Here is a 57,671-nt window from a genome sequence, read left to right as displayed (position 1 = left end):
AGCATGATCCGGAAAAGTGTGAAGCGTTTTTCCCTTGCGACAAACGCGGAACGTGTTTGCGCGGAGATCATGCTCAAACAATAACCTGAAGCGCGATGACGATTCGTTCCAATCTCATCGCGCTTCAGGCGACGAGGGGCGCCTCGGCGGTTGCGTCATCGGATTCGGTTTCCCGGCGCCGGGCGTCCAGGAGCGCCATGAACCGGGCAAACGGCAGCGGCGCGGCGACCAAATAGCCCTGGCCTTGCTCGACGCCGCAGGAGATCAGTGCGCGGACCTGCTCCTCGGTCTCGCTGCCTTCAGCGACCACCGTCATATGCAGCCCGCGCGCGAGCTCGACGTCTCAACTCTTCTTGTCGGCCTTGGACTTGAGCGACAGACCAAGTCGCAGTGCCATGCGCTTGACAGCCTCGGGCGACCGTCCCAGCTGCTTCGCGGCCTCTTCCAACGTAATTGAAGACTTGGCTAGCTCCATTAACCGACGGTCTTCCTTGAACGACCAGGGCTTGCGCGCCATGACGAAAACGATCCTCTTAACACAACGACAAAGCCGCCAAGCGACCCATGTTCGCTCGACGGCTTTGCTTGGGTGGGGCCGGGCCTTGGGGAAGCCCGGTGCGTAAGAGGGATAGGCTATTGGCGAAAACACGCAACAAAGACCGCAGATTAAGCTAACTGCTCAACCTTACCGCGACGAAATCAAAGTGCGCGGCTCCGTACAACCACGGAGTTTAGCGAGCCGAGCCCGATCCGTGTGCGGTCAATCCTTGCTTCTGGCCTGCAGATCGCGGCTGCGCCGCGTCATTTCTGTCTCAACGGATGAGCCTTCTGGTGCCACGCCCAGGCGGTACGAATGATTGTCGGCAGATCGGAATGAGACGGCACGAAATTCAAGACCCTGCGTGCGGCGGAGGGATCGGCCACCAGGTAGGTCGGATCGCCCGGTCGTCGTGGCTTGATCACATGTGGCACCTCGCGCCCGGTCTCCTGTTCGATCGCAGCGAGAATCTCCCGCACCGAGAAGCCGGTGCCGGTGCCAAGATTGAAGCTGCCGCCGCTGTGCCCCTCGAGCAGCAGTCTGAGCGCAGCGACATGCGCGGCCGCAAGATCAGTGACGTGGATATAGTCGCGAATCGCGGTGCCATCGGGCGTGTCGTAGTCGTCGCCGAAGACGGCGAAGTCGCCGACATGTCCCTGCAACGCCATCATGGCGCGCGGGATGAGATGGGTCTCGTTGTCGCGCTGCTCGCCGATACCGCCGGCGGGATCAGCGCCGCTGGCGTTGAAATAGCGCAGGCAGAACGCGCCGAATCCATACGCCGCGCGATAGTCGGCCAGCATGCGCTCGATCATCCATTTCGATGCGCCGTACGGATTGATCGGCGCGCAGGCGAAATTCTCCGGCAGCGCTTTGCTATCGGCATTGCCGTAGACCGCGCCGGTGGATGAGAACACGATGCGATGGCAGCCGGCATTGCGCATGGCCTGCAGCAGCGACAGGGTCCCCTGCACGTTGTTGATGTAGTATTTCTGCGGATCGACGACGGATTCGCCAACCAGGCTCGCGGCCGCAAAATGCATCACCGCGGAAATCTCGTGCTCGGTGAAGACGCGCGCGAGCGTTGCTTCGTCCAGGAGATCGCCGATGACCAGGGGTCCCGCGACGAAACTTCTATGGCCGGTAGAAAGATTGTCGTAGACGAAGGGTTGGAAACCAGCCGCAGCCAGCATGCGGCACGCGTGTGAGCCGATATAGCCCGCGCCTCCGGTAACGAGAATGATCGGTCGGTTGGTCATGCCGGGACTCTGCTCCATTGTCTGCAAGCGCCGAATAGCGGCGTTGCTTCGAATAAGACGAGCCCAATCGATGGTCAATCGGCATCCGTGCGTGCAAAAGGTCGTTGACCGGTTAACCTTCATGTGCCGAAGTCGCTGGCTGAACGAGGCCTCCGGTGCCGAAGGGAGTTCCTGGCATGGACGATGAGATACGGGATCGACCTCAAGCTCCCGTATCTGTGGCGATCAATATTCAAGCAAGCCGTTGCACAAAGTTCATCTTCATCTGACAAAACTTTCAGCGCTGTTACACCTTGAACTCGCCACAACTAAACGATGAAATGATCCTGGGAGGAGCGTTCGGCAAACGTGGAATATTCGGATGATACCCGTACTGGTCTTGTTTTCGATCTTTGCCGCTGGCTTTGGTTGCGGCTACGGCATGAGAGCATGGCGTTCCCACAAGAGATCAGTGCGATACCGTCTTTATGCGCCTTATGCTTCGACGTCGCTGGGAAGTGGTCAAGGTCCGCCCTCTTCGTAATGAATCCGCAGACGTCGGACTAACCATATACGGTTAGGTTAATTTGCGGTCTTCGTTGTGAGCTTTGGACTGGCGCCCCAGAACACCATCGGCAATTGCTAAAAGCTGAGTTGCCCTGAATTCGACGGGATAGCGGAGCAGTGATAGCGTATCTGGCTGCGCTGTTTGGTGTTCCGGTTGGTGTGCTCGCTTTCATGTGTGCCGGTCTCCGCCGTGTTGGGGTTCACTCTGGTCCACGGCTCACACGGGAGAAGCTCCGAAATGACTGATCACAAAAGCAATGCGCCGCGCCGGTATTTCGTCGATAGACAGGGACATCGCGTGTTGATCGGTCTGTCGCTGGAGGAGACCGCGGAGTTCGAATCGCTTGAGGATTTCGTCCGGTCGGGCAGTCTCCGAACGGCCGTTTGGCAGACCGAGGAACCCGCCGAGATACAGGAGACGCGCTGGCTCGAGCTCTATGCCAAGCATGACGAAGCTTGGAAGGTCTGGATCACGCAAAGGGGACGGTGGTCAAATCTGGCGTGTCCCGCAAAGCCCACAACCCCCTTTTAACTTTGACGCGCGTGGGGGCTCGGCTCGAGCCCGTCATGCAAGAGGAGCGCGTTCTCCGTCGGTTCTGCACCACCCTCCACAACCGGCCCGAAGTTACCGCAAAGTCATCTTTTTCGGAATTGACGACCGCCCCTGAACTCCGGCCGATGAGGCGTCTGCACGGCATCAACCCAGGGGCGCGCGTCGAACCTGGCAGCCTTTTCGCTGTCTCACTGTTTTCGGTTCGTCCTCCATCACCAACGCAACCGCTGCGCCACCGAGCTTCCGATCGCCCCGGTCCACCCCGTAGGCAATGTTCGTGCGAGTCGGGTCACGTTTGTTGGCATGAAGACGTCATTCCGCCAACGACCTGCGGCTCCTGCTTCGCGGCGGCGTCGCTATAGTCCACCAAACACGTATCCGGGGTATTGGGCGCGCACAATTGCTGGAATTTTCAGGTTTTGCGCTGGTACGCTTCATGGCTTGACATACGTCCATCCCTGCTCCTGCAGTTGCATGACACGAACGACACCCGACTTCACCACCTGAGCCTGCGGAACAATGGGAATGTCCTTGTTCTCGGCCTTCTGCATCTTCTCCCGAGTGTTACCGCACGCTTTGAACGACACCTCCGGCGCGCCAAGTGCCATCTCCTCGATGCGAGCCTTCACCGGCGAAGTATCGTCACGAAGCATATGCAGGCCCGGGCCAAACGTGATCACCTCGATTTTTACCTTTTCACCGAGCTCTTTGTAGTATGTCGCGACATTGCTTGCGTTGTTCAGTGCGAGGTTCATGGCAGCAGAATCATTAGTGTTCACCTGCAGGATCAAGTGGTGCTCCTTCTGGTCGTCCGAGTGCCCTGGCATACGAGCAAGGGCAGATCGCGTATGGCTCGTTGCTGTGATCGGTACCTTTCGAGTGCTCGAATGCGTGCTGTGCTTCAATGCCTGAGTAGATGCATTTGTTTGCCACGGCTGAATGGTCTCCTGTGCCCAAGGGCTCGAGGTTGCAAACAGCAACGAAATGAGACCGGGCACCACTCCTCTGATAAATTGCCGAAATATGCTCATGATGTGCTCTCCATCGTCCATGCTACCCACAATTAAGTCCTGGGCTTTGCGACTGCCTGCGGCCATTTGCAGACAGTGACCATTTTCCGGCGAACCTTTTCCAAGCCAGCTAGAGCGAACATGGCGCGCTGACTGATGCCTGTTCTCGCGGTGAGATAAACAGTAAGTTCGCCGGTGTCGGGGAGCGATTGCAACAGGTGAACGACGTCGCCCGCGAGCGTGATGCTGGGTCCATTTGCCGGACCTACCGTCGGGATCTGAATGGGTTGGTCGTTGTTCAGCCGGAGTGAAATCACGTAGTCCTCGCCGCGGCCGTGCGTGCTGACAGGGTTGAGCAATAGTTCGGTGCGACCGGCCCAACATCGAATTGACAGTTTCATAGCGGATGCGCCCGAATCAGATCGTGATGATGTAGTCGCACTCACGATCGGCGAGTAGTCCACAGGCGAAGTCGTCTCGCTGATGATCCAGTTTTCTCCATTCTGTGCGGCTAGGACTGGCGGCATGATTCCTTCCGCCGGAGCGATCCTTGTGAGCGCGAACGCCACGAGGACAACGGCATGTCTCATCGAGAGGCCTGGCTTGAACGCGCAATGCGGTCGAGCCACGCCTGCGCGGCAGGAAAGCGTGTCAGTCCAGGTACAGTTGCGGCCAAGTTGATCGATTTCCACTTTGGATCAAAGCCGGTCCCTTGCAGCCGATCGATTCGCGAAAACAGATAATCCACAAAGCGCGCTACCCGTCGGAACCGATCTGAGTTGACCGGCCAGTTGAACGCGACGAGAGCAGTCGGCACCGCGATGGTGGCGACCCGTTCGCCCTGTCTTATGAGGTTCGGATAATCGGCCGCCTCGAGCGAGGACGGGAGATAGTAATCTTCGAACTTGCTGTCATATGGCAGAGGCAGGAACTTGAACCCCGGATCCCAATGGCCGCGCAGGAAGGCATCGACCGGCTTTGACGTAATGAAAACAACGGCGGCCATGTCGCCTTGGCGCATTTGTTCGAGCGCAACCTGGTGAGGAATGAAGGTCTTCTCCACCTCGAGCCTAAGCCGGCTGAAGATCATCGGCCCCGAATACGCCGCAGCCGTTCCTTGTGTATTGAAATTCACCTTTTTGCCGACCAGATCGCGCAGCGTCTGAATCTCTGGCCGGACAAAGATATGGAGTTCAGATGGAAAGAGGTTGAGCACGTATGAGACACGCTGCTGTATGTCCGGCACCTGGCTCCTGTACTCTTCCAGAGCGTCCGAATTGATGATCGCGGCGTCGATACCCCGCAAGTAGAGAAGCGAGTTTACGTTTTCGGTTGCGCCGCGCGTGACAACGGGCAAGACATGGAGATTTCGACCGTCATCGACCACGCGGGCCATTTCAGCCGCCAAGCGAATGGGAGCGCCCTCTAAGAGACCGCCCGCAAGGCCGACCGTCCACGCGTTCATCGCAGTGACTTCCGGCCTCACCGGCTGCGTTGGCATCCGCGCATGTGCGCTGTGGGTTTGGGCGATGCAAGAGCAGGGCTCTACTAGGAGGAGCAGTAGAGACAATACCGTGGCCATTAGTGACGGATCGATTCTGAACGACTTGCGCATAAGTTGTCTCCCAGCAGCCGTTTCGTAAGATTAGAGTCGTCGATAACCTGTGACCGCTTACCCGTCGTGCGTTATCGGCCGAGCGCTTCAAAGCGCTGCTTTGCCTCGGTGATTCCGGCGGCTTCGGCCTTCGCATACAGTTCCCGTGCCCTGCTCGCGTCGCTGCGCGTTCCGTAGGCTCCCCACTTAGGAAGAATTTGTGGATCATAGGTTTCAGCGAGCGCGAAGGTAGCCTGGGCGCTGCCGAGTTCGCTTGCGCGCTCCAGGAACGTGCGCGCGGCACCGATATCACCTTGTCTGAGCCGCAGGGTTGCGTGCTCCATCAACCGCGATATCTCCGCCTGCTGTTCCGTCCCCGATTGGAGATCATCAAAGGTGCCCGTCGATGTCGCGGATGCGACAAGGGCTGCGGTATGGGATCGGGGAGGGTATTCAGCGTTCTGGTCTGCCGTCACCACGCCTTGCGCCGCAGAGGGCCCGCGCGAGAATTGAAGACTGCTGTCGCGCGACAAAGGATCGTTGACTTGAGGCAAGTTGAGAAATGTTGTCCAACTCCCTTGTGGGGTCAGCTCCGTTGCCGCGAATTGCCGGTCTGCGTCCAGCTGCGCCTGCAAGGCACGGTGCGCGATCGCGAGTTCCTGTTCAAGTTGGCCAGATCGGTCGCGTTCTTGTTGAAGTAATTTTTCCAATTCCGCGGCGCTGCTTGGCAGCTGTGCTCGCTCATGGTTTGTCTCCGTCTGAGCCTCGTAGGCATAAAGCTTGGTGCGCGCTAACGACAGCTGCTGAGCGAGTTCCTCTGCGCGATCACGTTCACTCTTTAGGGACAGACTAGCCTTGTCTAAGCTGGCCTTGGCTGTTTGCTTTAGCTGGTCGGCCTCTTCTATTGTTTTTTTGGCGACTGAGCTCTGGCTCTCCAGTTCGCGTCGAGTCGTAGCCAGAGCTTTCTCCAGCTGCTCTGCCTTGCCCCGTTCTTGCTGTAGGAGTGCCTGAACCTCCGCACAGCGTTTCTCTGCCGCGTCCTTAGCGCGATTTTCTTCGTCGCTAGCTTTTGCAGCTGATGCTGCCCGTATCTGAAGATCGCGACGGGCTGTAGCAAGATCCCGCTCTAATTCGCTCGCATGATCCCTTTCTTCCTGCAGAAGCTTTTGCACCGGAGCCAGATCGCGTCCTCCGGTTTGTTTGACGTCGCTGCTCTCGCCGTTTGCCTTGGCAGTCAGCTCTGCCTGCAATTGAAGATCACGGCGAGTAGCCGCAAGCTCCTGCTCGAGGCGCTGCGCCCGCTCGTTCTCCTGTTGTAGTGAGTTCCGCAGTTTTGTCGCCTGGCTGTCTGCCGCATCCGCTATATCGAGCCATTGTTCGCGCGCCTGCTTCAGTAGGTTCAAGACGGTTCCGAGTTCGCGCCGAGATGCCCGGAGGTCTTGAGTCAGTGCTTGAACCTTCTGCTGCTCCTGCGACAGCTGCGCTCGTACGTCCTCATTGTCGGTTTTAGTGGCCTGGGCGAACCGCAGCGCTTTCTCGGAGGTTTGCTCGGAAAATCGTCCTCGGGATTGCCCGCTATTCGTCACGGGGCCCAACTCAGCTCCTGACGAGATACTTGTTTCGGCTCCGGCCGGACTTTCGGGTTTCCCCGGCTGCCTAGGGGAACTCTGCAGTTCCGTCGCCCACGTCACCGCGAGGAGGGTTGCTGCGATTGAGGCCTCGTATATACGCCTCTGTGTGACTAAAGGTCTGGTGTGCACGTCAAATCACCAAACTGTCAGGAAATGGCTAGCTGATTACAAATGTTCCGCCTTAGGCTCTGCATTTTGTAGCGCAAGGCCCGCGGTTTTTTTAGATTATGTTTTAAAGTTAAACAAAATCCGGCTTCATTTCAATGGATTAAATTTCATTCAATTCTCGAAATCAATCTTCGCTTGGCAATGGCGCGGGGCTCGGGCGCAGCTGCAGTGGCCCCGCGCAGCGTCGCACGCCTGCGGCTCCCAAGCTTACCTCCGCGTCTGAGGTCCCGTGCTCCTGTCGATCTCCGAGGTTCTGATGCGGGTAATTGCTCAGAGACTTTGCATTTCAGCGAGGATCATCGTGCTTTATCAGGCCAGTCTGGTCGTCACTGCGAAGCTGTGACGCGCAAAGTTCGGCTGACTGCATGGAAACTGCCGAATTCGGAACGCGGTCGAAGATCTATAATAGAAATAAATCGTGATCAAAAATCGGTGCTGAAATATCATTGGTTAATTTTCGACAAAAGGGTAAGCTCTGAGTGCCAAGTCCGTCCGGAGGGAGGAAAAGATGCGGCAGGATCTTCACAGGGAACATGCGATGGTTTCTATGGAACAGCAAATCGCTGAGATGCGACGGAAACTGCTCAACCTACGGGAGATCGAGCGAATTTTGAACGAACGGAATGCGAGTCGCGAGGCCTATCGTTACCTGCTCGACGCTCACAAGGTGTTTGCGCGGGAAACATTTCCTGCGAGCCAAGTAGCGGACCTTCACCAGGTTGCGGCAGCTCAATTCAATCAGCTGGCAGCATAACGGCCAGATGGCCTAGGACTTCGAGCAGGGGCGCATCCGCCAGAACATCTGCAAGAATGATTTGTTTGTCGACTACGAACCGTGCTCCTGCTCCCGAGAGTTCGGATCAGATTCCTTGGCCTTTTCAGGAATCTGAAATTCCTCGAGCGTATGTCCGGATTGAAGCGCCGCAACGAGCCACCTGGGCTGTTTGCCGCGTCCGGACCAAGTCTCGGTTGGCCTGAGCGGATTGTAGTATTTAGGTATTACTTTTGGATATTTGCGCCGAGCTGGTGGTTCCGTGCTCGGGTCCACCGGACCTCTGTCGCCGGTGACCTCGTGTTCAGGGCGATTGAGTTGCGCAAGGCGCTTTTCGAGTTCCTGTTTTTCCGCTGTGATCTTTTCAGCCAGGAGTTTTGTTAGCTCCTCGTGAAGAAGCCAGAGTTCGTCGAAATCCATGGCCTCGAGATCTTCCTTGCGCATCGCGCTCTCGCCGCTGTTCAGGTGACTCCAGGTCCATCGTGCTGCCGTCGACATTCGGTTTGCTCCGAGCGGCGGAAAAGGAAGCAAGAAAGAACAATCGCATTTTGAAATTGACGTTCAAACAAATATAAATATAATCATTTTAAAGAATTATGCGATAATTATTTTTAAATGATGGGACTGCGGGAGGTTCTGTTGGCGCAAGAGACGAAAATTGTGTTCGTCGATCTCACTCTCTCCCGACTGCAGGCATGCATGGGTCAGTTGGCATTGCCGACCGCAGGGTGCAGGGACGTCGAGGTACTGGAGAACCAGATCGAATTGCGGCGACGAGTGCTGAGCGACATCGAGATCATTCGATCCCGGTTGCGAGGCAGCGGCTGCACACTCCAGGCACTGAGGCGCCAAACGCCTAGGCGCCTCAGTCGATTAGGGGCGGCCGGATCATCGCGGAGCCGGTCTTGCCGGCGCGTGGTCCGCCGAGCCTGACCTTCGGTATCCAATTCTAGAGCATATCAGCCCGGTTGGAACGTCCAGAGTACACGTTCCGACCGTGGCATTTTGTTGTGCTGTTTAATGCGCGGCCGCGAGTTCACCGCTTGATTAATCATGGGGGAGCCGCTATTTCAGCCTTTGTTGCAGTTCCATATTCTCAGGTGGATATGCTCTATCCAGCTTGATTAATGTCCATTACGGGAATATGAGTACGGTGCAATTATAGGGTGACAGCATGTCCGCAAAGAAGCTGGAATTAGAATCGATGTCACTAGACGACCTGTGGTCGCTTCATGGGGAAATCAGTGGCATTTTGTCAGCCCGAATCAAGGCCGAAAAGCAGGAACTAGAGAAGCGTTTGGCCGTGCTCAATGGTGGGACGCGCGTGCCGCGGGACGCGAACTCGTTTCAAGGCGGTTCGAATCAAGGCGGTCCTGGCGACAAGCCACGGCGGAAGTATCCGCGGGTACTGCCGAAGTATCGTAATCCTCAGACCTCGGAGACCTGGTCTGGTCGCGGCAAGCGGCCACGGTGGTTGGTGGCGGCTATGAAGTCCGGACGTAAGATCGAGGAGTTCCAGATCGGCGAGGTCAGCGGGAAAGCTCGCCAGCGAGCTTAGGTATTAAATTAAGCCTTGGGAACCTTCGCCGAATAGTTGTACTACGGTAGCCAAAGCCGCAATAGGTTCTCAGACGGCGTTGCGTCCCCTCAGCACCTCGATAGGCGTGCGTAGCAGGATTGCTAAATCGAGCTTTAGGCTCCAGTTGTTGATATACCAGAGATCGTATTCAACACGCCGCTCGATCGCAATCGGGGCATTGGTGGGTCCCCGGCAGCCATGAATTTGTGCCCAGCCCGTCAAACCTGGCTTGACGCGGCGGCGGAGGGCATAGCTCCGCAGGAGTTTCTCGAATTGTCCGTCATGAGCCAGCGCATGGGGGCGCGGGCCCACCAGCGACATGCTGCCGTCGAGCACATTCAACAACTGCGGCAACTCATCAAGGCTAGTGCGGCGTAGCCATCGTCCAACGCGGGTGACACGGCGATCGGCGGGGACGGCCTGAACGACATAGGGTCCGTCTTCAAGTACGTGCATTGTGCGGAACTTGCGAATTGAAAAAATACGGCCGTTAAAGCCGCAGCGTTGTTGCCGGAACAGAACAGGGCCGGGGGAATCAACCTTGATTGCTAGTGCAACAATCGCGACTAACGGAACCGATGCAATCAGGACCAGGCAAGCGCCAATGAGATCGATCGCTCGCTTCATCGTACTTTCAAATGCCGTCAGAGATTCTGACTGAAGTTCTACGCAAACAGCGCTCCCGAGTTTTCGTGTTGGGTGGCGGAGCAGGTCAGAGGCTGCCCCGACCGGGACAAACATGATCGGGAATGGCAATACCCTCAAATCGGCAATGAAAGCCCGCAAGTCGGACCATCGGTCGGGGGTAGCCTCCACCACAATCTCGTCGATCTCGGAGCTGCGGATATGCTCAATCACGCGAGCGCTGAGTCGCTTTCGCCAGGTGGGATCGAATCCAATCGGAGGTAAGCTAAATCGGCTCGTAACGCGAAAGCCCAGGATCGCGAGCGTCTCCGACAATCCCGCATGTAGCGACAGTGGTTGATCGGTAATCAGGACGATATTTTTTTCGGCAAATTTCCTGCCGCTCAGGCAGCTTATGAGTAGAGTTCTGATAACACACCGCTCGGCAATCAAGGAGGCCAGGCCGAGCAGCGCAAAAAACGGGCCGGCGCCCCGCGAAAAATCCGGGTGAGCCTTGAAATGATCCACAATCACAGCGAGAAGCAGCAAGGAAGCCCAAGTCAGGCAAATGGCGCGGACCTGACCTCGGAGCACAAGGAGCTCGGTTGGTTGATAAAGGCGATTTGCTTTGAGTACGGATGCGAAAAACGCAGACGCGATAATGCCGTATCCGAGTGACGTGCCTAGCTCATTCGCCGTCCCACCGCTTTCGGCGAGCAGGCCGGAAACGATGCTGGCGCACAGAATGGTTGCAACATCTGCACAGAGCGTAACGAACTCAATTGAATCATAACGGATCGGCCACTTTCGCGCGACCAGCGAGAGGTCCGAGCCCAGATCGGCGGTTTCGACGGCGCGATCTGCGATATGTCTGTTTACGAAATTCATATTGGGGAACGCGAGAAAATATTGTTGTTTAATGTATGATTAATTGTTCGATAATATCAAGAAAAAAATTTTAATCTATAAAAAAGCGACGCCTGATAAATGTTTCTCGTTGGAAGAAGCGCCGGGCTGGGAAAGATCGCTCCGGGCTTTCGGATACGCGCCTTGTCAGCTCTACCAGCGCGTATATGCCATGGGTTGCTCCAATGTTGATTTGGGCTCCTTACGGTAGCCCACGCACGTTCGGGAGATAACCCGGATCGAACTCTGAAAGCAGGTTCTCGGCAAACCTCTTGCCATCCGCTGAAGCAGATCGGTACGCCGCAACAATGGCTGGCCTGAGAGCTGGCTGGCGCGTGAGCACAAATTTGAGGTCACGTCTGATCAGATCACGGAATTCAGGGTCCTTCATGGCGGCATCCGTACCCAGGGCGACGGACAGTCGAAGCGGGAACAGATCCACCTCATTTGGTGCTGTATAGTAGGACATCTTAAGGAGGGCTGCGGTGTCGTATCCAGATGCCCGACTTCGCTGCGAGGTTGCTGCCAGCATAAGCCAAAGATCGCCGCGAAGCGGCGAATAGTACAATCGTCTGGCGAACACGTTGAGCGCGGGGCGATCGGTGCTCAGATGGTCCCGAGCGGTCTCATCCGCCTGATACTGTTCTGCAACTGGTAATCGCGACCCTATTTCGTCGTTTTTGGGGACGGACGTGATCGCGGTCGTGTTGGGCCCATTTCGCAGCGACGCTTCGCTGGAAGTCGTGCCCAGCATATTCGAGACGTTGAGGTCAAAATGCAGCGATTGCGAAAAAATCGCTGCCGCTTGAATGATCAGAAGTACTCCAATTGACAAGAGTGCCGCACGCGCGCTCAAGCTGCCGAAAGAAGGCGGAAAAACAGATCGAGCCGCCATAGGCTGATCGTTGCTTTCAGTTGAAAGCCCTGAGCCCGATGAACCGATTTCGCGCCTTGGTCCGTGGAGGCTTTGGCTAAAAGCCAAGCCGTAAAGTGCGGCCACCAGAAACGGCACGCCCGAATCGAAAATGCTAGTTTTTGTAAACGCCATGATTGGCAGAGAGACTGACGCGGCTGCCCCGAGCGCCGCATAAACATAGTCGTGACCACGCGCCAGAGACCGCTTAAACAAAATAAAGGCACCGATCACCGCGACGAACAACATCCCGTAAAGGAAAGCCCGCCCCATCTCAATTGTAACCGCGGAGGCGGCAGTCGGCTGCTCACGCAGTGCGGTCCTGCCAATATCTCGATAGAGTGGCAGAAGCACCTTGAACGTACCGGCGCCGGATCCGCCCGGGCGGATGTCCTGTAGCATTCGTTCGGTTGCGGCCTGATTTTGCGTCGACAACGCTATGGTGAGGTCCGCGTCCCACTTGAAGGGAACGACCGTTAAGCTTGCGACGAAGATCACTGCGGCGGTCGCAAGGACGCCGGCCATGCCCCAGAGTCCGAAGAACCATATGCGAATGGCGACGATGGCCAGAAGCAGGCTCGCGCCAATGAACGCGGCAATAACGTCAGTGGAATCTCCACGAACGAGAATCGCCGCCGTGCATATCAAGAATGCGATCACCGCGACCGATAGAGTGGTCGTCCGGGCGCCTGCAGGTCGTCGTGGCTGCCGACTACGTGGCAATTGGTCGATCGTACGTATCGCCATCGCCAAAGAGAGAAGAACGCCCAATACTGCTGCGGTCGGGCTGTAGATCAGTAGGGGAATAGGCTTGCCAAGAAAGAGCGTATCTAAACCATTGGTCTTTCCCCATATGGATAACGCGGACGTGCACATCGTGATTGAGACGAGCGCGTAAAGGGTGTGTGCCGCGCGCTGCCTGTCGAGTGTGACGACCGCTGTAAGGAGGCCGAGGGCGACGATTGCATTATACCAAGCAAGTCCGAGCACAGTTGCCCAGATGTCGACGGTGATTCTATCGGCCAAAGGTTCATTCAAGGCAGCCGACGCGGTCGCCCAGATTGGGTTGCCCAGTCCCCGCATCGGGATCGGAAGCACTTGAAAGACCATCCAAAGCGCTGGAAGCGCGAGGAGAACGACAAAGAAAGGATGCAGGAGCATCCCAAAGCGGGTTAGGACGGAGGACGAGACCGAGATCCCGATGGTTAACATGGCTGACGCAAGGAGGACTGACACGGTGCCCAACGCTGGGGAGCTGTCGCCCATGGCTAAGGCCAGAACAACGACCAGGAGTTGGGCTAGCAGTAGGAGCCGGACAATCATCTGACACCATTTGTAACTCGGCCCTCGCCGCAGGCGATCACCTCGGTCGAGGATGCCCGCCGCCGAACCTGAATTCGTTCTTGCGGCTAGGCAACTTAGGAATCAGAGAAACCATATCGAAGGTAGTGGCTGTCATCGTAATAGTCTCTGCGCGAAGCATCAAATCGAGTCATCGCCTTGATATCCGTCTTGTTGAGGACAGCGCCGATCAACGAATCCGATATGGTCGGCGCGGTATGCAGAGCGTGCTGAACGACGTCGATCTTCGTTCGCCCCCACTCGACAACCAAAACGTAGCAGTCGATCAAGGGGGCAGTGACGCGTACGTCGACCAGGGGGCTTAGTGGGGGAAGATCCACGATGACGTAGTCATACGTTTGACGCAAACGCTCAAACAGCTTGCAAATGGTATCGGCTGAAAGAAACTCGCTGGTGTGGATCAGGGAGCCCCGTCTTGCAGGAAGCACGTCCAAATTGGTCTTCGGATCGCGCCAGATCGTCTCCTCGAGCGAGCGGCTGCCGTTCGCAACTTCGATAATGCCGGTGCGCGCTTTGGGTGTTACGCCAGCAGACAGGGACGGGTTTCTGAGATCGCAATCGACGATGATAACCTTCTTGCCACTATGCCCGATGAGTTGAGCCAGAGATGCTGCGATTGAAGTCTTGCCCTCGTTGGGCAGAGCGGAAGTTATGCCAATCACCTGGTTGGAAACTTTCGCTGGACTATGGTCAATGGCAAGCTTGATTGAACGGATGGACTCCGTAAACCGCGAGAGCGGCATCCCTACAACAGCCCGATGAATGGCCGGAACATTTGAGATCGTCCGCAGCCGCGTATCCTCATCTGCTTGCTGCGAGCGGGCTGGCGGTTTTAGAGTTTTAGGAAGCCGCAGCAAAGGGACTAGCGATAGGCACGGCAGCTCCAATATGGTCTCTACCTGCGAGGAGGTACGGAAGACCCGATCCATGAGATCCCTGATGAAAGCGAGGCCGAAGCCTAGGGCGATCCCCGCGAATATGCCCAAGCCAAGTACCATCTTCGTCTTGGGTTTGCTCTTGCTCTGGGGCGGTGAGGCAGGAAAGATCACCCGGGTCTCGGAAATCGGGAATGTTTCCTGCTGCGTCGAGCCCATATAATGCTGAAGGAACGCCTCGTGCATCGCACGAAGACCCTTCGCTCGGCTCTCCAGCTCTCGTATCGTTATTTCCGCCGAATTCGTCAGGCGCGATTGAGAGACCGCCTGAGCGAGCTGTTTCTCCAGTTCTTGTTGCCGTTGCTGAGCTGCTTCCATTTCATTCCGGCTTGCCTCGGCGAGCCGCTTGACTTCTTCCAGAATCGACGTGCGAAGATCTCGAATTCGAGTTCGCAGATTGACGACTGCCAGATGGTCGCGCCCATACCGCACCGTCCAATCTGACTCACGACGCGAAAGCTCGAGATACTGTTGGCGAAGGTTATTGATGATCGGGCTCTGCAGCACATCCGCGCCAGCCGCATCAGGGGAGCTGATGCCCGACGAACCGTTAGCATCGGAGCGCAAAATCGCCTCGTACCGGTTTACCTTTACCTGCGCATCAGAGGTCTGCGCGCGAGCTGCCACCAGTCTGGCATTGAGATCGTTGATCTGCTGCTCGTCGATCGGCTTTCCGCCGGCCGACACAATGTTGTTCTGAGACTTGTACGCGCTCACCGCACGCTCGGCTGCCTGGGCCTGCTCATTGAGTTTTTCCAGGCGTTCCTGCAGCCAGTTTCTCGCTGTTCGCGTGGCTTCAAACTTAGCGTTTGTCTGGTCGTTGATATAGGCGTTCGCCACGGCATTGGCGATTTCCGCCGCGCGCATCGCGCTGCTCGAGCTGAAACTGATCTCGATGACGTAGCTATACCCGACACGATACGCAGACAGTCGGTCCAGGAATGCGGCAATTTCCCGTTCGGAGGGTTGACCCGCGCCGACCGAGACTGAGGGCTGATCGTCCTTCCGTAGGTTCAAGCCTCGGATGTGCTGCAGCAAGGAGCTTAGAGACAGTTTTGGTCCAGTAAAATCAGGGTCATCGGCGAGCTTGAGCTGTGTGATAACTGCAGCTGCAACGGCTCGCGATTTGACCATTTGCAGTTGTGTCTCGATCTGGGTGGCATCGACCACGGGCTCAGGAAGAAGAGATTGCTGCTGGACAAATTGAGACCTCGGACTCGCCAACAGGACTTGAACTTGTGCCGTGTATGTTGGGGGGACCATTCGAAGATAGAGTGTCGTGGCAGCCACTACGAGCGCCGCGGTGACGATGATCACGAGATACTGGCGTCTTACAAAGGTGATGCCGTATTTGACGAGATCGGCGATCCCCCCGCCTTCGATTTGATCGAATTGTGTCTGCCCACTCAGCTGCAGGCGTGCCCTGTCGGTCTGTGGGAGATTGCTCTGGAGCATTAGGTACCTGTTCTCGGTTGGCGCAACCACGACGGCGCAGCCGCTTGCACCGGCGTCTGTATTTTGCGTCTGGCATTTAAATGAAATATATCTGGTAAAATGGCAATTGCCAAATTAAATAGTATTGAGATATTATTTGGGCTCGGGTTGCGTAGTTCGATTGAAGGTGCACGAGTTGGTTGTGGAGTGGAACTGTCGGTAATTACAGAGCTATTTTTTCATTCGCGTTGATCGTCTTCGCAGCCATGAACCCGGTTTCGGGCTTCGTGCTGTAATAATGGATTTAATTGCGAGCAAAGTCAGAGAGCTTCGATGTTGCAAGTGCGATGTTTGGCAGCCTCCGCTTCGACGGTGCTCGCAGCTGATCGATTCCCAGACAACCGCCGCTACTTGGGCAGCCCGTCTCGAAGCGCTGCGGTTGTTCAACTGGCAGTGCTGCCGAGCCTCGTTTGCGCCGTCTGCACGGTCGGAGGAGGTCGATCCGTTGTGCGTGCCTTTTGGTCTTCTACGGGGAGGCTTCGATGATCGATATTCAGTCTCCGCCGGCCGCGTGGATTGCTCCGGCTCCCCCAGGCATGGTCGAGTTGGAGTTGTCCTTGGGCCAGATCGACACTCTCTGTCGGACTCTTGGAGCAGCAGCGGCGGAGGGCAAACAGATATTCGGTTGCTCTATTTGGGGGGCGGGGGGGTGCCTGATCATCGTCCCGAAGGTGAGGAACGGGAGCTCGCTCGACGACCAGGCTCGCGTGCGCGAGCACGAAATCGCGCACTGCAATGGTTGGAGGCACGAGACTCGATGAGCGTAGGTTCGGAGATTCGAATGCATCAGATGCGACGCCTTTGCGTGACGGACAAATTTCGCATCGCAGATCTGGCCGACTTTCCCTCGGAAGATAGAGGGCCGGTATAATCGGAGGACGCGCTGATGCTGGAAATGCGATGTTTGGCGATTCCTGACGTCAAGATGATCCGAACGGATCGATTCCGCGACGCCCGCGGTTATTTTTGCGAGACTTTTCGACGGTCCGCCTTCGCGGAGAAGGGAATTCTCCACGATTTCATTCAGGACAACCAGTCGAGTTCGGACCGGATTGGCACGGTCCGCGGCTTGCATTTCCAGCGTCCGCCGTTTGCACAGGCCAAGCTCATCCGGGTGCTAAGCGGGGCCATCCTCGATGTGGTGGTTGATCTCCGACGCTCATCGCCCAGCTTCGGCAAGCATGTTGCGGTCGAGTTGGATAGCGAAGGCGGAGAGCAGTTGTTTGTTCCGAAGGGATTCGCCCACGGGTTCTGTACGTTGCAGCCAAAAACCGTGGTCTTCTACAAGGTCGATCAGGTGTACGCTCCGACTCATGACGGGGGGCTCTATTGGGCCGATCCCGCATTAGCGATTACGTGGCCGGTCGACGTGTCTGAAGCCCAGGTGTCACCAAAAGATCGAACGCTTCCTACGCTCAACCAGCTGAATTCGATCTTCGAATAACGGAGAGAGCATGCGTGTCCTAGTAACCGGCGGGGCGGGCTTCATCGGTTCTGCAGTGTGTCGGCAACTGATGCTGCAGCATGGAGCTTCAGTGGTCAATGTCGACAAGCTGACATATGCGGCCAACGTCGCCTCCTTGTCGTCGATCGCGGGGCTAAGTTCATATGCGTTCGAGCAGCACGACATCTGCGACCAGGCGGCCATGGACCTCGTGTTCACCAAATACGAGCCGACCTCGGTCATCCATCTCGCAGCCGAAAGCCATGTCGATCGGTCAATCACCGGCTCGGCGGAATTCATCAACACCAACATACTCGGCACGTATACTCTGCTGGAAACGGCCAAGAGATATTACGTTGGCCTTTCTGCTGCACGCCGGAAGCGGTTTCGCTTTGTCCACGTTTCGACCGACGAAGTGTACGGCTCGCTGGGGCCGTCGGATCGCTTTCGCGAAGATACGCCTTATCAGCCCAGTTCGCCATATTCAGCGAGCAAGGCGGCATCGGACCACCTCGCACTTGCCTGGTGCAGAACCTACGACTTGCCCACTATGGTCTCGAACTGTTCAAATAATTACGGGCCGTTTCAATTCCCGGAGAAGCTGATCCCACTGACCACTCTCAACGCAATCGAGCAGAAGCCGTTGCAGGTCTATGGCGACGGTAGCAACGTGCGCGACTGGCTCCATGTCGAGGATCATGCAGCTGGTTTGATCGAGCTGCTCTTCAGAGGCCAAATCGGAGAGAAGTACAATTTTGGCGGTGGCGCAGAACGCTCAAATTTGGACGTCGTCACCCAGATTTGCGATGTGCTCGACCGGCTATGTCCTGGTTTGTCGGCGAGGCGATCCCTGATCACCTTTGTAGCAGATCGTCCGGGCCACGATGCTCGTTACGCTATCGACGCGTCGAAAGCTCATCGCGAACTTGGCTGGCAACCCAAGAGAACTTTCGAGCAAGGCTTAGCCGAGACCGTTGGTTGGTATCTTAGGAATCGCGCGTGGTGGGAACGCGCACGCCTGGAAATCCACAAGGGCTCGCGCCTGGGGCTTCTGGTTGCCCAACATTGAGGTCGCAAATGACGGAAAGATCCATCCTAGTCACCGGTCGCAATGGTCAGCTAGCCAGGTGTCTTTACAATCTCGGTGTCGATCGCGGGCTGCCCGTGGTCGCACTTGGTCGTAAGGAGCTCGATCTTGCGGCCGGTCTAGCGATCGAAAAAGCCGTCGATTCGATTGCCCCCTCAATCATTATCAACACCGCCGCCTATACAGCAGTCGATCGCGCTGAGTCCGAAGTAGCGAATGCGTACAGCATCAACCGTGATGGCGCCGCTACGTTGGCAGACATCGCATGGCGGAGGAATATTCCGCTTATTCATCTGTCAACCGATTATGTTTTCGACGGTGCGAAGTCGGGCGTCTATGACGAAAGCGATCTTCCGGCTCCCATAAATGTCTATGGCGAGTCAAAGCTTGCGGGCGAAGCTGCCGTTCTAGCGGCGCATCCGCTTGCGACAGTGATCAGATGCTCATGGCTGTATAGCCCCTTTGGCACCAACTTCGTTCGAACGATGCTGCGGCTGTGCGAAACACAGCCGGTGGTAAGGGTTGTTCAGGATCAACACGGAAAGCCGACGTCCGCCTTGGATCTAGCTGCAGCGCTGCTCCACATTGCGGAACGGTCGGTAACGGTTGATCGCAGGGCAAGCTCCGGCATCTTTCATCTCGCAGCACAGGGCGAAACGACCTGGCACGGTTTTGCTGAGGCGATCTTTGATGGCCTCGCCCGTCGTGGACTTCAGGTTCCGAAACTCGAAACAATTACGACGGAAGAACACCCGACCGCTGCCCGGAGGCCGCCGAATTCGCGCCTGGATTCGTCCAAAGCCGAACGCGTGTTCGGGATACGGCTGCCGGTGTGGCGCCATTCTCTCGAAACTTGTCTCGATCAACTTGTCGGAGAAGGAGAAGCGGATGCTGAAAGGAATCGTGCTGGCTGGGGGCAGCGGAACGCGACTTTATCCGATCACGCACGTTGTCAGCAAACAGTTGCTGCCGATCTATGACAAGCCGATGATCTATTATCCGCTGTCGACGCTGATGTTGGCAGGAATCCGCGAGATTCTTGTCATCACCACGCCCTCAGATCGGTGTCAGTTCGAGCGCCTGCTGGGCGACGGCAGCCAATGGGGGATTCGGCTCAGGTACGCGGAGCAACCCCGTCCCGCCGGACTTGCGGATGCGTTCATTGTTGGTGCCGATTTCATCGGGAACGATCGCGTTGCGATGGTGCTCGGCGACAACATTTTCTTCGGCGACGGGCTAAGTGCACTCCTCGCCAGAGCTGCGGGTCGTGAGGAAGGTGCAACGATTTTTGCCTATCACGTGCGAGATCCTGAGAGATATGGCGTCGTTACCTTTGATGACGCCGATCGTCCACTTCAGATCGAAGAAAAGCCAAAGGTTCCGAAATCGAACTGGGCTATCACGGGCCTCTATTTCTTCGACAACCGCGTCGTGCGATATGCACAACGTGTCGAGCCCTCGGCACGGGGCGAGCTGGAGATCACCGATCTGCAGATGCGCTATCTGTTGGCCGATGCGCTCCACGTTGAGCGGATGGGACGAGGCTTCGCCTGGCTGGATACCGGCACAGTGGAGTCGCTGATTGACGCGGCGATGTTCGTGCAGACCATTGAGAAAAGGCAAGGGATGAAGGTTGCCTGTCTCGAGGAAGTCGCCTTAAGGCAGAGATTCATCGATCGCGACCAGGTCGTCGCGCTGGCGAGATCGTTAGAGAAAAGCGGCTATGGGACGTATCTAAATGAGGTCGCGCATATCGACCGCAGATAGAAAATGAGTGCCGCACAATCCGGCGTCGTCTGCGGCGCCCCCAGGACTGAATCGACAATCCGAACGGGAAACCTGCGGGACGGTTCGAAAATCTGCCGTTAATACTATCTGTCGCCAGATTATTACAATTTATTTGATTTAATGATAGTGATACATTAAATTATTAAATCATATAGAACGACGATCGTGGTAGCTGAATTGATCCCGTTCCTGGACCTGAAAGCACAAGCTCGCACGATCGGGCCGGAGATCGAAGCCGCGATAGCGTGTGCTATCGCAAGTGCGCAATCTGCGCGCGGGCTTGAGGTTGGCGTCTTCGAGGCGCGCTTTGCCGATTATTGTAGCGTCCGCTATTGCCGAGCCGTCAATAGCGGCGCGACGGCACTCCATCTGGCATTGTTGGCGGCCGGAGTTGGACCGGGCGACGAGGTGATCACGGTGTCAATGAATTCCGCTGCAGCAGCGGCTGCCATTGTCCGCCGGGGCGCTACGCCGATTTTCGTTGAGGTCGATCCAGTCACGTGGACGATGGACCCGGCCTCGATCGAGGCGGCAATCACACCGCGGACGAAGGCAATAGTGCCGGCCCACCTACATGGACTCATGGCCGACATGGACCGAATTATGTCGATGGCCCGCCGGCACGGTCTCATTGTCATCGAGGATGCGGCAGAGGCCCACGGCGCCGAGTACAAGGGCCGGCGAGCTGGTTCGATCGGGGACCTCGGTTGTTTCAGCTTCTACCCCGACAAGAATCTCGGAGCGTATGGCGAAGCTGGGGCCGTGACGACAAATCACCCCGAGTTTGCCCGTCGGATATCACGGCTGCTCGATTGGAAGCAGGGCGACAACAGTGATCAGGTTGTCCCATCATCATATGACGACCGCATGGATGAAATTCAAGCTGCCGTGCTGAACGTTAAGATGAACCATATTGAGTTCTGGACCGAAGCTCGTCGGTCCATCGCCATGCAGTATGATCGGGTGTTGTCGGATAGGTCACTCGCGCATCCGCAGCCATCCAGCCATAGCCGACATGTCTATCATGTATACGCCGTCAGGTTTCAATGTCGTGATAAGGTGATCGAGAAGCTACGCGACGCTGGGATTGGGGTTGGTGTTCACTACGCTATCCCGGTCCATCTACAGAAGAAATACGTCGAACTTGGATATCGAATTGGCGATCTCCCGGTGACCGAGAGACTTGGGCGGGAATTTCTCTCGTTTCCGATCTATCCGGAATTGTCGCCGGACCGAATCACTTCCATCGCAGCCGAACTGAAGACGATCGCGGGATCCGAAGCTCAAGTGTTCCGCGATGATGGCGCATTCCAGAAGAAAGTCGTTGCGACAAGGCCTAACAGGTTAGCAGCAGGAGAGTGGTGTTGATTGACCTCAAGGGTAAACGCGTTCTCGTTACTGGTGCCGCCGGGTTTATCGGTTCGCATATCATAGAATTGCTGTGCGACGAGGGCTGCACCGAAATCGTCGGGCTCGACAATATGTCGACTGGTCGACCAGAGAATCTTCGACGGCCGCTGACGAGAGGGCCGGTGCGGCTGGTCGACGGGGACCTACGCGATAGCCAATTGGTAGCGGCGCTGGTCAAGAGCGCCGATATCGTCTTTCATCAAGCGGCACTACGAAACTCCCATTGTGCCGCCGAACCGCGGATGGCGATGGATGTCATGGTAAATGGCACCTTCGAGCTGCTTGAGCTCTGTGTGAAGCACGACGTCGAGAAGGTCATCGCGGCGTCGTCGGCGTCGGTATACGGCATGGCTGAAGAGTTTCCGACGACCGAGCGTCAGAATCCGTATGGCAACCGGACGGTATATGGAGCTGCGAAGGCGTGTATTGAAGGACTGCTGCGTGCTTACAACGATATGTATGGCCTTGATTATGTCGCGTTCAGATATTTCGACGTCTATGGCAGTCGGATGAATATCCACGCACGCTACACTGAGATGCTAATTCGGTGGATGGAGCGGCTGGAAGTCGGAATGCCTCCCGTGATTTTTGGCGACGGCCAAGAGACGTTGGATTTAGTACACGTACGCGACGTCGCACGTGTCAACATCCTTGCTGCGCGGGCAAGGGTCAGCGACGAGGTGTTCAACGTCGGAAGCGGCATCGAAACAAGCATCGTGCAGCTCGCTTCAGCACTCGCATCAGTGATGGGGCGTAGCGAGGTAGTTCCGCAATTCGCACCCGAACGCTCGGCGAATCCGGCTCCGCGCCGCTTGGCTGCCACGGGCAAGGCGGAACGTCTTCTGGGCTTTCGCGCCACGATCTCACTTGAGCGGGGGCTATCTGATCTTGTGAAGTGGTGGCGCGCCGAACGTGGGTTCGCGGCCGCCCGTGAGCAACAGGGGATAGCTTCGTGAGTTCGCTGACTGTCGACGGTCGAGCGTGCGATGCTTGGCCAGGACGCGTGAGGCAGCCCCGTTCCTGAAAAGACACTACTTGGAGAGGAAGAAATGCGAGTTGTTGTAACTGGACATCTTGGCTACATCGGTACCGTCTTGACCCCAATGCTGGTCAGCGCTGGCCACCAAGTGACCGGATTAGACAGTAATCTCTATTCTCGATGCACATACTCGGCAGGCGGCTCGATTCTCGATGTCCCCACGATTCAGAAGGATGTCAGAGATGTGGAGGTGGCTGACTTCGTCGGCTATGATGCAATACTGCATCTTGCTGCGCTGTCGAACGATCCGCTTGGAAATTTGAAGCCTGAGCTGACGGACGAAATCAACCATCGCGCAAGCGTTCGAATGGCTGCGGTAGCCAAGCAGGCCGGCGTGCAGCGCTTTGTATTTGCCTCTTCATGCAGCAACTATGGGAAAGCCGGCGATGAGATGATCGACGAGACCGCCGCTCTCAATCCCGTGACGGCCTACGGCGAATCCAAGGTCGCGTCCGAACAAGGTATATCGACACTGGCCGGAAATGGATTCTGTCCGGTATATCTGAGGCCCGCAACGGCATACGGGCTCTCACCGCGGCTACGCTTCGATATCGTATTGAACAATCTGGTTGCGTGGGCGTTCACGACGGGGAAGATTCATCTGAAGTCGGATGGCACGCCGTGGCGTCCGATCGTCCACATCGAAGACATTTCAAGAGCGTTCATTGCCGCCCTGGAGGCGCCGGCCGAGGCTGTGTTCAATGAAGCATTCAATGTCGGCCAGACCGCCCACAATTATCGAATTCGAGATTTGGCCGAAATCGTCGCGAGCGTCGTGCCGAATTGCAGGATCGAATTGGCCGACGGTGCGGGTCCAGATGCGCGTTCCTACCGGGTGAATTTTGAGAAGATCGGGCGCAAGTTGCCGGGATTCCAGCCGCGCTGGGATGCCCGAATGGGAGCTGAGCAGCTTTACAGGGCCTATCGTTTGTCCAACGTGACCTTGGAAGAGTTCGAAGGAGCGCGATATCAGCGGATTGGCCATATTCGGAAGCTCGTCCGCGACGGAGTGCTTGATCGGGACTTGCGCTACGCGAAGCAGCATCTTCAAGCTGAAGTATGAATGATCATTTGAAGTTGAACGAATTGCTTCTGAGCGAAAATATTGGCGAAGATCTGTTCGCCTTTGCTGCGGAGATATACCCGATCTGCCGTAGCATCACCGGAGATGGGGTACGGAAAACGCTGCGTGCGGTCGGCACGCATATCGATCTTAAGATCCACGAGGTACCAACTGGAACCGCGGTCTTCGACTGGGTCGTCCCCCGCGAATGGAATATTCGCGATGCGTATATCAAGAATGAGCGGGGCGAGAAGATTCTCGACTTCGCTCGGTCAAATCTGCATGTCATGAGCTATAGCGTGCCGGTGCGAAAGCATGTCTCGCTGAGCGAGTTGAAGCAGCACGTCTACACGTTGCCGGATCAACCCGACCGGATCCCTTATCGAACATCATATTACGCGGAGAACTGGGCATTCTGCATGAGCCACCGCTTGTTTGAGGGGCTCAGAGACGAGACCTACGAGGTCGTCATCGACTCGACCCTCGAGGACGGATACCTGACATACGGCGAGTATCTGCACGAGGGCGAATCCGAGGATGAATTTTTGCTCTCGGCCCACGTGTGCCACCCCTCGCTCGCCAACGACAACTGTTCCGGCATCGCGCTGCTGACACAGCTTGCGAAGCGGATGAAGGGACTGCCGACGCGATATACTTACCGGTTTCTGTTTGCGCCTGGTACGATCGGCGCGATTACGTGGCTAGCGCGCAACGAGGATCGGTGCCGACGCATCAAGCACGGGCTGATCGTTTCCATGGTTGGAGATGGTGGCGGACCAACCTACAAGAAGAGCCGGCGCGGCGATAGCGAGATCGATCGGGCGGTTATCCATGCGATGCATCACTCCGGGCTGACGCCGACGATCCTTGACTTTTCTCCTTACGGCTATGACGAACGCCAGTATTGTTCGCCCGGATTTAACTTGCCGGTAGGGCTTTTCCAGCGCAGCAAATTCGGTGAAATTCCTGAGTACCATACGTCGGGCGACAATCTCGATTTCATTGCACCCAACCACTTGTCCCTGTCGTACCGCCTCATTGCCGAGACAATCGATATCGTGGAAAACAACGGGGTGTATTGCAACACACTGCCGAAATGCGAGCCCCAACTCGGACGGCGCGGACTCTATGGACCGGTCGGCGGGGACAAGGGCGCTGTAGCTGCCAACATGGCTATGCTGTGGATACTGAACCTTTCTGATGGAGCGCATTCGCTACTTGACATTGCCGAGCGTGCTAATTTGCCATTTTCTGCAATCGGGGGCGCAGCGCAACAACTGTATCAGAGCGGGCTCTTGAGGCCACTGTTCGTTGCTCAACCAAAATAGATGCTTGGGTAACGATGCCAGCTCCAATCAGTATGCAAGTGGAGCGCTGGTCTGGATGAGAGAGAGTCGCCGAGATCGTGACGCAGGGCTTTTTTCGGGGGCACCGCCCAACACGCCGCGTCATCTCTCGGGTGACCGGAATCCGAAGCACGTCGCAAATAGGTCAAACGAGAATGAGGGAAACCGCATTGCGGTCGAGCCGGCGGCTCCACTGCAAAGGCCGAGATGGTTGAAAATCCCAAGCTCAAGGGGGCGGTAGGCAGGCCATAAGAGCAGAGTCGAGGGCCGCGGCAAGCTCATTGAGCGATGCGCTGTCAGTCACGATGCCGACATGGGTGCCAACTATCGACCGGCATTCGATGTCAGCAGCCATTCCCTGCCAGAGCTCGGCCGGGCTACAACCGTACGCATCGTGATTGTCGGCCTCGAACGAAGTGATCTTTCCCGCATAATACCTTGGACGGTATTCGGCCATCAGTGCTCTGCAGTGTTGTTCGATAGCGCTCATCGACTCCACCGGTGTCGTCGAGGTGGGTCGAGAGGCAGGCATTTGTCGTCTCAGCAAGCGATAGACCAGTCGCCGAGAGCGTTGGAAAAACGTCGGAACGACTTGGTTCAGTGGTACTCCGACAAGGATCGCGAGATGTCGGTAGATCAGGTGCGCTTGTGAGCGGAGAAAAATACGCGTCGGCCAGAAGCGTTGGTCGAACCGAGTATCGATTAGTCCTACCAGCCCAATCTCCTCTTCCGACTGCCGAAGCAAGCGCGCAACCTCGATCGCGACTAGGCCTCCAAACGAATAGCCAACAAGGTGATAGGGCCCGCGAGGCTGAAACGCGCGGATTGCAGAGCAGCAGCGATCCGCCATAATTTCGACCGTCGAAGGTAACTTACCGTGACTGTCGCCTCGACAAAAATCGATGCCAATCGACGCTCTTGAGTTGCGTATGCGCGATGCCAGTGCTGAGAGGCCGTGGGGGTTGCCGTCGCCTCCGCAGAAGAGGAAAAGCGGCGCATCCGCTGCGCCCGTTCTCAACTGGACCAGAGAGCCGGAGTTGGCGTTGAGCTGGAGAATGGCCGCCATAAACCACCATTTGATTCAAGAATTTGCGTTGCAATGCCAGCAAGAAGCCGACTGAGTTGACCCTTGTACAAGGCTCGTGCGCTCTATTGGGAAAAATCAGGCCAATGCAAATCCCTCTCGGAAATTTCCGCAATCGCTAGCGGCCAATTCAGTCCGAACGCCGGATCGTCGTAGCGAATGCCGCGGGCGAAATCAGGCTGGTATGGCGTGGAAATCAGGTAGCTCACCTCGACATCATCGCAAAGCGTCTGGAACCCGTGCGCGAACCCCTTCGGAATGTAGAGTTGGTCGCCGTTCGCGCTCGACAGCTCAAATCCCTGCGAATTGCGATAGGTTGGTGAGTCGGGTCTGATATCGATAATAACGTCAAAGATGGCGCCTCGGGTGCAGCGGACCAATTTTGCCTCGCCGTACGGGGCGTTCTGGTAGTGCATGCCGCGCAGAGTTCCCTTGCGCGCGGAAAATGAAATGCTGTGCTGCGGATAATCGGCCTCGAGTCCACGGGCCACGAATTCTTCGACACAGAAGCTGCGAGCGAAGAAGCCGCGTCTGTCGTGCGCCGGCTCAAGTCGTAGGAGATAGGCTTCATGGAGCTCTGTAGGGCAAAATTCCATCTGAATGACTGCCTTTGGATTACCAAACCTGGGAGGAACCTTCTGCTCATCCCGCCGTCCCGCAGGCTTTGTCTTCTGGCGAGAGCAGGCGGAAGATGGTTTATTTGGTGATTTAATTAACAAAAATAGCGCGCTTATTATTGCAAAACCATATTTAAATTTAAATGCGGGTGTGTATTATAGGACAGTGTTCATTTCTGGCTTAAGGTTCAAGGCCGGCGTTGGAGCAGGGCGTCGAATAGTGATGTTTACCAGTCAAGCAGAATCAATCCAGGTGGCGACACGCCAAACCGCGAAAGTGAGCATCGATACGTCTCCCCGGGGGTGTTGTCGCCTATGCGGCGCAAAGCTCGCAACGACGTTCATCGACCTTGGGATGTCGCCGCTGTGCGAGAGCTTCTTGCCTGGCGATCAACTCGATCAGATGGAGCCCTATTTTCCGTTACGCGTGCTCGTGTGCGACGGCTGCTTCCTGGTGCAGTTGCAGGAGTACGTCAAACCGGCGCACATATTTACGGAGTATGCGTATTTCTCCTCATACTCCACCTCCTGGGTTCAGCATGCGCGTCGCTATTGCGAAGCGGTGGCAGCGCGGTTTGCTCTCGGGCCCAAGAGCAGGGTAGTTGAGATTGCGAGCAACGACGGATACCTGCTTCAACACTTTCTGCCGTTGGGGATTCCCGTTCTCGGAATCGAGCCAGCCGCGAATGTGGCCCAGGCCGCTCGGGGAAAGAATGTTCCGACGTTGGTTGAGTTCTTTGGGCTGGATCTTGCCCGGCGCCTTGCGTTGGAAGGTGGCAAGGCCGATCTCATCATCGGTAATAATGTGCTGGCGCAGGTGCCCGATCTCAACGACTTCACGGCCGGAATGGCTCATCTTCTGGCGGCGAATGGAGTTGTCACACTTGAATTCCCACATCTTGAGCGCTTGATCGAGGAAAACCAGTTTGACACCATTTACCATGAGCATTTCTCGTATTTTTCGCTCGTCACCATCGATCGCCTTGCGCGCAGGCACGGCCTGAAAATATTTGATGTCGAACAACTTGCAACACACGGAGGATCGCTACGTGTGTATCTGTGCCATCAGGACAGCAGACACGCGATAGCTCCGCAGGTTGATGGCTTGCTCGCTCGCGAGCGAGAAATTGGACTTGAGGACATTGCGAGCTACGCCAGATTCGCTGCAAATGTTCATCGCACCAAGCGCCAGCTCCTGTCATTTCTGATCGAGTGCAAGGAGAAGGGTGCAAAGATCTGCGGGTATGGCGCCCCTGGCAAAGGCAACACGTTGCTCAACTACTGCGGGATCGGCACAGATTTTCTCGACTTTACCGTCGACCGCAATCCCTACAAGCATGGACGCTACACGCCCGGAATGCACATTCCGATTCGTCCGGTTTCCGCGATCGACGAGGCGCGGCCAGACTATCTCTTGATCTTGCCGTGGAATTTGAAGAGCGAAATCGTCGGACAGATGCGTCACGTGAGCTCTTGGGGCTGCAAGTTGGTGGTGCCCATTCCGAATGTAGAGGTTATCGATCCGCGAGAGTTTGCGCCATGAAGGTAGTTCTGTTCTGCGGAGGACTTGGTACCCGGATCCGTGAGTATTCGGAGAGTATCCCGAAGCCGATGATACCGATCGGTCATCAGCCGATCCTCTGGCATGTCATGCAATACTACAGCCAGTATGGACATCGGGATTTCGTTCTGTGTCTTGGCTATAAAGCAAACGTGGTGAAGGACTATTTTCTGAACTATAAGCAGGCGGCAAATACTGACTGCGTAATCTCCCATTTTGGCAAGAAGGTCGAATTGCTGGGCGCCCGGCCGCCAGATTGGCGCGTGTCACTCGTGGACACGGGAATATGGCGCAACATTGGTCAGCGTCTGCTTGCGGTCCGCCATCTGGTCGAGGACGAGGAAATGTTTCTCGCCAATTACAGCGATGGACTGACCGACGCACCGCTCCCGCACATGATCGATAGCTTCCGGAAGAGCGGCAAGATTGGCTGCTTCATCGCCATACACCCGCCAATCACATTTCACCTTGCTGAATTTGATGAGAATGGCACCGTTCAGCAGATACGTGCGAGTCAGGAATCCGAGATCTGGATCAATGGCGGATATTTCATTTTCCGCAAAGAGATATTCGACCACATCCGGGAAGGGGACGAGTTGGTAGTTCAGCCATTCAAGCGCCTTATCGAGCGCGGCGAGCTGATGGCATACAGGTATGAAGGATTTTGGCGCGCCATGGATACGCTCAGGGACAGGCAGGTCCTCGAGGAGATGATCGAGCGTGGCGATACGCCGTGGCAGCTCAGCAACCAGGTTGCGGTCGCGGTGAATTCGTGAAGACGCTTCAGATCGCTGGACGGGGTGATCGGCTATCGGTGCTATGCTTGGGGGCGCACTCTGACGATATCGAAATTGGTGCGGGAGCAACACTGCTTAGCTGGCTGGACCAAGGCATTCGCCTCGACGTTCATTGGTGCGTTCTCAGCGGTGCTGGCGAGCGGGAACAGGAGGCGATAGCGTCCGCCAGTGATTTTCTGCGGGAGGCCGCGAGCAGCAAGATCGAGGTCATGGCCTTTCGAGACGGCTTCTTCCCTGAGCAGGGTGAGAAGATCAAGGTCTGGTTCGAGGAATTGAAAGACCGAGTTGATCCCGATGTCATCCTCACGCACCGCAGCGACGACGCACATCAGGACCATCGTCAGCTCGCTCGTCTTGCCTGGAATACTTTCCGAGGCCATCTCATCCTAGAGTACGAGATACCCAAGTGGGATGGCGATATGGCGAGACCGAATCTATATGTGCCGGTGTCAGCATCTGCAATTCAGCGCAAAGTAGACTTGCTCGTCGCGCACTTCGGCAGCCAACGCTCGAAGCAGTGGTTCGATGCCGAAACTTTTCTCGGCTTGGCACGGCTGAGGGGGATGGAGTGTCGGGCGCAGGAACGCTATGCGGAGGCGTTTATCGCGCGCAAACTCTCGCTGGCTTGATCGGTTGGCACCCAGGCAAAGGAGCAAAGGTTGAGCCCGGATCTGATGGACCACAGCAACTTCTGCATTGGTGGGGATGCCGTTGTTTCGACTCGTCGACGCGCTCTATCTCTCGTTCGAACATGATCGTTTTGGGAACCGGTTTCGACTTTCCGGCTCAGGCTCCAGGGTGCAGCTATGGAAAAGGTACTGGTAACTGGAGCACGAGGGTTCATTGGGGCGCAGCTGTGCAGGAGGCTGGTGGTTTCCGGCGTAGAGTTGCACGCGGTCTCGCGTCAGCCGCCGGTCGATGTAGTGGCCTGGTGGCGATCGATTGGTGGAGATATGAGCGATGCTCCGCGCGCCGCTACGATTCGTTGGTGGAACGCGGATCTGATCGACCTGCGGGCAACGCAAGAGCTGATCCGGACCGTCCTGCCTGACAAGACTTATCACCTTGCTAGTCTGGTGACGGGGTCGCGCAGCCTCGACGTGGTGCTGCCGATCATGCAAAGCAACTTCCTCACCGCATTCAATCTTCTTTTTGCTGCCGCTGAGAACGGCGCCGGCCGGATTGTCTTTGCAGGCTCGCTAGAGGAGCCGGACGAGGTGGATTCCGTGCCTTGTTCGCCATATGCCGCCGCAAAAGGAGCCGCGGCCGCTTACGCGCGAATGTTCGAAGCGTTGTACAAGACCGAGGCCGTCATGACGAAGATCTCGATGGTTTACGGGCCGGGGCAGACCGACCTCACAAAGCTGGTCCCTTATGTCACCACCGCCTTTTTGCGCGGCGAGCGCCCCAAGCTGAGCAGCGGTTTTCGGCTTGTTGACTGGATCTGCGTCGATGACGTAGTCGACGGCCTTGTCGCGTGCGCGTACGCATCGGGCGCCAACGGTCGCACGGTTGACATCGGGTCGGGCCAGGAGTGCTCGATCCGGGAGCTTGTTCAGGAGTTGAGACAATTGATTCCGGGTGCCCCCGAACCGCTGTTCGGGGCCGTTCCGGATCGACCTCTTGAGCGGCCAAGGGCAGTCGATCTGATTGCTTCCTACGAAGCGATCGGCTGGAGCCCGTCGACAATGCTGCACGAGGGCCTGCGGCGCACGGTCGATTGGTATAGATCACGCCTCGCCACACCTCCGGACAGAGCGGGCGCACGAGACCAACTCTTCGGCTAGAAAGTCTGTCGCTTTAGCAGGCAACGTCGGCGCGGGTGCGTCATACGAAATCTGACCCGCGGAATCGGCTTGGCCTGTAGTGCCACTACGAAAATGCCGCGGGGTGCGAAACCTATCTTGGCTGCTATTACGAATCGACCCGGCAGGCAAACGGCACTGCCGGTTGGAGTGATCAGAGGCGCGGCACCAGATCCTATGAAGCCCGACTTTCGGCGCCTACGGTCTTCGGAGCGTAGACCAGTTCTCCGCCGGCTTCGGTGCCATCATCATAGAGTGCAATGACGTTCTCGGGTATTCGCGACAGATCTGTGCAACGGAGATAGTCCCGCATGACGGTTCCGGTGCATGCGGAATCAATATTCGGCGCACCTCGTTTTCCGGCGGCGTCGTCCAAATGGACGGTCCGGAAGTCAATACTGAAGCGGGTTACGCCCGATGTGTTGGGTACGCTTGAGTGCATTTGCGCCGCGGAGAACAGCAGGACGCCGCCCACAGGGCAAATGAGTCGAGTCTGGGGGTCAAGCTCCATCGGTTCGGTTGCGCGTGGCAGCGGACGCGGGTCACTCTTGATGAGCTTCGCAATGCTTTCCCCGCGATGCATCTTGTTCCATACATAGTAGTTATAGTCGGAAGAGCTGTTCTTTACGGGCTTCGTCCAATACCGCGGGTGAAATGCCATGGCGTTGTTCGATTCGATATCATAGATCGGCAGCCACCAGTTGATCTGGCAGGGGGGAGCCGAATACCAGGTATCTCGGTGAGCGTGCCAGGCGAGTGCAATACCGGTCGTGAGATAGTTATCGCTCGTGGAGCTGCGCATTCGAGGTACGTCGAAGAAGGTCTTCTCCGAATCGCAGCCGAAATCTTCCAAAACCGCCTTGAGGTGACGCTTCGATTCCGGATGGTGAATGAAGGCTGGTTTCAACTTTCCGAGAATGTCCGCGTAACGCTCGACTTCCATGTTCTTTTGAGCGGTTCTCGGATCGAGCCCGCCGAACGCGTCTTCGATCATCGACCTCGCAAAGTTGGTTAGAGCAAGAACGCTCGGCCGGGCGCCGTAAACGAAGAGTTGCCCATCGTACAGTTGCTGGCGTCGGATATCGTCGGAAACGTTCGAGTCGAAGAAAACGGTGTTATTCATGAGGCGCGTCTCCTCGATTGCCGATTTAATAGATCCCGATGGAGGTGGTATAAATCAATGTTTAAATAAATCAATATTTAAATTAGTCTTGTTGAAAATTATGTTAACCTCAGTCGCGCATGCAAGGGGTCTTTGGGTCAGTCAGACAGATTGATGTTGTTCTTATTGAGTATTTTCCGGTCGGGTGAGCTCGATCTTTGGCTGGAATAGCGGCGCCTCGTGGTGCTGGGTAACGGCACGGACATCACAATTGATGTTGTCATGGAATAATAAATATAATAGGGCTATATTAAATGATCAATTTGTTGCAAGGCACACACCATGTCATCTGCAGATAAGCGTCCGTTGCGCCCAGGCGATGTTGTTGAGGTCCGGTCCGCGGCGGAGATTCTCGCGACGTTGGACAGTGATGCCGCTCTTGAGAAACTGCCGTTCATGCCTGAGATGGCCCGTTATGCGGGACGACGCTTCACGGTAACTCGACGTGTGGACAGGATTTGTGACACGATCGCGTCAACCGGAAGCCGTCGCATGTCCGACACGGTCTATCTCGACAGTCCCCGCTGCGACGGGGCAGGTCACGATGGCTGCCAGGCCGGCTGCTTGTTTTATTGGAAGGACGCTTGGCTTCGTCGCGTTGATGAAAAGTCAGGTGTAGTCGATGAGAGCCATGAGGCCGCCGCCAAGCTTGATCGTCTCACGCAGGCGGGAACGCGTACAGTGCGCGAGATCGAAGGCCAGCGATCCGAGGTGTGGCGCTGTCAGGCAACCGATGCCTTCAAAGCCACCACGGAGCTGAAAAAGTCTTATCTTCCACAGTACTGGCGTGAATTGACGAACGGCAATTTTGGCTCTCTGCATTTCGTCCGCCTTTTAGTGCGGGGGCTTATCTTGGAGCTTGCACGTCGTGTTGGCCTGCTCCGGCCGCTACCGTTGCGAGGCCCAGGAAATTGTACCAAAGGGGGAGCGTCAAGTGATCTCCAGCCCGGTGATCTCGTGCAAGTGCGGTCGCCAACCGAGATTGCGGCCACACTTGACGAGAGTGGTCTGAATCTCGGGCTTTCCTTCGACCGTGAGATGCTTCCCTATTGCGGCCGAACGTTTCGCATTAGGGACAAGGTGCGACGTATTGTGGATGACAAGACTGGTCGCATGCTCAAGATCAAGGACTGCCTCATCCTTGAGGGCGCCGTCTGTTCTGGCGAGCGCACCCCCGGCTGTTGGTTCTGCCCACGTCAGATCTATCCCTTTTGGCGCGAGGCATGGGTCCGCCGAGTCGCGGAGTCAAATCGCCGGTGAATGCAGAGCGACCTGTTTTGGATGTCGGTTTCTGAATGTTCGATGCCGCACGTCCGATGGTCGAAGTGCTCACCTGCAATGGCTCAACTGCGCGTCCGAGAGATCCGCTGAAACCGGGAGGGCATACAACTCGCGATACATGCGCCCCGGTGAGGTCTTTAGTCCCGCGCAGGATCGAGGCGCCGCCTGGACGCGGCTTGATCGATTTGGGTACGCGCGCGCGATTTACAAGCCGCTCGTCCGTACGAATGATCAGTCCACGGAGAGCTAGTTCTGTGGTGAATGGCCAGTCAGTCCGTTCGGAGGAAATGAGAACGCGTTGACTGGACCCGCCGGTATCGTAGATCCGATCATATTTCGCGACGTTCTCGAACGCGTGCCCGAACGCCATGGACAAAATCAATAGACGCGTGCTGACGACTGGTCTCCTCTCCGGCGCGATGTCCGTTGTCACGGCTGGCATAGCACAATCTCCCGTGCCAGCCCCTGCTACGCAGTTTTCCGGCTTTCCCGATGAAACTAATACGGGACCGGTCGCTCAAACGATATTTCAGGACCACATGGGCAATTACGAGGTCCGCACAGACAACGCTGTGGTCAGCGGGCTGCGTGTGACCGGGGCGATTGTGGTCCACGCCAATAACGTTACGGTCCAGAATTGCATCGTCAACGGCTCCGGCCAGCTTTGGTGCGTTGGTGTGCCAGGCGAGCTCGGCAACAAGGATCTCAAGGTTCTGAATTGCAGGCTCTATGGCGTGCCGGTTAAGGATAACCGCGACGCTTCCCTCTTGCTGGATGGTGTATACAATGCCATCGAAGTCGGGTTCTGCGAAATCTATGGCTGCGAAAACGGAGTCGACGGCGGCGGCTCACTCTACATGCACGATAACTACATCCACGACTTTGCCGATTGGGGCGAAGATCACGACGACGGCCTGCAAACGTATGGCTGGGATCATACGGGCGGCCTCCGAGTGATCCATAACACCATTGTCGGCATCGAGACGGGCGGCGCCTTCTCGCCTACTCACTGGCAAGGGGCTAGCTCATGCCTCGCCTTGTCCGAAGGCCAATACGACATGACCATTGACGGCAATCTCTTCTTCGGTGGCAGTTATACCATATATGGCCCGTCACAGCACGGCGCGTCTCCGGTCAACGTCCACGTCACCAACAATCGCTTCTCGAGACGCTATTATCCGAGGTGTGGAGCATATGGAACGCACTCCGGCTTCAACCGCAAGGCGCCGGGTTTCCTATGGTCCGGCAACGTTTGGCATGAGACTGGAGCGGTCATACCGCCGTGATGTTCGTGGCGTGTGGCAAAAGACCGCGCGAAGGTCCGGTTGGATTTCCGCGGCCCGGCACCGCACATTGTAAGCCCGACGATAAAACAAGCTTTCCTCGTCGTGGCCCCGCTGGCTTTTGCTGCAGTTCGAAAATCTCTGATGGGAGCTGCGGCGGGGTATCTCCTCTCGCGGCCTTATAGCCATTGACCATCCCGCCATGCCGACAATCCGTGCGGTCCCGCGGCATCTGCACCTGACGGCCTCGGACGCGTTCGTCGACATCGGGTGCGGCAAGAGCTGGGTGAGCTACCAGGCAAAGCAGCTGATCGGGATGATCTGTCCGTGCCGTCGTGCCGGGAGGCCCGGGCCAACCTGCAACGGCTGCGCGGCCACGCGCTCCGATTGTGATGGATAAGATACTGCGCAGGACTTTAAGTAGGATGCGAACTCGGATCAAAGAAACTCTCACAACCCTTAAAGATCATCTCTCTCTCTCGGAAGGATAGCCACGTTTCTTTGATGTTGGTCGACAGTGACAAACGGCGAAGGACTCCGGATCCGCTTTGAAAGCGCCAATGCTCGCAACTCTTGCGGTCATTATGGTATTGTCGCGTTCGGGCACGCCATAGTAGTCGCATCGTGGCAAAGTGCAAAAGGCGACGACGTGTTTCGGTCAATCTTGCGACATTGCCATATAGCGGACGGTCTTTGGCGACGTTGCATGGCCCGTGGTGGGGTAACGATAGTAGGAACCGTTTCTGTAAAGGACTTCAATATTGGTTGGGACGTCTGCGAACCGCGGCATATGTGCTGTCTTCACGAAAAATGCATTCACTCCGTTGTCGTTGCAGCCAACTAGTGCATAGCCTGCCGGTGAAAATATTCTTACCCAACTTTGAAGGGAGACGCCAAAATAATCGTCACCTTGCGAACGATGGTCTTTATCGTATGGCATTTCAAATTCAACTCCCGGAGGAAATTTTGCGTTGTATTCGACGATGAATACATCGGGTGCGAGGCCTAGAGCGAGAAGCGCTCTCAGGATGTGTCCGTCATTTCCATCCAAGTCGACCACGGCTACGCGGATGTCCGGTAAACTTTTGCGCAGTGCCGCAAGACCTTCGTCTACCAACGCGGCAACGTTATCCTTTGTGATCCAGCGCTGCAAGAACACGAGACGCGCGCCATCTATAGGCAGTTGAAACGCAAGGTCCTCTCCACCGATCCAAATACCGCGCCATCCCAGTGCAAGCAAAATAATCGTGTTGTTTTCTGTCCCGTCACCTACACCTAATTCAAGAAAGGTTGAGCGTTGGGTGATATCAATTCGACGCAGAATCTCCAGTAAGATTCCGTCTTCGTCATTTTGGGAAAAGTGTCGCCGTCCATAAGCCAGAAGCGGATTAGCGATGATTGAATTTTGGAGCGGCAAATTTGCTCTGCGCAATTCGCCGATTATCGGCCTCACGATAGAGTCGACTAGGCGGTTGACAAGTTTATGCGCTCTTCCGATCAGCCGGTCCTTAATGCGCTTCATCTATAAACTCTCTGCTGAGGTTGGATCAAAATTCCAGTGGCCCGTTTCCCTCGGTCTGGCTCACGGCATCAATGATTGTGGCAGGAAGTCTTGAAAAAACTCACCAAACGTCTTTCATTTAATTGTGCTGGACTTTCAGTAAAGTGGCAGCAATTGTCGGAATATTCGATGTCGCCCCTGGGAGATTCCTGAGCGCGCCAGGCGGATCTGCTCTTTGATCCAGAAGCGCCGAAGCGCCGATTTGCAACGTCGCAGCTGCGCATCGGAGAGATCCGCTGCAACGGCGAGGGCATACAATTCGCGGTACAGGCGGCGTGGGGAGGTCCTCAGCTGTTCTGCCAGTACGGGGTCGAGACGGCGCCTGAAGGCCGCTTGATCGACGCTACGGGGATATTCGCGTGTGCGGTTTGCAAGCCGCTCCTGCACGTGGATGACAGGGCCAAGGAGCGCGAGTTCGGCGCTAATCAACCAGTCGGTCCGCTCCGAGGGATGGGGAAAGGGAGTTCGAATGAGGCAATCCCGGCGATAGACGCCATACACCGGATCGTATTTCGCGTCTCCGGCGTGGAAGAACCACAACATGCGCTCGAAACGCTGAGCCGGATCCGGCGAGTCCGGGACCTCGCCCCGATACTCTTCGTATCGGGGCGGCCGGCCAGGCGTGTGTATCGTGAACCACGTGGTTACACCGGTCGCGTCGGGGCGGCTCTCAAGCGCACGAACGCAAGTGGAAAGGCAACTCGGTTCGAGCCAATCATCGGCACTGATCCAGCGGAAGAAGGTCCCTCGGGAAAGGTCGAGGGCACGCCGCATGTTCTCGTGCAAACCGATGTTGGTCTGATTAACGTTGATCCTAAGACGCGGATCGGCGCACGCGTATTCCTCGAGCATTCGCGTCGTTCCGTCATCCGAGGCGTTATCGCTGATGACGAGTTCAAAATCAGTAAAGTCCTGAGACAGGATCGATTCGATGCAGCGTCCGACGGAGTGTCGGCCATTACGTACAGCGAGCCCGACCGAAAACTTGGGAGAGTTCGTGGTCACCGGAGTTCCTATGGAGTCACAATACTGGCGGAATGAGGCGCGCTACGTGCATAGATGTTTGTTCGTTGTTTCGGAGTCCATGAAACCAGCCTCAGTTGGAGTCTTGGCCGAAGGAGTAGAGCCTTTCAATCCCCTCAGAAGGTCGAAATAGAGCGTCTTTTGCCCCAAGGCGAACAAGAAGATCACAAGATAAAATATGACCATGACAACGCTTGCCGTCAGAAGCCGCAAGAGCGGCGACTGCAAGTAGCCTAGATTCATCATATAGAATTCAATGCCAAGGGCAAAGGCGGCGGCCACGATGCTCGCAAGGAACGGCCGGCATGTCGCTAGTAACACGTCCCAAGGGGAAACCACTGTATTGTGCAGCGACCAGAAAACATGCGGCACCAGCCACACGGTCATCGCAGCCGAAAAGGCGAGCGCGACGCCATTGGGACCATAAGGCAGTCCAATCAGATATGCGGTCATGACGAGTGGAGCGATGACAAAGGCAATTCTTAAACTTCGTACCTGCAGCCCAACGGATTGGATGAGCCAGCCTGTAGGATTGATAACGCCGAGCACGAAGATGGTCGGAGTCAACAAGCGAAACATCGTTGTCGCATCCGTCCACTTCGGTCCAAGAGCAACAACGACTATGTCGTCTGCAAAAAAGGCTCCGAAAACGGAAACAGGCACGGTTAACGAGGAGACAAGGGAGTAGCCCTTCAGAAAGTAATTCCTGAGACGTACTGGGTCATCGTGGAGCCGCGATATTGCGGAAAACACGACACCACCGACTGCCGTATGGAGATTGCTGGTTGGTACATTGATGAGTTGGTACGCTCTTCCATAGAGTCCGAGCGCATCGGCGCCCCAGAAGCGGCCCAAAAGCAGTTTGTCAAGATTATAAGCGAAATACATCACCAGGTTGTTCAGAGTGATTGTGCCACCAAAGCGTAGCATCTGGTAGATCCCAGCGTTGCGGCGCGGCATGCCCGGCATCCAGCCAGTGCTCGCCCACATCAAGGCGGTATTGATGGCCGGCGCGGCAATCGTTGAAACGACGAGAGCCCAATACCCGAATGCACCGAACGCCATGATTAATCCGAGCGCGAAGCTTGCCAGTAGGGAAAGTGTTTCAGCTATGGCAAGGGCGACGTAACGCAATTGGCGTTGGAGCAGCGCAGAATGCTGCACTCCGCCCGCGCTGAACACAAAGCCCACACTTAGGGTCACGGTAACCCAGAAAAGCCGGGGTTCGTGATAGAAGGAAACGAGAACCGGAGCTGTCGCTGAGCACAGAAGACAGAGTACCGTCCCAACAAGGATATTGATCCAAAACAGTGTCGAAATCTGTTCGCCGGTGATGCTGGCCTTTTGGATCGTGGCCGACGAAAGGCCGGCTGTCCTAAAGATTTCGAAAAACCCCGTTAAGATGGTCGCCATAGCCACCAATCCGAACTCCTCCGGATCCAGCAATCGCGCCATAATCATCATGAAGCTGAGGCGAAGGACCAGATTTGCTGCTTGGCCGCAGAGCCTGGCCAAGCCACCGCGAACTGCTCGTTCCTTGAGATCTTTCATTTCTCTCCTCGGAGAGATCCAACATTGGGCAACTGCACTAGGGCGGTACGAATCGTCATTGTCCTGTCTCTCAGTTCGCGGTCATGCTCGAACTGATGCAAACCAAGAAATCGGCAAGCACGGCGATCCAACTTCATGCGAACTCGTTCGGCTCGGCTTCACGGCGGCCCCTCTCGGTCGCCCCGCGCAGCACATTCGCAGGCGGCAGGCGCACCGTGGATTTCCGCTATAATGGTCGAGACCGATCCAATTATCTAGCGTGTGATATTTAAATTTATTTGATATCTCGGTATATTACCATTTCGATGATGGCAGGAAAAAACCGGCTTTCAAAGCCGGGATCGTTGTATGGCACTGAAACATCTTCGCAAATTCCGATCGAGGAGACCGTCCCTCAATCGGCGGGAAAACGATCGGGCCCCTCACTAGTTAATATCCTTGTCTCGCGGGGGAGGCGCGTATTAATATGTTTAATATTAATATCGTTACTTGTCTATTTTGCCGGCCGCCGGCCTTCGAGGAACTCTGCTCGGTCTGGGATCCGAACGGCCCATTTGAGAAGTTCGAAATGGCCTCGACTTCGGCAAGCCCTCAGCGCAGGGCAACTGACATTGAAATGGCAGGGTGCGCTCCCGCGCCGATCATCGACCTGGTAGAAGAGGTGCGCGCTTGACCATCGAGGACAGATTGGTTCTGACCTCTTTCAGAGGGCCTGGTTTCGATCACGTGCGGCTTGTCGCGGCAATTATCGTGCTCCTCCATCACTGCCGCGGGCTTCAATATCCCGATGTCCGAGACGATCCTCTATTGCATTATAGCGCGGGGTACATGGATTTCGGCCGCTTCGCTGTGGTCATCTTTTTCGCCATCAGCGGCTTCCTGGTGACTCCCGGCTTGCTGCGCACGGCGAGCGTTGTGTACTACGCACTGCATCGGAGCCTTCGGATATTTCCTGGTCTGATCGTCAACGTCGTACTGACGATGCTGGTACTTGGTCCAATCCTCACAACGCATTCTCTGACGTCCTACTTCAGAGATCCTCAGACGTACCTCTACGCCAAGAACATCTTGACCCTGATGGTGAACTATTTGCCCGGCGTGGTCGCGAGCGACGGAACCCCGGCGAGCATCAATGGCGCGCTTTGGACCCTGCATTTCGAAGTTCTCTGCTATATGCTCCTGGGCCTCTTCGGTGTCCTTGGCCTGTTGAAACGACGCAGGCTCGTTTTGGTGTTTTGGTGCGCGTCCTATGCAATCTCCATCGCGATCGCGCTCAGTCCGTCATTCGCCGCCGCCTTAGGCGGCCGTTTTCCGATCTTCGTGAGCCTATTCGTCTATTTCGGATGCGGCGTCGTGCTATACCTGTTTCGCGCGCGCATTCCGTTCTCCCCCGTGTTGGCGTGTACCACGTTGGTCGTACTCGTCGGGGCATTGCCCCTCGGCGGAGGACCCTTCGTCATGCCAATCTGCCTGCCGTACCTGATGATGTTTTGCGGACTTTCCGCTCTGCCCGGGAAGGTCTCGCTAAAACATGACCTTTCCTATGGCGTGTATTTGATTCATGCACCGGTCCTGCTTGCGTTCAGTCTAACATTTCCGAATATGCATACATGGTGGATTGGCGCTGCGGTTGTCTTCCTCGTCACCCTAGTCCTGGCCTACGCCTCTTGGATCTTTGTCGAGGGCCCGGTGTTGAGCAAGAAGAAGACGGTGTCGAAGTGGGCTGAGCGCTGCATCGAATCGCTTAAGCCACTTCTCGGATCGCGTACTCCGACCCGGACGGCTGCTGAGAGAATTGGAAAACTGCAAAGCTAAACGTCAGCGTTCCATGCGCTTTTTCGACGACCAAGGTACATGTGTAAGTTGTCGAACTATTCAGCCAGTACCCCGTAACGTACGTTCCGTGCGGGCAAACGCAAGCCGGCTCTCTCCTTGGCCTCTGCGTCGAGCACCCAGGCGCCGCTCCCCATTAGAAATAGAAAAGCAACATATGCGGTGTCCCAGAAATGGACGGTCCAACCGACCAGGTAAATCCCGGTCATGGCGATCAGAAAAGCCGTTCGATATGCTGTCATCTTCCCATCGAGACCCTTCTTGAAACCTACGGTAAGGAAGATCAACAAAATGGCCAGATGCAGGAGAACTGGCGCCGGCAAGCCGGAGCGCATTGCCAAGACGAGCCAAAAATTGTCAATGCTTGGCCCCATCCAATTGGGGCGTTCCCAATCGCTCAGGCCAATGCCGAAAACGGGATGATCTAGGGCTACCGCCGACCCGTAGTCCCATATCAGCAGCCGAAAATAATATGACTGAGGATCAAATGTGAGATACCCGGAGACAATTGACGGCAAGGATCGGTTGGCCACAACTTCAATCAAAGTGGTGGCTACGGCCAAAAGGCCGATCAGAATTTTCCATCGGGCCTTAACGCCCTTTAGCAGCGAGTTCCATACCAGCAGGAGCCCCTGGGCGACAATGGCCATTAAGGGTCCGGCGGACAACGACATGCTCGCAGTAGCCGCTACGGCCGCAGTCATGAGGTAGCGCTGAAGGGAGCTCGTCTTGTAGCCGAGAACCAAGTAAACCGGGGCAAGCACGCTGGCCGCAAACACGCCAAAAAGAATTGGATGATCAAAAACCGACTGAACGCGAGTTAACCCAGATCGTTGCTCCGGACTAAACAAGGGCGTTGGGCAGATCATCGCAAACAATTCGCGCAAAATGTTGTGCCCAGAAACAAGCTCGATAATGGCGAACGGCATTAGGACGAGCACGAGCCTGAACAGGAGCTGGACCATGTTGTAGAAGTCGTCCGCGTCACGGATGAAGCAGCGCGCCAAAAGATAGGGTCCGATGGTTTCGATCCACTCAATTCCGAACGTTTGGCTGGACGGTTCTATTCCATTAACAACGATTAAGCCGAGGACACGCCAGAAGGAGAACAACAGCACTGCGACGTCGAAAATCCTTATACCTACTCTCCCGCCGACAAATTTGCTCAAGCAAGGCAAAATCATCACGAGAAGGACGATACGATAGAGCGACAGTCGCAGTGACCCGATATAAATTTGGCACGGCCAGAGGAGGCCAAGAAAGAACAGAAGTACGGGCAAGCTTAATTTTTTCCGTCCGGCCGGATACGAGCCGACTTGTTCTTGCTCGTTGTGTAAGGGGCTGTCGACCTGAAAAGCGGGGACGTGACGACGCCGGAGTTTACCGGAAGCTATTGAATATCTGGGCATCTGATCGGCTCCGATAGACAGTCCCACGGGGACTATAGTGTCCGCCTGTTGGGAACGCCGGGGCGTCGAGTCAGCAGGGATCTGGTGGCGTCATCGGCATTGCTTGTTAATGTTGGCGCGCAGATCCCGTCGAACGCGGTATATCCGCAGGCACCAATGCGATTACTCGTGATCCTGATGTTGGTCATCGGATTTGACCACGTCCATCATGGCGTACGGCGTAGCCACCGCGGGTGGAGCGATTGTCGTGCAGCCAGACATCGCCTACCGGACCTTCATTATATCCGATCGTAAACGAGGGGGTGGTGGTAGTGTGACAGGTAGCGGTATTGTGCTTCACGACGTCCCCTTGGGCGCAAAACGCCATTCCAGGTCATGGCATTGAGGCGCATGTTTCTCACGGTCACATTGAGGCACTGATGTTGAGATAGCCTTCAACGTGCAATCCGCTGATTGCGGCTCCTGGCGGTGACTTCGGCGAATATTATCGCATTTAATAATTATTCTTCAATGCATTTTAAATGGCATGCCATTTAATGATGGAGAGTCGTGAGTCAAGGTGAGTGCAGGTTCGCTTCAGTTGTTAAATAGGAAAATATTTCAATGGGTTGGGAGGGGCTTGAGGAAATGTAACGTGTTCTCTCGAGGTTACCCATCTGTCGCATTTGTGGATTTAACGTTGGCTGTTCCGGCGCCGGCGCCGCCGAGAGGGCCTCACCAAAACAGCTTGTTCACGATTCAGTCGAACCTCTTCTATCGAGGAGTTCAGCCCCCGGCTGCGCGGCCGAGGTACGCGTATGCAGCGTGCGTGAGCGCTATGCTGGACACTTTCGTGCAGTTCCAGTCGCCCCGGCTTTTTTCCGATCGCCGTTTGGTTGCAGGGTGGGCCGCGTGAGGGGAAGCAGCTGGCAACATTCTGCGGGTCTTGCCTACATCGACCGTCCAGCTATCGTCGGGTGGAGGAGCGCGTCCGATGGACCGAACACGCACAATCCAACCGAAGGCGGCGGTTATGGTCTTCCGGTCGAACCAAGCGCGATCATGGCCGAGTACAAGTCCATGAGGGCAGCAGACAGCACGCGATCTGTTTTCTGCGGTCTTGGGCAAGGCATCGCGTATGACGGTGGGAACTCCGTCCGACGCCGCACAATTGAGACACTCAAATGACTGTGGTCGCCGGGGGCGACCGCGCTTTCTTGCCGCGTCGCTTTATCGATTTATCTGAGATAAGCTGGATTTAAAATATTTAACAGGATATGAGCTAAAGGCTCGGGCAAAGCATTCAGGCAAGATGAGAAACGCAGACGAGCTTTCCGGCGGCCGCGACCCAAGGCACCGGGATTTTGCAGGCAAGTGGCTGGCCCAAAGAGGCGGCCCGCGCGAGCACGCGAAATGCTTGGCGCATGTAGTGAGTAGCTGCGCGTGATGATGAAAAACATCTCCATTTGGGCAAGCACCAAGCGGATTGCCAAGCTAGCCATTAGCCTGCTCTACTACATCGCAGGAAGATCTTCGCGATTTGTACTTCAATTGATGGGCCGTTCACCGGATCGCAGCCTGATTATCCTGTACTATCATGGGATACCACACCAGTACCGAGCCAATTTCGCGCGCCAAATGGAGTCGATCCGGCGCAGAGCACAGGTATTGCCGGCGTCTTATCGTGGAAACTTGCCGAGCGGCAAGCCGAACGTCGCAATTACGTTTGACGACGCTTACGTCAGCGTAGCTGAGCACGCCTTGCCGGAGCTTCGCGCTCGCGGATTTCATTCTACGATTTTTGTTCCCGTGGGGGCCTTGGGTAGTCGTCCAACGTGGCCCGTCGAACCCGGTAGCCTTGATGCCGATGAGACGGTGATGTCCGCGGACCAGATAACACCACTGCTTTCCTCGCTCGTAACGCTTGGATCTCACACCAGCACGCATCCGCGTCTCTCCCGAATAGATGCGCGTCTTGCCAAGGACGAAATCGAAGGCTCACGCCTGAAACTTCAGGAGTTGATAGCACAGCAAGTTCGGCTACTGGCCTTTCCATATGGAGATCATGACGCCTCAACAATCGAATTGTGCAAGGCCGCGGGTTACGACTATGTTTTCAGCGTGGTACCTAATCCTGTCGACACGACGAGTTCCGGCTTTGTCAGGGGGCGCGTGAAAGTCGATCCCTTCGATTGGCCGCTGGAATTCTTTCTAAAGTATCACGGAGCCTATGCCTGGTTCTCGCAGGTGTCTTTACTCAAGCAGAAGCTGAGCGATCGGCGTCGAGAGGTTCGGCGCCATCTTACGGACACCCAGGCCAAATCGGCCCATTTTTTGTAGTGCAATTGTGATGTAGCTCACGGTCGGACCGAAGACGAACCTCGGGTGACGAGGGGCGAAATAAGACGGTAGCTCACCGCCGTTTCATGCAAATCTTTGCGGGTTTTAGGGCTAACTAAACTAACCCAGCAACCGGTCGCGCGCGGCCTCCAAGAAGTTCAACACGCCACTTTGCAAACTACCGGGGCTGCACTCGTAGGGGCCGACGTCAGTGACGGCACGACCGTTCAATCCCTGTTTGAACCGAAAAACGCCTGGATTCCGCTGCTGATCGATACCACCCAGATCGTAGTAGCAGTTGCCGGTTCTTTGCGCGTGTTCGATCACGGTCCAGTGCAGGAGGTATGAGGCGCGCAGATCGCGTCCCTTGGAATTAGCCGCACCGAGCAGGTAGATGGCCGTGTCGCCCACGAAGCTGCCGAGGTGCCCCGCAACAAGTTCCCCCTGATGCCAGGCAAGGTGCAAAACGAGTTTCTGATCCGCTGGGAGCTCGTGCTGAACGTTCTTGAAGAAGCGCACGTCCTGGTTCGTCTTGAAGTCCTTCTGCTTGGTGAGTTCGAGGAATATGCGCTCGAACTGGTCAAAGTCATCCGGCTCGAACGACCGAGTTACCCGAATGTCCGCCTTCTCGGCTTTGGCCAGGTTGCGACGCCAATGGAGATCGGCATCCTTTCGTATGCTGGCAAGCGGTCTCGCCAGATCGAGAATGAAGGTTCCTCGAGAGCTCTGCCGCGTGCAATGCCGGAACCCGCTGGCCTCCAGCGTCGTCATCTGGATCTCCTGGAATCGGCCACCGACGAGCGCCGGGACGACGCGTAGAACCAACCGCCGACGCTCGACGTACTCCCGACGCAGTGCCTCGACACAGCGCCCGAACTTTTCGGCTGAGAAGCTGCTGTCGCTCCTGATGATGGGAGCATGGCTCAAATAGCCAATTCCGAAGGGCGTCAGCGGAACGGTCTTGACGCGAACGTCAGCGAGGCCGACCAGAGTCTGATCCTCGAACAATCCGTTCAGTTCAGAACTCGCGCCGACTCGGCGCGCCGCGGCAGCGGCATAGCCGCTGAGTTGGCGATAGGAAGTATCACGAAACGTGGGCGTCAGCACATCCCACGTTTCCTTCGACAGTCGCTTGACGGTGATCATTTGGACGAAGCTGCCGTTTGCGCGAGGCGAGAACTATTGTCCCGGTCCCAGACAGAAGCTCTAGCCCAGCAACGAATACTAGCCCTGCATCGGGCTAGCATATTGACAAGGCAATAAATCAACAATCCGGACCACATGCGAGGTTCCTTGAACAATGCGACGACCGTCCGATGATTTGCTTCGCCTTTATTTGCGTGGAGCTCGGAAAAATTGCGAGAGAGCTCGAATATCCCGGCATAGGCACGAGTTCTGACCGTAATCAACTGTGAGATCGTGCGTGGGGGAAATACCGTGGACTGAGCGGAGGGGAGGGTCTCTCGCTCTTTCGGTGTGAACTGAAGCCGAACGTAAATGTCATCGGCAATGAGGTCTGGAAATCCGGTAAAACGCTTGCGTCCTTCCTCGGACAAAGCATAGACGCCGGACCCACCGATTCCCTCGCGGGACGAGGGCAGTCTGGATCGAATGCCATAGTATTTGCGCACTGGCCAAGAGCAGCCGGTTAGATCGATCTCGGGCGTTGGTGCCACGGCCAACACGTCGCCCCGCGCGAGGCGGCTTGCCAAAACCCGAATGGTATCGAGACTGATGACGATATCGGCGTCAACGTAAATACGCGGGAAGGCGCGAGCGATCTGATCGCCGAGGTTTAGGGCGTGAGTCTTACTCGCGACCTCGGTCTCGATAACACGTGCCGTTGGACTGAAGCGCCGCGCGATGTCCGCCGTGTTATCGGTGCACCCATTGCAAACGACGACCACGTCCATCTCGTCTGAACCCGAGTTGCTAACCCATGCACCTAACGTTCGCGCTATTACCGAGCTCTCGTTGTGTGCGGGAACGACAATCGAAATCATGGTTTCCTCAAGCACAGTCCGAACAACGGGAGCAACTGCTCGAACGCCCGCGCGAAGGCAGACCACAGCCGCAGGTCTGGCGCCGCCCGCATCGCCGCAGGAGCAGTACGCTTCTTATCCGCCAGAAAGGCGGATTCTGATAAACATAAGTCTTTCTACTTTGGCGCATTAAATACCTATTGTTTATCCTTGGTTTTAAATTATAATCCATTTAAACGATCATAATTTAAATTGCAATAATTTTGCACGTCGTCGGAGGCATTCAATATGGAAGGCTTAACCTACAGCCAGGTCAAGACGGCGCAGGACATCGCAGGCTTTGTCGATCCTCAGGAAAATATTCTCTCAGATAGTTCAGCCAAGCTCAAAATCAGCGTCTTCGGCATCGGCTATGTCGGGACAGTGTCTGCAGCCTGCCTTGCACGCGACGGGCATGAAGTGGTGGCCGTTGATGTCAACCAGGAGAAGGTCGACATCCTGAACGAAGGTCTGTCGCCAATCGTCGAGCCATGGCTCAGTGAAAACATCGATGCCGTTGTCCGCATTGGTCGATTGAAGGCAACGACCGACCCTTTGGCGGCCGTCCTGTCAACCGACGTCTCGTTGATCTGCGTCGGAACCCCTTCGCAAGAGAATGGCTCACTCGAAACGGCGTTCGTGAGCCGGGTGGCGCAGCAGATTGGGGAGAGTCTCCGCAAGAGCACGAACTTTCATTCGGTTGTGATGCGCTCGACGATGTTGCCGGGCACGATGGAAGAATTGATCATACCCATGCTGGAGCGCTCATCGGGCAAGCAAGCTGGTCGAGATTTTGGAATTGCCTATTTTCCCGAATTCCTGCGAGAAGGAACAGCCATAGGTGACTATGATAATCCGGGAGCGATCGTGTTCGGCGTCGAAGATGACCCGCAAACGCTTCGGCGGCTCATGGATATCCATGAAAAATTTTCTGTAGCCCCCCAAGTCATGTCAATTCGCGCCGCCGAGGCGGTCAAGTATGCAAACAATGCCTGGCATGCGACGAAGATCAGCTTTGCAAACGAGTTGGGACTGCTTTGCAAAGCGATGGGCGTCGACAGCCACGAAGTAATGCAGGCTCTGGTTAGCGATACGAAACTCAATATCTCGCCGGCGTACCTCAAACCCGGATTCGCTTTCGGCGGCTCTTGCTTGCCCAAGGACGTCAGCGCTTTGCGCCATGCCGGAAAAATGGTCGACATTGACACGCCCTTACTTGATGCCGTTCTGCAAGCGAACGAGAACCAGATTCGAAGCGCCTTTCGACTTGTCGCCGCGACCGGAAAGCGGCGTATCGGTCTCGTCGGCCTGAGCTTCAAGCCGGACACGGACGATCTGCGTTACAGCCCAATGCTGGAGGTTGCAGAAAGATTGATCGGACGCGGCTATGAACTCGCGATCTATGATTCGAACATTCGTTTGTCGCGACTCACAGGGGTCAACAGAGATGAGTTGATCAGGCGCCTGCCGCATATTGCCTGCCTGCTGCGAGAGACAATGACCGAACTCGCCGACTTTGCTGAGGTTCTAGTGGTAGGAAACCGCGAGGAGTTTCAGAAGAATTCGTCGCCTTTGATCGGTCACGAGAAAATAATCATCGATCTTGTGCGCATCAGGCCGGACGGGCAGACCGGAATCAATTATCGCGGCATTTGTTGGTAAATCGCTGGTCTGGCGATCATGACAATGGCATCCAGTGTTGACGACACGCGTAGCCTCCGGCCGCGGAGGATTCTGATCATTGTTGAAAATCTTCCGGTGCCATTCGATCGTCGTGTCTGGGCGGAGGCGCAATCGCTGCGCAGGTCCGGCTACGAGGTGTCAGTGATTTGTCCTCGTGGTCCGCTCGCGGAGACTCCCTTCGAACTGATCGACGGGATCGAAATCCATCGCCATCCGTTGCCGGTCCAGGCCAAGGGCAAGCTCGCCTATCTCGCCGAATACAGCAGCGCGCTATTCTGGGAGTTTGCCTATTCGCTCAAGGTGTTCGCGCGGAATGGTTTTGATGTGATTCACGCCTGCAATCCGCCGGATCTTATTTTCCTGATCGGGGCCTTCTATAAGTATCTGTTCGGCAAGAAGTTTGTGTTCGATCATCACGATCTGAACCCAGAGTTGTTCGAAGCAAAATTCGGACATCGCGGGCTGATTTGGAAAGCGCTGGTTCTTCTCGAACGAGCGACGTTCAGGGTAGCTGACATCTCCATCGCCACCAATTTGTCCTATGCCCGCGTCGCTGTCCAGCGCGGCAAAATGAGGCCAGATCGCGTGTTTGTCGTTCGGTCCGGACCGAACCTCGCGCGGGTGCGCGAATTGCCTCCCGACAACGCCTGGCGCAATGGCCGGTCGCATCTCGTCGGCTATGTCGGCGTCATCGGGGAACAGGAAGGCATCGACCTCCTGCTTGAGGCGATCAAGCACATAACGTCCACGAGACAACGAAGGGATGTCCAGTTCGTCATTATGGGTGCGGGACCAAACCTGGAGTCGCTAAAGCAGGTTTGTGCGCAGATGGGCATTTCAGAATTTGTGACTTTCACCGGCAGGGTGGACGACACGACCTTGTTCACGGTGCTTTCGACCGCGGACGTCTGCGTCAACCCGGATCGCCCCAATGCGATGAACGACATGTCTACGATGAACAAGATCATGGAGTACATGGCGCTAGGCAAGCCAATCGTGCAGTTCGATCTATCGGAGGGGCGAGTGTCGGCGCAATCGGCCTCTCTTTACGCCCGTAATACTGATACGATCGACTTTGGAAACAAGATCCTAGAACTCATTGATGATCCAGATCGTCGTCGAGAGATGGGTATGCACGGACGCCGGCGCACGCGCGACGAGCTATCGTGGGAGCATGAAGAGCCGAAACTGATTGCTGCCTACGAGGCGCTTTTCAAACGAGGCTGCAAGACCGGGGCTTTCGTGGCTGGAGCCGGTCGTCTGGGTGCGGCAATTGGCAGCGACGTCCAGCCCCGAGTGTGCGCGGGCGCCTCCGAATGCGCTCAGGATCACGAGCCGTAGATACGCTCTCCAGCGAGTGCTCTATCGATAGGGTGCAGATTGGTCGGCCCGCGTTTGTTGACGGAGTAGTAAACGCCCGATGCTCCGAAGGCTGCGCACCGAACCGCCAACGGGGGCGTGACTCTCGCAGAGATCATGACAGCAACATCGGTAGGTTTGGCGCGTTGGTAAAACTAGTGGCGTCCGGCCTGCTCAGCGAGCCCTCATTCCAGTAGGCCAAGCAAAGCGCCCCTCGCTCAAGGCCTGGATCGACTATCCTTGCACGTTCGGCAGGAGGACCGCTTCTGATGGATCAACCCAGGTTCGGTGTCCGGCGAAGGCGGCGCGCCGAACCGCTAGCGGGGTGCGGGACTTCGCTGATATCATGACAGCAATATCGGTAGATTTGGCGCGTTGGATGAAATCTATGGCGCCCTGCCTGCTCAGCGGGCCCTCATTCCAGTAGGCCAAGCAAAGGGGGTCCTCGGAAGCGAACGAGTTGGCGAGCGCACCCAGCGCTTCGTCCACGAACACGCCGTAGAGCGTCCACTCGGAGAAATGGAGTTGCCCGGCGATAGCGGTGGCCCATGGGCGACCTGTCACAGTCGCTATTCTTCCGAGCATTTGGCGAACGATCGCCGGATCCCAAGCTAGGAGTGACGAGATGTAGTCGGCATGCGGCGGCGGAGCTGGCTTCAGCCCGAGCAGCGCGCGGGCGACTTGGTGCCAAATCACGTGCTTTGGCAGTCTTTGGTCGATCTCGTTCGGCTTTCTATAAAAGCGAACTGTTTTATTGTGGATGAACGTCTCTACACTGAACGGCCGGATGAGTTCAATGTCGGAATCAACGAGCAGTACCACGTCATCCTCACTTGCGGCGACGGCGGCTAGCTTGACTACTTGTTGAAGGATCCAGCCACGGACCGGCGGGATCGGCCGTCGCAAATTGACCGTGAACTTGGTCAAAGGCATGGGTACAAATGAACTGGGCAGGAAGTCGGCTTCGCAGCGGATGTGCGTGCGGGGGCCGGCGAGACGTCGGAAGAGCGAGATGTCCGATCTAGGCACAATGATGTGATGGTGGACTGATTCAGGCGCGTACTCGAGAATCGACCGGTGCAGATCTTTGCACAACTCGAAATCGGGTGCGAAGCTGGGTGTAATTACGGACATACGCTTCATGACCATTCTCCTGGCGGCCCGCATCACCTGTGTCTATTCGATTCCAAATGTAAGTTAGTCGGCCTAAGAATTGGTCATTCGTTGGTCAAGGAAATCGCCTGCGCAAAAAAGATTGCTAATGTCGCTCACTTTCAAGTGCGGACGTTGATGGTTCCATTTGCTGGATCTCCGAAGCGGACGAACCGCCGCGACGATCCGAGGAGACCGTTGGTACTCGGTACTCAGATGGCAATGTCCAGGGCATCAGTGCTACTCGCACGGCGGCCCTGTGTCCGCTCGGTCCATGAAGGGCACGGATGCCTTGCCCTAGAATGACACTTAGCCAAAATAGAGCCGTCGATAACGCACCGTGGCGCCTGCGGTGGTACCGAATTCGATTGGCTGACAACAGGGCCGAAAGCCGGGGATTTTCGCTGTACTCTCCTCCAATGTGGATCGCTTTCGCCTCTGGCACGTACACCACGGAAAATCCACACTCCCGCACCCTTCGCATGTAGTCGACTTCTTCCATGTACAGAAAGAACGACTCGTCCCAATCGCCGACGATCCGACGTGCCTCCGCCGAAACCGCAAGAATCGCTCCAGTTGCCCAATCGATCGGGCCTTCCCGATCGTACACCGCAGGATCGCCGACCATCTCACCTGTGCCAATCCGGGCAGCCAATGTTCCGCCTAGAATGGCGTCCGTCCATGCGGTCACAACGGAGGGCTCTCGGCGAATTGACCAGCAAGTCGTTCCATTCTCCGCCAAATTTCGCGGCACCACTACACCAACGGCTGAGTCCATCAGCCGATCAACTAGCAACCTCGCTACGCCGGGGGTGAGACGGACGTCCGGATTGAGAATTAACAAATTTGCATCGGGGCCAACGCTGGCGGTTCCTGCATTGATGGCCGCGGCATAGCCGGCGTTTCGGCCCATTCTGATTACTCTCGGTCGGACCGGATGAGCGGTTGCGATGTCGACACTACCATCACGTGAGTCGTTATCGACGATGATTGTTTCGAACTGTTTCACCCCCTCCAGTCCGGCCGGCAAGGAATCCAGCAGGCCTGGTAGAACACGCGCACTGTTGTAGGTCACAATGATGATTGACAGTCGAGATTCAGTGTTGGGCCTGTCATCAGCTAACCGCTGTGAACGTGCGCCGCGCCCTTCAAAATTCGCGTTTCCTTCCTCGCTGGACGGCTGCTGCCGGCCACTGCTCCTTCGGGTATCGATGGTCTTACCTCCGCGTCCCAGCTTCGTAAAATAACTAGATTTAATGTATCTCATTTAATCTAAAACACAATTAAATAGACCTGCAAGTGATTTTTGGAGGGCGCTGAGGTCAGCCTCTAGATTGCGGGGCAGTGCTTGCCGGGGCTGAATCGCGGCGCCGATTTTCTGCCAACACGTCTGTGAGGCTCTCACCGTCCTCCAGGGCTCTGGAGTGCAATCCTCATTCGTTGCCTTTGCGGCGGTCCCTATCGCGGTCGTCAATCCTAGTTCCGCCACCTCCCGAAGCCGAAAGGCTCGAAGATATCTTTCGCGGCGTGATCCCGGGGCCGCCCTAATCGCAAGGGCAGCCTCATCGAATGTGCCAGCTAGGGAACTGTGGGCTTGCCCAGGTTCGCTTGCAAAACATTTAATATAGCCGCGTCGCCGGTATAACCCCTCGACCGTACGGTGTGGGAATCGAAAACCATAACTCCCTCAGATTCAGCATGCGAATAGGAAATATACCCTCCCCCCTGGTTGGCCGCCGGAGAAAGTTTAAAGAGCATATCCTTCGTGCCGATCAAAAACCGGTTGATGATATCGTCCATGCGTTTTTCGCCATCAGACGCGGTTATCGTGAGTAGAGTCTGTAGGCTCGATGAATTTAAACCTCCAAACATTTGCATAGCTGCGCGCGCGTTGAGGAGCGAATACCAGGAATCCCAAGAGTAGCCCGCGGAGCTGCGTTGGCCTTCTGCATCGACGGAGTCGAATTCGAACAGCATTCCTTGCGCGCCTGCATTCGGTAGGAGATCACAATTGCGCACGATCCTGGCCGCACCACCGATTCCCGCGCCGCCGTTCAAACCGCATGCCACGGTTTTCGAGAACGTTCGGTCCGCAATGTAGCCGAAGAGTTGAAGGAGATCGCGCTCAGTGATCCCGTGGAACGAGTAGATGTGGCCGTTCACAATCTGTCTCAGGCCGGCCTGAATAACCGCCCCCGACGGCCGATGGGGATTTGTGTATGTCCACAGCAGATTGGTCATACCGTATTGCCTCAGTTTAGCGATAAAAACCGCGTCGTCGTAGGCCGCAAGTTTCGCTTCGAACTGATCGGCGCCCCAGTACAGCGTGGTCATGATGATCATCCCGATCATTCCGTTTTGAATATTCGGGTTGTAATCGCGATCATTGGGATCGCCGGCCATGTCATCCACGATGTTGGCGTGGACCACGTCCTTCGTCGTCAGCACGGAGCTATACATCGACGCTTCCATGTTGATGCTTATCAAAGTTTTTTCAGTCGCTGTCAGCTGATTCCAAATGCGCGGCGTGTTCTTCGCCAAGAGGAACATCATCGCTCCGCCCATTTGCTTTTGATCTTGGTAGCCGCCGGTCGCCGTCGGCCCCCGGCTCGGCGCCAGAACATACCGAATTTGCTGCAGGAGTGCGGCGTCAGTTCTAGTGTCGCCACAGAAGGAGTTTATCGCCTTCATCACTTCGGCGTTGTTAAACACGTGTTGGTGCGCTCCTCCTGAGAGGTTGGGGTCGTACCACACCTTTTCTGCACCGAGGGCGTACTTTACAGCGGCTTCTGAGAGACAGAAGGACGCCGTGGCTATGGGTATCGGCGTGCCCTGCGTGTTGTTGGCCTCGATCGAAATATTCGTCGCTGACGTTTTGGCCGCACTACCGGATTGGGCCGAGAGAATGTGTGTGGCGTCGGCCAAATTGGCAGTCTCGTGAGAGGCCTCATAAGGTCCGTTTAGATTGTCGGCATCAAGAGTCGTGCCCTCCACATGAAACGGCACACCCGCCGCGCCGCTAAACTCCGAAGCATTGGTCGTATCCGAAACGTTCGTGCCATTGGCGGGTGAGACGAGAGCGACAGGGTGGACAACAGTTTCCGCTACGGCAGGCGTGGTCGCTAGGTAGCCAAAATCAACCGGAGCCGGGGTGAGGCTCTTGGCACAACTCAAATGCACGAAACAAAGCATCGATAAAAACACGACGCCTTTAGCGGCCATGAATCGGTTTCCCACTCAAGCAGGTTTAGCCGTGAGCTTCGGGACTATCCGCCTCTACGATCATGTCGAAATGAGTATCTTTGTAGAAAATCCTGAAGAAGCAACACTGGCGTTCTGTGTTGATTGACTGTCGCTCCAGAGCGGAGGCCTTCAAGTGGGTGACGCAATAGCAAGAGGTACCAATTCGACCCGTGCCCGGTTTGGGGTCGCGTCAATCACCTCGTTTTACAAATTCGCTTGTCTATCGATTCGCTTTTCGTCGATATGCAGGTCTGCAGCAAGCCAGCCCACGGGTCGGTTGAGAAGGCCGGTTCGAAGATGCAGTCCACGAAAACGCAGTGGACGAACCTCGGTCGTCCGCCCTTCAGAACAAAGCGACATTCGCGAAACAACTCTTCACGGAATTCGTGATCGACGGCGAACTCAAACGTTACGTTATCTATCTCTTTGCTCAACACACACCTCAGAATCGACAATTAAATATAATATGCGCGGAATCATTTTGATTGATGTTACGACACTTTAATCCAAATTTAAAGCCTTTCGATTTGACTATTTTATTTAATATATGAAAATGACCGAGCGAGGTCATTGAGCCGCGTGGATCCAGCCAGCGTTCCGTTACAGATCGCCGAGCGGAGGGATTTCATGTTGGGCGCCGGAAACCAAATCTTTGAGCGTCTCAATAATTTCCGTTGGGAAGCTCAACTCAATATATCAACGAGAGGAATTGCCGAGGTCGACAAGCCCGATGCCGTGCACTATGCCACAATCCACTATTCAGCGGTTTACAGGGTTCTTCGTCATCTTTCGCTGCAGCCTTCGGATACCTTCGTCGATGTAGGTTGCGGCAAGGGAAGGATATTGTGTTGTGCGGCGCGGCGCCCATGCAGGAAGGTGGTGGGAATCGATTATTGCGAGGATTTTTGCAAGGAAGCGCAGACAAATGCGGCACGAATGCGCGGACGCAGGGTGCCCGTCCTTGTGCATAATGGCGCCGCCGAGGAGTTTGATTACACCGAAGCGACTGCTTTGTACTTCTTCTGTCCCTTCGGCGCCTCGACGCTGGCCGCCGTGCTTCAAAAGATGGACCACGACAGTCAGCACCGTCGCATTCGGTTGGCATTTGTGAACTGCAACGAGGAGCAGGGCAAGGTGTTTGGCGGGCAGCCTTGGCTCGAACTATACGACTATTGGCAAGCCGCGGGCCGGGGCGAGCATTCGGTGCATTTCTACAGGCGGACAGGAGCAGAGATCGACTGAAGATCCGGGCGAGCAATGAGAAACGAATGCGGCCGTCCTCTCGATAAGATGGTCCACACCCGATGACCAAGCTCACTATCATTGACAGTCGCATTGCAAAGGGGGGCCTGCGGGCTCACTGCTTTGGACGGAATTTATGCGCCAAACGATCGTAGGCCATGTTTCCGGAGCTCCACTGGAGGCAACGGACGCCGCGCATGGATTTGTGTGGCGATTTAAAAATTAAACAAAAAATATAATTAAAATATGCTTGGGCGGCCGCTCTTTGGCCTTTACGGCATGTTGCCGAAAAATCTTAAGGTAACGCGTAAGTGCCCGCCCGACGCTGTCAAAATATCGTTCGTTTGCTGCTGCCAAACGGACGGATCGTGCGGGACCTCATCGCCAAGCTGCACCCGATGAAACTGGAGTACGATTTGATCCGAGGGGCGACCACGGGGATGGCGGCTATCTGGTGCCTGATGATCTTGCCGGCATGGTCGCCCGCTTCTCGCCCGGCGTCGATAATTGCGCCTCGCTTGTGAAGCTGGCCTTATTGAAGAGGCATTCCCTGCTTGCTGGCCGATGGTTCCGTAAACGCAGCTCCCGGGATTCCGAGATGGTTCAGTTTGCGAAGAAGTTCCTCGGTGCAGTTAACAACGAGACGACAATTACGCTGGATGATTGGGGTAGATCCAGCAAGTTGGAAAATTAACGGCGACTTGCTTCCACAATTGGATATCGAGGGCGCGGAGTGGTCCATTTTGCTCAATGTTTCGCGCGAAACTCTTCGTCGCTTCCGTATCATTGTGATCGAGTTTCATGATCTCGCGCGATTGATGGATACGCACACATTCCTACTTATTGCGGCAGTCTTTCACCGACTGCAGCAGGACTTTTATAGTAATCCTCCGCTGGGGGCCGCCTTGTCAGGTGGACCGTTGTGTTGAGAACTGTCCTTATGGACAGGCATACTCACAGTGCTCAGATTGAACGGCTTGGGGTGGTCGAGACCGGGCGGCGGCGGCGCTGGTCCGAAGACGAGAAGCTCAAGATTGTCGTTGAGAGTTTGCAAGGGGTACGCCAAGTCTCTGCGACAGCCCGGCGGCACGGCATCTCACGCTCGCAACTGCTGCAATGGCGACGCTTGTTTCGAGCCAGGCAGGAGGGTGGCGCCGAGCAGCCAACTGGCTTCATTCCGGCATTGGTGGTTCCGGAAGCAGAGCCAACAGCGCCAATGCCGACTGAACTGGCCGCTGCGGGCGCGATCGAGATTGAGTTTGTGACCGGAGTACGGATGCGGATCACCGGCACGATTGACGCGGTGACGCTGACAACGGCTGTCGCTGCGTTATCGAGCGGGCGGCGATGATCCCGTTGCCGGCCGGCGTGCGGGTATGGCTCGCGACCGGCTATACCGACATGCGGAAGGGCTTTCCGTCGCTGGCATTGCAGGTTCAGGAGATCCTGCACCGCGACCCGCTGGGCGGCCACCTGTTTTGCTTCCGCGGGCGTCGGGGCAATCTGCTGAAGGTGATCTGGCATGACGGCCAGGGCGCCTGCCTGTTCACAAAACGCCTGGAGCGGGGCCGCTTCATCTGGCCGAGCCCGGCCGAGAGTGTGGTGACGATCTCGTCGGCGCAACTCGGTTATCTTCTGTCCGGAATCGATTGGAGGCACCCACAAGAGACGTGGCGGCCGACATCGGTCGGATGAGGCTTTGCGCTTCCCGGATCGTGATGGATGTGATTCCATCATCGCCGTGACCGCATCTGAATCGCTCCCCACCGATCTTGCCGCCGCGCATGCGATGATCCTCGCGGAGCGCGCCGCGCGCCTTCAAGCGGAAGCCGTCGCGGCGAGCGCCAAAGCGGAAGCTGCCGACGCGAAGGCGGCCGAGGCCCTGATCAGTTACCTCAAGCTCGAGATCGAGAAGCTGCGCCGCCAGATTTACGGCAGCCGCTCGGAGCGCAAGGCACGGCTCCTGGAGCAGATGGAGCTTCAGCTCGAAGAGCTGGAAGCAACCGCAACCGAGGACGAACTGGCGGCCGAGCAGGCCGCGGCCAAGACACAGTCCGTCAAATCCTTCCAGCGCACGCGGCCGTCGCGCAAACCGTTCCCCGACCATTTGCCGCGCGAGCGGGTCGTGGTCGCCGCACCGGAGAGCTGTCCCTGCTGCGGCTCGAACAAGCTGTCAAAGCTGGGCGAGGACATCACCGAGACGCTGGAGGTCGTTCCCCGGCAGTGGAAGGTGATCCAGACGGTGCGCGAGAAGTTCTCGTGCCGGGACTGCGAGACGATCACCCAGCCGCCGGCGCCCTTCCATGTGACCCCGCGCGGCTTCGCCGGGCCCAACCTTCTGGCCATGATCCTGTTCGAAAAGTTCGGCCAGCATCAGCCCTTGAACCGGCAGAGCGAGCGCTACGCCCGGGAGGGCATCAATCTGAGCCTGTCGACACTGGCCGACCAGGTCGGCACCTGTGCGGCGGCCCTGCAGCCGCTTTATCGGCTGATCGAACGCCACATCCTGGCCGCCGAGCGGCTGCACGGCGATGACACCACGGTGCCGATCCTGGCCAAGGGGCAGACGGTCAAAGGGCATATCTGGACCTACGTCCGCGACGACCGGCCGTTTGGTGGGCGGG

At 56.3% G+C, this 57,671-nt stretch carries 49 protein-coding genes; 26 read left to right on the top strand and 23 right to left on the bottom strand.

What is annotated here, in order from left to right:
* Positions 1–124 precede the first annotated feature (124 nt).
* From SO140_RS19630 to galE, 3 genes are all read right to left on the bottom strand, one after another.
* Entirely contained in the window at positions 125–316 is a 192-nt protein-coding gene (locus SO140_RS19630; RefSeq protein ID WP_474799919.1) for a hypothetical protein, read from the bottom strand.
* A gap of 27 nt (positions 317–343) precedes the next feature.
* Positions 344–517, bottom strand: coding sequence for a hypothetical protein (locus SO140_RS19625; protein ID WP_449380081.1), 174 nt, complete (start codon positions 515–517; stop codon positions 344–346).
* Between the two features lie 284 nt (positions 518–801).
* Positions 802–1,797 (bottom strand): UDP-glucose 4-epimerase GalE, encoded by a 996-nt coding sequence (galE, locus tag SO140_RS19620; RefSeq protein ID WP_474799921.1) that lies wholly within the window; start codon positions 1,795–1,797, stop codon positions 802–804.
* Positions 1,798–2,581: 784 nt separating this feature from the next.
* On the opposite strand from galE, the gene SO140_RS19615 reads away from it, so the two are divergent.
* Complete coding sequence (locus SO140_RS19615) at positions 2,582–2,875, top strand: hypothetical protein (protein WP_449380083.1); 294 nt, start codon at positions 2,582–2,584, stop codon at positions 2,873–2,875.
* Between the two features lie 455 nt (positions 2,876–3,330).
* On the opposite strand, the gene SO140_RS19610 is transcribed toward SO140_RS19615, so the two are convergent.
* The 4 genes from SO140_RS19610 to SO140_RS19595 form a co-directional block, all read right to left on the bottom strand.
* Positions 3,331–3,897 (bottom strand): DsrE family protein, encoded by a 567-nt coding sequence (locus tag SO140_RS19610; protein WP_449380086.1) that lies wholly within the window; start codon positions 3,895–3,897, stop codon positions 3,331–3,333.
* Positions 3,898–3,959: 62 nt separating this feature from the next.
* Entirely contained in the window at positions 3,960–4,307 is a 348-nt protein-coding gene (locus SO140_RS19605) for a hypothetical protein (RefSeq protein WP_449380084.1), read from the bottom strand.
* A gap of 185 nt (positions 4,308–4,492) precedes the next feature.
* Positions 4,493–5,488 carry a TAXI family TRAP transporter solute-binding subunit gene (locus tag SO140_RS19600; protein WP_498542960.1) on the bottom strand — a complete coding sequence of 332 codons (996 nt, stop codon included), beginning with the start codon at positions 5,486–5,488 and terminating at the stop codon, positions 4,493–4,495.
* A gap of 104 nt (positions 5,489–5,592) precedes the next feature.
* Positions 5,593–7,086 carry a hypothetical protein gene (locus SO140_RS19595; RefSeq protein ID WP_498540218.1) on the bottom strand — a complete coding sequence of 498 codons (1,494 nt, stop codon included), beginning with the start codon at positions 7,084–7,086 and terminating at the stop codon, positions 5,593–5,595.
* 721 nt (positions 7,087–7,807) lie between these two features.
* Here SO140_RS19595 and SO140_RS19590 point away from each other — a divergent pair.
* The gene (locus SO140_RS19590) at positions 7,808–8,053 is read left to right on the top strand and encodes a hypothetical protein (RefSeq protein WP_449380085.1); all 246 of its coding nucleotides are present in this window, start codon (positions 7,808–7,810) and stop codon (positions 8,051–8,053) included.
* Positions 8,054–8,125: 72 nt separating this feature from the next.
* Here the strand turns inward: SO140_RS19590 and SO140_RS19585 are convergent, their stop codons facing one another.
* Positions 8,126–8,515, bottom strand: a complete 390-nt coding sequence (locus SO140_RS19585; RefSeq protein ID WP_449380089.1) for an H-NS histone family protein — start codon at positions 8,513–8,515, stop codon at positions 8,126–8,128.
* 730 nt (positions 8,516–9,245) lie between these two features.
* Between SO140_RS19585 and SO140_RS19580 the strand changes: the two genes are divergently transcribed.
* Positions 9,246–9,629, top strand: a complete 384-nt coding sequence (locus SO140_RS19580; protein WP_449383037.1) for an H-NS histone family protein — start codon at positions 9,246–9,248, stop codon at positions 9,627–9,629.
* Between the two features lie 69 nt (positions 9,630–9,698).
* Here SO140_RS19580 and SO140_RS19575 read toward each other — a convergent pair whose 3' ends face one another.
* From SO140_RS19575 to SO140_RS19565, 3 genes are all read right to left on the bottom strand, one after another.
* Complete coding sequence (locus SO140_RS19575) at positions 9,699–11,162, bottom strand: exopolysaccharide biosynthesis polyprenyl glycosylphosphotransferase (protein ID WP_449383038.1); 1,464 nt, start codon at positions 11,160–11,162, stop codon at positions 9,699–9,701.
* A 220-nt stretch (positions 11,163–11,382) separates the two neighbouring features.
* Entirely contained in the window at positions 11,383–13,305 is a 1,923-nt protein-coding gene (locus SO140_RS19570) for a hypothetical protein (RefSeq protein ID WP_498540205.1), read from the bottom strand.
* 206 nt (positions 13,306–13,511) lie between these two features.
* Positions 13,512–15,845, bottom strand: coding sequence for an AAA family ATPase (locus SO140_RS19565; protein ID WP_449383040.1), 2,334 nt, complete (start codon positions 15,843–15,845; stop codon positions 13,512–13,514).
* A 925-nt stretch (positions 15,846–16,770) separates the two neighbouring features.
* On the opposite strand from SO140_RS19565, the gene rfbC (SO140_RS19560) reads away from it, so the two are divergent.
* The 8 genes from rfbC (SO140_RS19560) to SO140_RS19525 all read left to right on the top strand — a co-directional run bounded on the left by rfbC (SO140_RS19560) (position 16,771) and on the right by SO140_RS19525 (position 25,043).
* On the top strand, positions 16,771–17,328 hold the full coding sequence (rfbC, locus tag SO140_RS19560) for a dTDP-4-dehydrorhamnose 3,5-epimerase (RefSeq protein WP_474799927.1): 558 nt from the start codon (positions 16,771–16,773) through the stop codon (positions 17,326–17,328).
* A gap of 10 nt (positions 17,329–17,338) precedes the next feature.
* Positions 17,339–18,397 carry a dTDP-glucose 4,6-dehydratase gene (gene rfbB, locus SO140_RS19555; protein ID WP_498540204.1) on the top strand — a complete coding sequence of 353 codons (1,059 nt, stop codon included), beginning with the start codon at positions 17,339–17,341 and terminating at the stop codon, positions 18,395–18,397.
* A gap of 8 nt (positions 18,398–18,405) precedes the next feature.
* Entirely contained in the window at positions 18,406–19,395 is a 990-nt protein-coding gene (gene rfbD, locus SO140_RS19550) for a dTDP-4-dehydrorhamnose reductase (protein WP_449383043.1), read from the top strand.
* Complete coding sequence (gene rfbA / locus SO140_RS19545) at positions 19,304–20,182, top strand: glucose-1-phosphate thymidylyltransferase RfbA (RefSeq protein WP_498542955.1); 879 nt, start codon at positions 19,304–19,306, stop codon at positions 20,180–20,182. The genes rfbD and rfbA overlap by 92 nt, the downstream gene beginning before the upstream one ends.
* 198 nt (positions 20,183–20,380) lie before the next feature.
* A complete protein-coding gene (locus SO140_RS19540; RefSeq protein WP_449383064.1) occupies positions 20,381–21,571 on the top strand; it encodes a DegT/DnrJ/EryC1/StrS family aminotransferase in 1,191 nt (396 codons plus the stop codon).
* Positions 21,568–22,569, top strand: a complete 1,002-nt coding sequence (locus SO140_RS19535) for an SDR family NAD(P)-dependent oxidoreductase (protein ID WP_474799932.1) — start codon at positions 21,568–21,570, stop codon at positions 22,567–22,569. The genes SO140_RS19540 and SO140_RS19535 overlap by 4 nt, the downstream gene beginning before the upstream one ends.
* A 93-nt stretch (positions 22,570–22,662) precedes the next feature.
* Complete coding sequence (locus SO140_RS19530; RefSeq protein WP_474799934.1) at positions 22,663–23,715, top strand: NAD-dependent epimerase/dehydratase family protein; 1,053 nt, start codon at positions 22,663–22,665, stop codon at positions 23,713–23,715.
* Complete coding sequence (locus tag SO140_RS19525) at positions 23,712–25,043, top strand: DUF4910 domain-containing protein (protein ID WP_474799936.1); 1,332 nt, start codon at positions 23,712–23,714, stop codon at positions 25,041–25,043. Before SO140_RS19530 ends, SO140_RS19525 begins: the two co-directional genes overlap by 4 nt.
* Before the next feature lie 244 nt (positions 25,044–25,287).
* Here SO140_RS19525 and SO140_RS19520 read toward each other — a convergent pair whose 3' ends face one another.
* Together SO140_RS19520 and rfbC (SO140_RS19515) are read right to left on the bottom strand one after the other, a co-directional pair.
* The gene (locus SO140_RS19520) at positions 25,288–26,127 is read right to left on the bottom strand and encodes a thioesterase domain-containing protein (protein WP_474799938.1); all 840 of its coding nucleotides are present in this window, start codon (positions 26,125–26,127) and stop codon (positions 25,288–25,290) included.
* 83 nt (positions 26,128–26,210) lie between these two features.
* Positions 26,211–26,741: a dTDP-4-dehydrorhamnose 3,5-epimerase gene (gene rfbC, locus SO140_RS19515; protein ID WP_449383049.1), complete on the bottom strand. Its 531-nt coding sequence runs from the start codon at positions 26,739–26,741 to the stop codon at positions 26,211–26,213.
* A gap of 244 nt (positions 26,742–26,985) precedes the next feature.
* Between rfbC (SO140_RS19515) and SO140_RS19510 the strand changes: the two genes are divergently transcribed.
* The 4 genes from SO140_RS19510 (at position 26,986) to SO140_RS19495 (ending at position 30,907) form a co-directional block, all read left to right on the top strand.
* Entirely contained in the window at positions 26,986–28,305 is a 1,320-nt protein-coding gene (locus SO140_RS19510) for a methyltransferase domain-containing protein (RefSeq protein WP_474799980.1), read from the top strand.
* Positions 28,302–29,099: a glucose-1-phosphate cytidylyltransferase gene (locus SO140_RS19505; RefSeq protein WP_449383050.1), complete on the top strand. Its 798-nt coding sequence runs from the start codon at positions 28,302–28,304 to the stop codon at positions 29,097–29,099. The genes SO140_RS19510 and SO140_RS19505 overlap by 4 nt, the downstream gene beginning before the upstream one ends.
* Positions 29,096–29,749, top strand: coding sequence for a PIG-L deacetylase family protein (locus SO140_RS19500; protein WP_474799941.1), 654 nt, complete (start codon positions 29,096–29,098; stop codon positions 29,747–29,749). Before SO140_RS19505 ends, SO140_RS19500 begins: the two co-directional genes overlap by 4 nt.
* A 177-nt stretch (positions 29,750–29,926) precedes the next feature.
* Positions 29,927–30,907, top strand: coding sequence for an NAD-dependent epimerase/dehydratase family protein (locus tag SO140_RS19495; protein ID WP_474799943.1), 981 nt, complete (start codon positions 29,927–29,929; stop codon positions 30,905–30,907).
* Positions 30,908–31,100: 193 nt separating this feature from the next.
* Here SO140_RS19495 and SO140_RS19490 read toward each other — a convergent pair whose 3' ends face one another.
* A complete protein-coding gene (locus tag SO140_RS19490; protein ID WP_474799945.1) occupies positions 31,101–32,048 on the bottom strand; it encodes a 2OG-Fe(II) oxygenase family protein in 948 nt (315 codons plus the stop codon).
* A gap of 531 nt (positions 32,049–32,579) precedes the next feature.
* Here SO140_RS19490 and SO140_RS19485 point away from each other — a divergent pair.
* Positions 32,580–33,347 carry a hypothetical protein gene (locus SO140_RS19485; protein WP_474799947.1) on the top strand — a complete coding sequence of 256 codons (768 nt, stop codon included), beginning with the start codon at positions 32,580–32,582 and terminating at the stop codon, positions 33,345–33,347.
* 389 nt (positions 33,348–33,736) lie between these two features.
* On the top strand, positions 33,737–34,654 hold the full coding sequence (locus SO140_RS19480) for a hypothetical protein (RefSeq protein ID WP_474799948.1): 918 nt from the start codon (positions 33,737–33,739) through the stop codon (positions 34,652–34,654).
* A gap of 655 nt (positions 34,655–35,309) precedes the next feature.
* Here SO140_RS19480 and SO140_RS19475 read toward each other — a convergent pair.
* The 3 genes from SO140_RS19475 to SO140_RS19465 form a co-directional block, all read right to left on the bottom strand.
* On the bottom strand, positions 35,310–36,173 hold the full coding sequence (locus SO140_RS19475; protein ID WP_474799950.1) for a hypothetical protein: 864 nt from the start codon (positions 36,171–36,173) through the stop codon (positions 35,310–35,312).
* Positions 36,174–36,308: 135 nt separating this feature from the next.
* Positions 36,309–37,217, bottom strand: a complete 909-nt coding sequence (locus SO140_RS19470) for a glycosyltransferase family 2 protein (RefSeq protein ID WP_474799952.1) — start codon at positions 37,215–37,217, stop codon at positions 36,309–36,311.
* 42 nt (positions 37,218–37,259) lie between these two features.
* Complete coding sequence (locus SO140_RS19465) at positions 37,260–38,786, bottom strand: lipopolysaccharide biosynthesis protein (RefSeq protein ID WP_474799954.1); 1,527 nt, start codon at positions 38,784–38,786, stop codon at positions 37,260–37,262.
* A gap of 669 nt (positions 38,787–39,455) precedes the next feature.
* On the opposite strand from SO140_RS19465, the gene SO140_RS19460 reads away from it, so the two are divergent.
* Positions 39,456–40,601, top strand: coding sequence for an acyltransferase family protein (locus SO140_RS19460; protein WP_474799956.1), 1,146 nt, complete (start codon positions 39,456–39,458; stop codon positions 40,599–40,601).
* A 56-nt stretch (positions 40,602–40,657) separates the two neighbouring features.
* On the opposite strand, the gene SO140_RS19455 is transcribed toward SO140_RS19460, so the two are convergent.
* A complete protein-coding gene (locus tag SO140_RS19455; protein WP_498542954.1) occupies positions 40,658–42,028 on the bottom strand; it encodes an O-antigen ligase family protein in 1,371 nt (456 codons plus the stop codon).
* Positions 42,029–43,453: 1,425 nt separating this feature from the next.
* Between SO140_RS19455 and SO140_RS19450 the strand changes: the two genes are divergently transcribed.
* Complete coding sequence (locus SO140_RS19450; protein ID WP_474799982.1) at positions 43,454–44,347, top strand: polysaccharide deacetylase family protein; 894 nt, start codon at positions 43,454–43,456, stop codon at positions 44,345–44,347.
* Positions 44,348–44,467: 120 nt separating this feature from the next.
* Here the strand turns inward: SO140_RS19450 and SO140_RS19445 are convergent, their stop codons facing one another.
* Both SO140_RS19445 and SO140_RS19440 read right to left on the bottom strand, forming a co-directional pair.
* The gene (locus SO140_RS19445; protein WP_474799960.1) at positions 44,468–45,493 is read right to left on the bottom strand and encodes a lipid II:glycine glycyltransferase FemX; all 1,026 of its coding nucleotides are present in this window, start codon (positions 45,491–45,493) and stop codon (positions 44,468–44,470) included.
* Positions 45,490–46,350 (bottom strand): glycosyltransferase family 2 protein, encoded by an 861-nt coding sequence (locus tag SO140_RS19440; protein ID WP_474799962.1) that lies wholly within the window; start codon positions 46,348–46,350, stop codon positions 45,490–45,492. Before SO140_RS19440 ends, SO140_RS19445 begins: the two co-directional genes overlap by 4 nt.
* 267 nt (positions 46,351–46,617) lie before the next feature.
* Here SO140_RS19440 and SO140_RS19435 point away from each other — a divergent pair, with 267 nt between their 5' ends.
* Positions 46,618–48,030: a nucleotide sugar dehydrogenase gene (locus SO140_RS19435; RefSeq protein ID WP_474799964.1), complete on the top strand. Its 1,413-nt coding sequence runs from the start codon at positions 46,618–46,620 to the stop codon at positions 48,028–48,030.
* 24 nt (positions 48,031–48,054) lie between these two features.
* The gene (locus SO140_RS19430; protein ID WP_474799966.1) at positions 48,055–49,392 is read left to right on the top strand and encodes a glycosyltransferase family 4 protein; all 1,338 of its coding nucleotides are present in this window, start codon (positions 48,055–48,057) and stop codon (positions 49,390–49,392) included.
* A 252-nt stretch (positions 49,393–49,644) separates the two neighbouring features.
* On the opposite strand, the gene SO140_RS19425 is transcribed toward SO140_RS19430, so the two are convergent.
* The 3 genes from SO140_RS19425 to SO140_RS19415 form a co-directional block, all read right to left on the bottom strand.
* Positions 49,645–50,553 carry a DUF6492 family protein gene (locus tag SO140_RS19425; protein ID WP_474799968.1) on the bottom strand — a complete coding sequence of 303 codons (909 nt, stop codon included), beginning with the start codon at positions 50,551–50,553 and terminating at the stop codon, positions 49,645–49,647.
* Positions 50,554–50,668: 115 nt separating this feature from the next.
* Complete coding sequence (locus tag SO140_RS19420; protein ID WP_498542959.1) at positions 50,669–51,652, bottom strand: glycosyltransferase family 2 protein; 984 nt, start codon at positions 51,650–51,652, stop codon at positions 50,669–50,671.
* Between the two features lie 488 nt (positions 51,653–52,140).
* The gene (locus tag SO140_RS19415) at positions 52,141–53,784 is read right to left on the bottom strand and encodes a hypothetical protein (protein WP_474799970.1); all 1,644 of its coding nucleotides are present in this window, start codon (positions 53,782–53,784) and stop codon (positions 52,141–52,143) included.
* A gap of 648 nt (positions 53,785–54,432) precedes the next feature.
* On the opposite strand from SO140_RS19415, the gene SO140_RS19410 reads away from it, so the two are divergent.
* From SO140_RS19410 to tnpC, 5 genes are all read left to right on the top strand, one after another.
* Positions 54,433–55,047, top strand: a complete 615-nt coding sequence (locus tag SO140_RS19410) for a class I SAM-dependent methyltransferase (RefSeq protein ID WP_474799972.1) — start codon at positions 54,433–54,435, stop codon at positions 55,045–55,047.
* Positions 55,048–55,501: 454 nt separating this feature from the next.
* Entirely contained in the window at positions 55,502–55,741 is a 240-nt protein-coding gene (locus SO140_RS19405; protein WP_498542953.1) for a hypothetical protein, read from the top strand.
* Between the two features lie 246 nt (positions 55,742–55,987).
* Positions 55,988–56,398, top strand: coding sequence for an IS66-like element accessory protein TnpA (tnpA, locus tag SO140_RS19400; protein ID WP_449381372.1), 411 nt, complete (start codon positions 55,988–55,990; stop codon positions 56,396–56,398).
* A complete protein-coding gene (tnpB, locus tag SO140_RS19395; protein WP_449381373.1) occupies positions 56,395–56,742 on the top strand; it encodes an IS66 family insertion sequence element accessory protein TnpB in 348 nt (115 codons plus the stop codon). The genes tnpA and tnpB overlap by 4 nt, the downstream gene beginning before the upstream one ends.
* 94 nt (positions 56,743–56,836) lie before the next feature.
* Positions 56,837–57,671 (top strand): IS66 family transposase (gene tnpC / locus SO140_RS19390; RefSeq protein ID WP_498542952.1); only part of this gene is annotated, 835 nt, incomplete at its 3' end.

It is taken from the genome of Bradyrhizobium sp. UFLA05-108 (assembly GCF_059803455.1).
The sequence above is the reverse complement of the archived record's forward strand: the minus strand, read 5'-3'. Positions and strand labels throughout refer to the sequence as shown.

What these genes read in the sequence shown, in the direction of transcription:
- SO140_RS19630 (WP_474799919.1), bottom strand. Translation starts at nt 316, where the DNA reads ATGACGGTGGTCGCTGAAGGCAGCGAGACCGAGGAGCAGGTCCGCGCA.
- SO140_RS19625 (WP_449380081.1), bottom strand. Translation starts at nt 517, where the DNA reads ATGGCGCGCAAGCCCTGGTCGTTCAAGGAAGACCGTCGGTTAATGGAG.
- galE (WP_474799921.1), bottom strand. Translation starts at nt 1,797, where the DNA reads ATGACCAACCGACCGATCATTCTCGTTACCGGAGGCGCGGGCTATATC.
- SO140_RS19615 (WP_449380083.1), top strand. Translation starts at nt 2,582, where the DNA reads ATGACTGATCACAAAAGCAATGCGCCGCGCCGGTATTTCGTCGATAGA.
- SO140_RS19605 (WP_449380084.1), bottom strand. Translation starts at nt 4,307, where the DNA reads ATGAAACTGTCAATTCGATGTTGGGCCGGTCGCACCGAACTATTGCTC.
- SO140_RS19600 (WP_498542960.1), bottom strand. Translation starts at nt 5,488, where the DNA reads ATGGCCACGGTATTGTCTCTACTGCTCCTCCTAGTAGAGCCCTGCTCT.
- SO140_RS19590 (WP_449380085.1), top strand. Translation starts at nt 7,808, where the DNA reads ATGCGGCAGGATCTTCACAGGGAACATGCGATGGTTTCTATGGAACAG.
- SO140_RS19585 (WP_449380089.1), bottom strand. Translation starts at nt 8,515, where the DNA reads ATGCGCAAGGAAGATCTCGAGGCCATGGATTTCGACGAACTCTGGCTT.
- SO140_RS19580 (WP_449383037.1), top strand. Translation starts at nt 9,246, where the DNA reads ATGTCCGCAAAGAAGCTGGAATTAGAATCGATGTCACTAGACGACCTG.
- SO140_RS19575 (WP_449383038.1), bottom strand. Translation starts at nt 11,162, where the DNA reads ATGAATTTCGTAAACAGACATATCGCAGATCGCGCCGTCGAAACCGCC.
- SO140_RS19570 (WP_498540205.1), bottom strand. Translation starts at nt 13,305, where the DNA reads ATGTTAACCATCGGGATCTCGGTCTCGTCCTCCGTCCTAACCCGCTTT.
- SO140_RS19565 (WP_449383040.1), bottom strand. Translation starts at nt 15,845, where the DNA reads ATGCTCCAGAGCAATCTCCCACAGACCGACAGGGCACGCCTGCAGCTG.
- rfbC (WP_474799927.1), top strand. Translation starts at nt 16,771, where the DNA reads ATGCTGGAAATGCGATGTTTGGCGATTCCTGACGTCAAGATGATCCGA.
- rfbB (WP_498540204.1), top strand. Translation starts at nt 17,339, where the DNA reads ATGCGTGTCCTAGTAACCGGCGGGGCGGGCTTCATCGGTTCTGCAGTG.
- rfbD (WP_449383043.1), top strand. Translation starts at nt 18,406, where the DNA reads ATGACGGAAAGATCCATCCTAGTCACCGGTCGCAATGGTCAGCTAGCC.
- rfbA (WP_498542955.1), top strand. Translation starts at nt 19,304, where the DNA reads ATGCTGAAAGGAATCGTGCTGGCTGGGGGCAGCGGAACGCGACTTTAT.
- SO140_RS19530 (WP_474799934.1), top strand. Translation starts at nt 22,663, where the DNA reads ATGCGAGTTGTTGTAACTGGACATCTTGGCTACATCGGTACCGTCTTG.
- SO140_RS19525 (WP_474799936.1), top strand. Translation starts at nt 23,712, where the DNA reads ATGAATGATCATTTGAAGTTGAACGAATTGCTTCTGAGCGAAAATATT.
- SO140_RS19520 (WP_474799938.1), bottom strand. Translation starts at nt 26,127, where the DNA reads ATGGCGGCCATTCTCCAGCTCAACGCCAACTCCGGCTCTCTGGTCCAG.
- rfbC (WP_449383049.1), bottom strand. Translation starts at nt 26,741, where the DNA reads ATGGAATTTTGCCCTACAGAGCTCCATGAAGCCTATCTCCTACGACTT.
- SO140_RS19510 (WP_474799980.1), top strand. Translation starts at nt 26,986, where the DNA reads ATGTTTACCAGTCAAGCAGAATCAATCCAGGTGGCGACACGCCAAACC.
- SO140_RS19505 (WP_449383050.1), top strand. Translation starts at nt 28,302, where the DNA reads ATGAAGGTAGTTCTGTTCTGCGGAGGACTTGGTACCCGGATCCGTGAG.
- SO140_RS19495 (WP_474799943.1), top strand. Translation starts at nt 29,927, where the DNA reads ATGGAAAAGGTACTGGTAACTGGAGCACGAGGGTTCATTGGGGCGCAG.
- SO140_RS19490 (WP_474799945.1), bottom strand. Translation starts at nt 32,048, where the DNA reads ATGAATAACACCGTTTTCTTCGACTCGAACGTTTCCGACGATATCCGA.
- SO140_RS19485 (WP_474799947.1), top strand. Translation starts at nt 32,580, where the DNA reads ATGTCCGACACGGTCTATCTCGACAGTCCCCGCTGCGACGGGGCAGGT.
- SO140_RS19480 (WP_474799948.1), top strand. Translation starts at nt 33,737, where the DNA reads ATGGACAAAATCAATAGACGCGTGCTGACGACTGGTCTCCTCTCCGGC.
- SO140_RS19475 (WP_474799950.1), bottom strand. Translation starts at nt 36,173, where the DNA reads ATGAAGCGCATTAAGGACCGGCTGATCGGAAGAGCGCATAAACTTGTC.
- SO140_RS19465 (WP_474799954.1), bottom strand. Translation starts at nt 38,786, where the DNA reads ATGAAAGATCTCAAGGAACGAGCAGTTCGCGGTGGCTTGGCCAGGCTC.
- SO140_RS19455 (WP_498542954.1), bottom strand. Translation starts at nt 42,028, where the DNA reads ATGCCCAGATATTCAATAGCTTCCGGTAAACTCCGGCGTCGTCACGTC.
- SO140_RS19450 (WP_474799982.1), top strand. Translation starts at nt 43,454, where the DNA reads ATGATGAAAAACATCTCCATTTGGGCAAGCACCAAGCGGATTGCCAAG.
- SO140_RS19445 (WP_474799960.1), bottom strand. Translation starts at nt 45,493, where the DNA reads ATGATCACCGTCAAGCGACTGTCGAAGGAAACGTGGGATGTGCTGACG.
- SO140_RS19440 (WP_474799962.1), bottom strand. Translation starts at nt 46,350, where the DNA reads ATGATTTCGATTGTCGTTCCCGCACACAACGAGAGCTCGGTAATAGCG.
- SO140_RS19435 (WP_474799964.1), top strand. Translation starts at nt 46,618, where the DNA reads ATGGAAGGCTTAACCTACAGCCAGGTCAAGACGGCGCAGGACATCGCA.
- SO140_RS19430 (WP_474799966.1), top strand. Translation starts at nt 48,055, where the DNA reads ATGGCATCCAGTGTTGACGACACGCGTAGCCTCCGGCCGCGGAGGATT.
- SO140_RS19425 (WP_474799968.1), bottom strand. Translation starts at nt 50,553, where the DNA reads ATGAAGCGTATGTCCGTAATTACACCCAGCTTCGCACCCGATTTCGAG.
- SO140_RS19415 (WP_474799970.1), bottom strand. Translation starts at nt 53,784, where the DNA reads ATGGCCGCTAAAGGCGTCGTGTTTTTATCGATGCTTTGTTTCGTGCAT.
- SO140_RS19410 (WP_474799972.1), top strand. Translation starts at nt 54,433, where the DNA reads ATGTTGGGCGCCGGAAACCAAATCTTTGAGCGTCTCAATAATTTCCGT.
- tnpA (WP_449381372.1), top strand. Translation starts at nt 55,988, where the DNA reads ATGGACAGGCATACTCACAGTGCTCAGATTGAACGGCTTGGGGTGGTC.
- tnpB (WP_449381373.1), top strand. Translation starts at nt 56,395, where the DNA reads ATGATCCCGTTGCCGGCCGGCGTGCGGGTATGGCTCGCGACCGGCTAT.